53 protein-coding genes, 2 tRNA genes and 1 pseudogene (1 of these 56 running past the window's edge) are annotated in these 55,967 nt (G+C 70.0%); 26 read left to right on the plus strand and 30 right to left on the minus strand.

The annotated features are described in order from the left end of the window. The 9 genes and pseudogenes from DFR50_RS17475 to DFR50_RS17515 form a co-directional block, all read right to left on the minus strand. A pseudogene (locus tag DFR50_RS17475) lies at positions 1–199 on the minus strand (hypothetical protein); the annotation flags it as partial. Next, the gene (locus DFR50_RS17480; RefSeq protein WP_245427896.1) at positions 196–1,185 is read right to left on the minus strand and encodes a sugar-binding transcriptional regulator; all 990 of its coding nucleotides are present in this window, start codon (positions 1,183–1,185) and stop codon (positions 196–198) included. The pseudogene DFR50_RS17475 and the gene DFR50_RS17480, both read right to left, overlap by 4 nt. Further along, positions 1,175–2,701, minus strand: a complete 1,527-nt coding sequence (locus tag DFR50_RS17485; RefSeq protein WP_113890560.1) for an FGGY-family carbohydrate kinase — start codon at positions 2,699–2,701, stop codon at positions 1,175–1,177. The genes DFR50_RS17480 and DFR50_RS17485 overlap by 11 nt, the downstream gene beginning before the upstream one ends. 22 nt (positions 2,702–2,723) lie before the next feature. Next, on the minus strand, positions 2,724–3,740 hold the full coding sequence (locus DFR50_RS17490) for a galactitol-1-phosphate 5-dehydrogenase (RefSeq protein ID WP_113890561.1): 1,017 nt from the start codon (positions 3,738–3,740) through the stop codon (positions 2,724–2,726). Between the two features lie 51 nt (positions 3,741–3,791). Continuing rightward, positions 3,792–4,550, minus strand: coding sequence for an SDR family NAD(P)-dependent oxidoreductase (locus DFR50_RS17495; RefSeq protein WP_113890562.1), 759 nt, complete (start codon positions 4,548–4,550; stop codon positions 3,792–3,794). A gap of 3 nt (positions 4,551–4,553) precedes the next feature. Continuing rightward, a complete protein-coding gene (locus tag DFR50_RS17500) occupies positions 4,554–6,086 on the minus strand; it encodes a xylulokinase (protein WP_113890563.1) in 1,533 nt (510 codons plus the stop codon). Between the two features lie 21 nt (positions 6,087–6,107). After that, the gene (locus DFR50_RS17505; RefSeq protein ID WP_113890564.1) at positions 6,108–7,097 is read right to left on the minus strand and encodes an ABC transporter permease; all 990 of its coding nucleotides are present in this window, start codon (positions 7,095–7,097) and stop codon (positions 6,108–6,110) included. Positions 7,098–7,101: 4 nt separating this feature from the next. Then, on the minus strand, positions 7,102–8,604 hold the full coding sequence (locus tag DFR50_RS17510; RefSeq protein ID WP_113890565.1) for a sugar ABC transporter ATP-binding protein: 1,503 nt from the start codon (positions 8,602–8,604) through the stop codon (positions 7,102–7,104). Between the two features lie 77 nt (positions 8,605–8,681). Further along, positions 8,682–9,650 (minus strand): substrate-binding domain-containing protein, encoded by a 969-nt coding sequence (locus DFR50_RS17515; RefSeq protein WP_113890566.1) that lies wholly within the window; start codon positions 9,648–9,650, stop codon positions 8,682–8,684. 259 nt (positions 9,651–9,909) lie between these two features. Between DFR50_RS17515 and DFR50_RS17520 the strand changes: the two genes are divergently transcribed. The 8 genes from DFR50_RS17520 (at position 9,910) to DFR50_RS17555 (ending at position 16,440) form a co-directional block, all read left to right on the plus strand. Continuing rightward, positions 9,910–10,560, plus strand: a complete 651-nt coding sequence (locus DFR50_RS17520; protein WP_113890567.1) for a glucose-6-phosphate isomerase — start codon at positions 9,910–9,912, stop codon at positions 10,558–10,560. Further along, positions 10,557–11,210, plus strand: a complete 654-nt coding sequence (eda, locus tag DFR50_RS17525; protein WP_113890568.1) for a bifunctional 4-hydroxy-2-oxoglutarate aldolase/2-dehydro-3-deoxy-phosphogluconate aldolase — start codon at positions 10,557–10,559, stop codon at positions 11,208–11,210. The genes DFR50_RS17520 and eda overlap by 4 nt, the downstream gene beginning before the upstream one ends. After that, positions 11,207–12,160 carry a shikimate dehydrogenase family protein gene (locus DFR50_RS17530; protein ID WP_113890569.1) on the plus strand — a complete coding sequence of 318 codons (954 nt, stop codon included), beginning with the start codon at positions 11,207–11,209 and terminating at the stop codon, positions 12,158–12,160. The genes eda and DFR50_RS17530 overlap by 4 nt, the downstream gene beginning before the upstream one ends. A 4-nt stretch (positions 12,161–12,164) precedes the next feature. Continuing rightward, positions 12,165–13,097, plus strand: a complete 933-nt coding sequence (locus DFR50_RS17535) for a phosphoglycerate dehydrogenase (RefSeq protein WP_113890570.1) — start codon at positions 12,165–12,167, stop codon at positions 13,095–13,097. After that, on the plus strand, positions 13,094–13,963 hold the full coding sequence (locus DFR50_RS17540; RefSeq protein ID WP_245427898.1) for an MBL fold metallo-hydrolase: 870 nt from the start codon (positions 13,094–13,096) through the stop codon (positions 13,961–13,963). Before DFR50_RS17535 ends, DFR50_RS17540 begins: the two co-directional genes overlap by 4 nt. Positions 13,964–13,982: 19 nt before the next feature. Further along, positions 13,983–14,867, plus strand: coding sequence for an SIS domain-containing protein (locus DFR50_RS17545; RefSeq protein ID WP_113890571.1), 885 nt, complete (start codon positions 13,983–13,985; stop codon positions 14,865–14,867). A gap of 24 nt (positions 14,868–14,891) precedes the next feature. Continuing rightward, a complete protein-coding gene (locus DFR50_RS17550; RefSeq protein WP_113890572.1) occupies positions 14,892–15,554 on the plus strand; it encodes an HAD family hydrolase in 663 nt (220 codons plus the stop codon). Positions 15,555–15,699: 145 nt separating this feature from the next. After that, positions 15,700–16,440 carry an SDR family oxidoreductase gene (locus tag DFR50_RS17555; protein WP_113890573.1) on the plus strand — a complete coding sequence of 247 codons (741 nt, stop codon included), beginning with the start codon at positions 15,700–15,702 and terminating at the stop codon, positions 16,438–16,440. A gap of 314 nt (positions 16,441–16,754) precedes the next feature. Here DFR50_RS17555 and DFR50_RS17560 read toward each other — a convergent pair. After that, a tRNA-Gly gene (locus DFR50_RS17560) sits at positions 16,755–16,828 on the minus strand. Positions 16,829–16,846: 18 nt separating this feature from the next. After that, positions 16,847–16,922, minus strand: a tRNA-Trp gene (locus DFR50_RS17565). A 502-nt stretch (positions 16,923–17,424) separates the two neighbouring features. Here DFR50_RS17565 and DFR50_RS17570 point away from each other — a divergent pair. From DFR50_RS17570 to DFR50_RS17580, 3 genes are all read left to right on the plus strand, one after another. Next, complete coding sequence (locus tag DFR50_RS17570) at positions 17,425–18,378, plus strand: acetyl-CoA carboxylase carboxyltransferase subunit alpha (RefSeq protein ID WP_113890574.1); 954 nt, start codon at positions 17,425–17,427, stop codon at positions 18,376–18,378. 35 nt (positions 18,379–18,413) lie between these two features. Next, entirely contained in the window at positions 18,414–19,640 is a 1,227-nt protein-coding gene (gene uxuA, locus DFR50_RS17575) for a mannonate dehydratase (protein WP_113890575.1), read from the plus strand. Between the two features lie 214 nt (positions 19,641–19,854). Continuing rightward, positions 19,855–20,898, plus strand: coding sequence for a cytochrome-c peroxidase (locus DFR50_RS17580; RefSeq protein ID WP_113890576.1), 1,044 nt, complete (start codon positions 19,855–19,857; stop codon positions 20,896–20,898). A gap of 75 nt (positions 20,899–20,973) precedes the next feature. Here the strand turns inward: DFR50_RS17580 and DFR50_RS17585 are convergent, their stop codons facing one another. The 6 genes from DFR50_RS17585 to DFR50_RS17610 all read right to left on the minus strand — a co-directional run bounded on the left by DFR50_RS17585 (position 20,974) and on the right by DFR50_RS17610 (position 26,734). Continuing rightward, complete coding sequence (locus DFR50_RS17585) at positions 20,974–21,750, minus strand: pyrimidine 5'-nucleotidase (RefSeq protein WP_245427900.1); 777 nt, start codon at positions 21,748–21,750, stop codon at positions 20,974–20,976. A gap of 180 nt (positions 21,751–21,930) precedes the next feature. After that, positions 21,931–23,184 (minus strand): alpha/beta hydrolase, encoded by a 1,254-nt coding sequence (locus DFR50_RS17590; RefSeq protein ID WP_170153260.1) that lies wholly within the window; start codon positions 23,182–23,184, stop codon positions 21,931–21,933. Positions 23,185–23,225: 41 nt separating this feature from the next. Then, the gene (locus tag DFR50_RS17595) at positions 23,226–24,098 is read right to left on the minus strand and encodes a DUF937 domain-containing protein (RefSeq protein WP_113890578.1); all 873 of its coding nucleotides are present in this window, start codon (positions 24,096–24,098) and stop codon (positions 23,226–23,228) included. 140 nt (positions 24,099–24,238) lie between these two features. Beyond that, complete coding sequence (gene ychF / locus DFR50_RS17600) at positions 24,239–25,336, minus strand: redox-regulated ATPase YchF (RefSeq protein WP_113890579.1); 1,098 nt, start codon at positions 25,334–25,336, stop codon at positions 24,239–24,241. Positions 25,337–25,506: 170 nt separating this feature from the next. Further along, a complete protein-coding gene (locus DFR50_RS17605) occupies positions 25,507–26,151 on the minus strand; it encodes a ChrR family anti-sigma-E factor (protein WP_113890580.1) in 645 nt (214 codons plus the stop codon). Further along, complete coding sequence (locus tag DFR50_RS17610) at positions 26,141–26,734, minus strand: sigma-70 family RNA polymerase sigma factor (protein WP_245427901.1); 594 nt, start codon at positions 26,732–26,734, stop codon at positions 26,141–26,143. The genes DFR50_RS17605 and DFR50_RS17610 overlap by 11 nt, the downstream gene beginning before the upstream one ends. A gap of 191 nt (positions 26,735–26,925) precedes the next feature. Here DFR50_RS17610 and DFR50_RS17615 point away from each other — a divergent pair, with 191 nt between their 5' ends. Both DFR50_RS17615 and DFR50_RS17620 read left to right on the plus strand, forming a co-directional pair. Then, positions 26,926–28,269 carry an NAD(P)/FAD-dependent oxidoreductase gene (locus DFR50_RS17615; protein WP_113890582.1) on the plus strand — a complete coding sequence of 448 codons (1,344 nt, stop codon included), beginning with the start codon at positions 26,926–26,928 and terminating at the stop codon, positions 28,267–28,269. Further along, positions 28,266–29,030 (plus strand): DUF1365 domain-containing protein, encoded by a 765-nt coding sequence (locus tag DFR50_RS17620; protein WP_113890583.1) that lies wholly within the window; start codon positions 28,266–28,268, stop codon positions 29,028–29,030. The genes DFR50_RS17615 and DFR50_RS17620 overlap by 4 nt, the downstream gene beginning before the upstream one ends. Here DFR50_RS17620 and DFR50_RS17625 read toward each other — a convergent pair. The 4 genes from DFR50_RS17625 to DFR50_RS17640 form a co-directional block, all read right to left on the minus strand. Beyond that, positions 29,025–29,747, minus strand: coding sequence for a cytochrome c biogenesis protein CcdA (locus tag DFR50_RS17625; protein ID WP_245427903.1), 723 nt, complete (start codon positions 29,745–29,747; stop codon positions 29,025–29,027). The genes DFR50_RS17620 and DFR50_RS17625 overlap by 6 nt on opposite strands. Next, positions 29,744–30,133 (minus strand): thioredoxin family protein, encoded by a 390-nt coding sequence (locus tag DFR50_RS17630; protein ID WP_113890584.1) that lies wholly within the window; start codon positions 30,131–30,133, stop codon positions 29,744–29,746. Before DFR50_RS17630 ends, DFR50_RS17625 begins: the two co-directional genes overlap by 4 nt. A gap of 37 nt (positions 30,134–30,170) precedes the next feature. Continuing rightward, a complete protein-coding gene (locus tag DFR50_RS17635; protein WP_113890585.1) occupies positions 30,171–31,385 on the minus strand; it encodes an SAM-dependent methyltransferase in 1,215 nt (404 codons plus the stop codon). A gap of 119 nt (positions 31,386–31,504) precedes the next feature. Then, a complete protein-coding gene (locus tag DFR50_RS17640; RefSeq protein WP_170153261.1) occupies positions 31,505–32,053 on the minus strand; it encodes a DUF2478 domain-containing protein in 549 nt (182 codons plus the stop codon). A gap of 265 nt (positions 32,054–32,318) precedes the next feature. Here DFR50_RS17640 and DFR50_RS17645 point away from each other — a divergent pair, with 265 nt between their 5' ends. After that, complete coding sequence (locus DFR50_RS17645) at positions 32,319–32,528, plus strand: TOBE domain-containing protein (RefSeq protein WP_113890587.1); 210 nt, start codon at positions 32,319–32,321, stop codon at positions 32,526–32,528. Positions 32,529–32,569: 41 nt separating this feature from the next. On the opposite strand, the gene DFR50_RS17650 is transcribed toward DFR50_RS17645, so the two are convergent. Both DFR50_RS17650 and DFR50_RS17655 read right to left on the minus strand, forming a co-directional pair. Beyond that, positions 32,570–33,559, minus strand: coding sequence for an aldo/keto reductase (locus tag DFR50_RS17650; protein WP_113890588.1), 990 nt, complete (start codon positions 33,557–33,559; stop codon positions 32,570–32,572). 78 nt (positions 33,560–33,637) lie between these two features. Beyond that, positions 33,638–34,495 carry a 4-(cytidine 5'-diphospho)-2-C-methyl-D-erythritol kinase gene (locus tag DFR50_RS17655; RefSeq protein ID WP_113890665.1) on the minus strand — a complete coding sequence of 286 codons (858 nt, stop codon included), beginning with the start codon at positions 34,493–34,495 and terminating at the stop codon, positions 33,638–33,640. A 738-nt stretch (positions 34,496–35,233) separates the two neighbouring features. On the opposite strand from DFR50_RS17655, the gene DFR50_RS17660 reads away from it, so the two are divergent. Together DFR50_RS17660 and DFR50_RS17665 are read left to right on the plus strand one after the other, a co-directional pair. Further along, a complete protein-coding gene (locus DFR50_RS17660; RefSeq protein WP_113890589.1) occupies positions 35,234–35,452 on the plus strand; it encodes a hypothetical protein in 219 nt (72 codons plus the stop codon). Positions 35,453–35,523: 71 nt separating this feature from the next. Then, on the plus strand, positions 35,524–37,059 hold the full coding sequence (locus DFR50_RS17665; RefSeq protein ID WP_113890590.1) for an FMN-binding glutamate synthase family protein: 1,536 nt from the start codon (positions 35,524–35,526) through the stop codon (positions 37,057–37,059). 154 nt (positions 37,060–37,213) lie between these two features. Here DFR50_RS17665 and DFR50_RS17670 read toward each other — a convergent pair whose 3' ends face one another. The 4 genes from DFR50_RS17670 to DFR50_RS17685 all read right to left on the minus strand — a co-directional run bounded on the left by DFR50_RS17670 (position 37,214) and on the right by DFR50_RS17685 (position 41,514). Continuing rightward, entirely contained in the window at positions 37,214–38,968 is a 1,755-nt protein-coding gene (locus tag DFR50_RS17670) for a tetratricopeptide repeat protein (RefSeq protein WP_245427905.1), read from the minus strand. Between the two features lie 155 nt (positions 38,969–39,123). Beyond that, the gene (locus DFR50_RS17675; protein WP_113890592.1) at positions 39,124–40,107 is read right to left on the minus strand and encodes an acetyltransferase domain-containing protein; all 984 of its coding nucleotides are present in this window, start codon (positions 40,105–40,107) and stop codon (positions 39,124–39,126) included. Continuing rightward, a complete protein-coding gene (gene dapF, locus DFR50_RS17680) occupies positions 40,104–40,979 on the minus strand; it encodes a diaminopimelate epimerase (protein ID WP_245427907.1) in 876 nt (291 codons plus the stop codon). Before dapF ends, DFR50_RS17675 begins: the two co-directional genes overlap by 4 nt. Before the next feature lie 4 nt (positions 40,980–40,983). Next, positions 40,984–41,514 carry a DUF721 domain-containing protein gene (locus tag DFR50_RS17685; protein WP_113890594.1) on the minus strand — a complete coding sequence of 177 codons (531 nt, stop codon included), beginning with the start codon at positions 41,512–41,514 and terminating at the stop codon, positions 40,984–40,986. 26 nt (positions 41,515–41,540) lie between these two features. Here DFR50_RS17685 and DFR50_RS17690 point away from each other — a divergent pair, with 26 nt between their 5' ends. Both DFR50_RS17690 and DFR50_RS17695 read left to right on the plus strand, forming a co-directional pair. Next, on the plus strand, positions 41,541–42,683 hold the full coding sequence (locus DFR50_RS17690) for an A/G-specific adenine glycosylase (protein WP_113890595.1): 1,143 nt from the start codon (positions 41,541–41,543) through the stop codon (positions 42,681–42,683). 199 nt (positions 42,684–42,882) lie between these two features. Beyond that, the gene (locus DFR50_RS17695) at positions 42,883–43,746 is read left to right on the plus strand and encodes a class I SAM-dependent methyltransferase (RefSeq protein WP_113890596.1); all 864 of its coding nucleotides are present in this window, start codon (positions 42,883–42,885) and stop codon (positions 43,744–43,746) included. A gap of 48 nt (positions 43,747–43,794) precedes the next feature. Here DFR50_RS17695 and DFR50_RS17700 read toward each other — a convergent pair whose 3' ends face one another. Further along, a complete protein-coding gene (locus DFR50_RS17700; protein WP_113890597.1) occupies positions 43,795–46,005 on the minus strand; it encodes a family 2A encapsulin nanocompartment cargo protein cysteine desulfurase in 2,211 nt (736 codons plus the stop codon). Continuing rightward, positions 45,992–46,945, minus strand: a complete 954-nt coding sequence (locus DFR50_RS17705; RefSeq protein WP_113890598.1) for a family 2A encapsulin nanocompartment shell protein — start codon at positions 46,943–46,945, stop codon at positions 45,992–45,994. Before DFR50_RS17705 ends, DFR50_RS17700 begins: the two co-directional genes overlap by 14 nt. Positions 46,946–47,240: 295 nt before the next feature. Between DFR50_RS17705 and DFR50_RS17710 the strand changes: the two genes are divergently transcribed. The 5 genes from DFR50_RS17710 to DFR50_RS17730 all read left to right on the plus strand — a co-directional run bounded on the left by DFR50_RS17710 (position 47,241) and on the right by DFR50_RS17730 (position 52,030). Beyond that, complete coding sequence (locus DFR50_RS17710) at positions 47,241–48,188, plus strand: aliphatic sulfonate ABC transporter substrate-binding protein (RefSeq protein WP_113890599.1); 948 nt, start codon at positions 47,241–47,243, stop codon at positions 48,186–48,188. Positions 48,189–48,211: 23 nt separating this feature from the next. Next, positions 48,212–49,366, plus strand: a complete 1,155-nt coding sequence (gene ssuD, locus DFR50_RS17715; protein ID WP_113890600.1) for an FMNH2-dependent alkanesulfonate monooxygenase — start codon at positions 48,212–48,214, stop codon at positions 49,364–49,366. A gap of 83 nt (positions 49,367–49,449) precedes the next feature. Next, complete coding sequence (locus DFR50_RS17720; protein WP_113890601.1) at positions 49,450–50,280, plus strand: ABC transporter permease subunit; 831 nt, start codon at positions 49,450–49,452, stop codon at positions 50,278–50,280. A 7-nt stretch (positions 50,281–50,287) separates the two neighbouring features. Beyond that, positions 50,288–51,082 carry an ATP-binding cassette domain-containing protein gene (locus DFR50_RS17725; RefSeq protein WP_113890602.1) on the plus strand — a complete coding sequence of 265 codons (795 nt, stop codon included), beginning with the start codon at positions 50,288–50,290 and terminating at the stop codon, positions 51,080–51,082. A 30-nt stretch (positions 51,083–51,112) separates the two neighbouring features. Beyond that, complete coding sequence (locus tag DFR50_RS17730) at positions 51,113–52,030, plus strand: TauD/TfdA dioxygenase family protein (protein WP_113890603.1); 918 nt, start codon at positions 51,113–51,115, stop codon at positions 52,028–52,030. Between the two features lie 16 nt (positions 52,031–52,046). Here the strand turns inward: DFR50_RS17730 and DFR50_RS17735 are convergent, their stop codons facing one another. Then, the gene (locus DFR50_RS17735) at positions 52,047–53,399 is read right to left on the minus strand and encodes an FAD/NAD(P)-binding protein (protein WP_170153262.1); all 1,353 of its coding nucleotides are present in this window, start codon (positions 53,397–53,399) and stop codon (positions 52,047–52,049) included. Between the two features lie 167 nt (positions 53,400–53,566). Between DFR50_RS17735 and tauA the strand changes: the two genes are divergently transcribed. The 3 genes from tauA to DFR50_RS17750 form a co-directional block, all read left to right on the plus strand. Then, positions 53,567–54,583: a taurine ABC transporter substrate-binding protein gene (tauA, locus tag DFR50_RS17740; protein WP_113890666.1), complete on the plus strand. Its 1,017-nt coding sequence runs from the start codon at positions 53,567–53,569 to the stop codon at positions 54,581–54,583. 79 nt (positions 54,584–54,662) lie between these two features. Next, the gene (locus DFR50_RS17745) at positions 54,663–55,454 is read left to right on the plus strand and encodes a taurine ABC transporter ATP-binding protein (protein ID WP_113890605.1); all 792 of its coding nucleotides are present in this window, start codon (positions 54,663–54,665) and stop codon (positions 55,452–55,454) included. Then, a protein-coding gene (locus DFR50_RS17750; RefSeq protein WP_113890606.1) for an ABC transporter permease subunit crosses the window boundary here: on the plus strand, positions 55,451–55,967 show its 5' portion. Its footprint extends 332 nt past the window's final position; 517 of the gene's 849 nt are visible here — the first part of the coding sequence; its start codon is at positions 55,451–55,453; its stop codon lies beyond the right edge, outside the window. Before DFR50_RS17745 ends, DFR50_RS17750 begins: the two co-directional genes overlap by 4 nt.

Consider the following 55,967-nt stretch of genomic DNA (forward strand, 5'->3'; position numbering starts at 1 on the left):
GCCGCGTCGTCAGCGTCGCAGCGCGCCGCTCGACCGCGCTCGTATTCACCCCAACGCTCTCGAACCACGACGGATCGAGCCGAACGCCGGGATTGACCGGAGAGTTGTGGCGTTTCGCCAATACGGGATCGGTCAGGGTGTTCACGTTGGCCTCACGCTCCTGAAGAAACGGATGTTGATGGACGAAATCCCGGATCATGACGCGGCCTCGAGAAGCGCCAGCGCGGTTCGTTCGTCGATGACCAGAACATTCACGCAACCCGTGCGAAGCGCGGCGCGCACGATGGCGAGCTTCTCCTGTCCGGCGGCCACGCCGATCGAAATATCCCGTCCCGCGCAGTCGCGCAGCTCGATGCCGATGGTGCGGGAGTCGAGTTCGCGATCGACGATCTCGCCCTTCTCGTTCAGGAAACGACTGAAAATGTCGCCGACGGCGCCCCTGGCCTTGAGCGCCGTCTGCTCGTCCGGCGTGATGAAGCCGGACTGGACCAGAACGGAGTCGGGCGCCATGGCCCCCATCCCGAAACAGATCACCGGCGCGCGGCGCCCCAGCGCGAGCACGCTGGCGATGGTCGGATCCCGCTCGAGCGCGAGGCGGGTCTCGGCCTGCCCGAGGATGGCCGGCACCGGAAGCAGCGTCGCGGCGCCGTTCGCCGATCGCGCGAAAAGCTCCGCCGTGTTGTCGGAGCTCGTGGACCGAGACCGGATGTTCATCGCCCCGTTGAGCAGGACGATTTCCGCGCCCTCGCTCCAGAATGGAGGCAGCCGCCGCGCGACAGCGTTCATCGTCCGACCCCAGGAGATGCCGATCAGCGGCGTCGGACCGAGCGCCGCGATGAACTGCGCCGCGGCCTGGGCGACGCCTGCGAGCGCGACCGCCGGATCGTCATAGGGAGGACGCGCGACGACAGCCTCCTTGAGGCCGAAACGCCTCTGCAAGCGGCTTTCGACCTCGGGGCTGCGCGCCGCCCGGGGCAGGATCTCGATGCGGACGATCCCGGCCTCGCGCGCGTCGTTGAGCAGGCGCCGCGCCTGCCAACGGGTCAGCCCCATGTCTTTCGCCAGGTCGCCGATCGTCATGTCCAGGTCGTAGTAGCGCTTGGCCGCCTGAATCATCAGCGACTCGCGTTGGTCGGACGACAGGTCGCGGAAGCGGACGTCGCGCTCGAGGTCTTCAGTCGGCACGCGCGCGTCCCCTCATCTGCCGGTCGGCCAGGCGGTGAAGGATCGGCGTGAGAAGCGCCGTCGCCTCCAGGTAGTCGGCCAGCAACTCGCGATAGCGTTCATGCGCTTCCCGATCCGGCTCGACGACGATCATCGGCTGCGACACGGCTTTCGCCGCGTCGTAGAGGGTCCTCGTCAGGCCCGCGCCGTTGGCGGCGCAGGCGACCGCTCCGAGAATCGTCAGGTTGGCGTCCGGCAGCAGGTGCACCGGCACGCCCATCGCATCGACCGTCGCCTTCAGCCAGACCGGATTCCGGGCGTAGCCGCCCGAGGAGACCACGCGCCGGCAGACCACGCCGAGTTCGCCCATGCGGCGCAGCACATTCGCGGACCCGAGGGCGACGCCCTCGACGGCGGCGCGATAGACCGCGGCGCGATCGTGCCCGAGCGAAAGACCGAGGAACGCGCCGCGCAGCCGCGCGTCGCGATAGGGCGTACGATTGCCCATGAAATAGTCGAGCGACAGCAACCCGGCTCCGCCGACCGGCGCCGCTTCGGCCTTTCGCCACAGCGCTTCCAGCGCCGCTTCATCGAGCCCGAACATGTCGCTCGACACCCACGAGAGCACCGATCCCGCCGACACCTGGCCCGCCTCGACGAGCCAGCGGTCGTCGACCAGCGCGTGCGGATAGGGTCCCCAGAATCCGTCGACCGGCGTCTCTTGCGCGAGCTGGAAAAGCTGCACCGACGACGTTCCGCCGATCAGCAGGAGTTCGCCCGGCTCGATCGTATCGGCGCCCACCATGCCGATATGAGCGTCGATGCCGCCCTGGGCGAGCATCGGCCGATTGGGAAGACCGAGATGCTCGGCGGCCTGCCGCGACAGGCGCTCGATCGCTGCGCCGACCGGGTAAATCGCCCCCGGGAGTTTTGCCGCGAGGTCCGGCACGCCGAACTCGGCATAGAGCTCGTCCACGAACCGCTTGGCCGTCGAATCGTAATTCCACTTGCAGGTCGCGTTCATCCTGGAGCCGACCCATCGCCCCGTCAGCCGGAAATTCACGTAGTCGAGGCATTCGCAGACGACGTCGGCCTCGGCGTAGGTCTCGGGCTCGGCGCCGGCGACCCACATCGCCTTGGGGACCAGCCATTCGGCCGCGTCTCCGCCTCCCGAACAGGACATGACCGGATGGCGGGACGCGGCCGTCCGCTCCGCTTCTGCGGCCGCGCGGCAGTCCATCCAGAGAAGCGCCGGCCGCAACGGAGTCCCGTCGCGCTTGCACACGACGACGGTCGACGCCGTCGTCGCGGCGCACACCCCCGCAACCTCTGGCGACCCGAGGTCGCGCATCAGCGCGCGCGCCGCCTTGCCGAGCGCCTCCCACCAGTCGGGCGGCCACTGTTCCGCCCAGCCGGGCCGGGGATAGCGGGTGCCGTAACGGGCTTCGCGCTCGCCGAGCATGACGCGGCGATCGAGATCGAACGCACCGACCCGGACGCCTCCGGTGCCGAAGTCGAGGCCAAGCAACAGCGCCATCACACCCACCCGCCCGCGGCCGTCAAGGCCGGAACATCACCTTGGAAAAGACCTCGTTTCGCCCCTTGATCGTCTCGAACATCCGCGGCAGTTCGTCGAGCGGCAATTCGTGCGAGATCATGAATTCCCACTTCAACGCGCCGTCGCAGAGCGCGGCCAGGGACACGGTCCACTCCTTGCCCGGGAACGGCGCGCTGAAGGAGTTCCAGGCCCCGTGCAGGGACACCTCCTGACGCAAGAGATGCTGGAAGGTCTTGTTGTCGAGCGGAATGTCGCCGACCGGAATCCCGATGAACACCACATGCCCGCCCGGCCCGGCGAGGCGAACCGCGAGATTGACGGAGGACGGGACGCCCGCCGCCTCGATGACGAGATCGCAGGGCAGATCCGCGGCCGGTTCAGCCCCGGACAGGATCGTATGGGTGGCGCCGGCCTCGCGCGCCTGTGCGAGCTTCTCCTCGGCGACGTCGACCGCGACGACCTCCGTGCAGCCCATCAGCTTCATCCATTGGATCGCGAACAGTCCAATCGGCCCGCAACCGACGACCCCGCCGCGCTGGCCCATGGTCGGCGGCGCCTTCCAGACGGCGTGCAGCGCGATCGAGGCCGGGTCGGTCATGGCGACCGCGCGCGGATCGGCGCCGGCGGGAGTCTTCAGCAGGTTTCCCACCGGAACGGCCACGAACTCGGCGTAAGCGCCGTCGCGGCGGCTGCCGAAATAGTCATAGTCGCGGCAGCGCGAGAAGTTTCCGGTGACGCATTGGTCGCAGACGCCGCACGGGATCAGCGGGGCGACGCCCACGAGATCGCCGACGTCGTAGCCTTCGACGGCGTCGCCGAGGCTGACGATGTGGCCGGAGAACTCGTGGCCGCAGACGAGCGGCATGCGGTGCGCGCCTTTGGTCAGGAGGCGCGGGATGTCGGATCCGCAGACGCCGACCGCCGCGACTTTCACCAGCGCCTCGCCGCGCTTGGGCGCGGGCCTTGCGACGTCCTCCATTCGGATGTCGCCCGGCTTGTGCATCACGGCTGCGCGCATATCGGAAACCTCTTCTTCTTGCGAGACACGAAAGAAAGGCGCTGCGCGCCGTCAAAAGCCGCTGACGACATAGCCGCCGTCGACCGGCAGCGTCGTCGCGGTGATGAACGCGGCCGCCGGCGAGCACAGGAACACCGTCGCGCCGACGAGGTCTTCGACCGTTCCCCAGCGCTTGAACGCCGACTTGGCGGCGATCTTGGCCGCCGGAACGGGGTCGTCCCACAACGCTTTCGTCATGTCGGTTTTGTGATAGCCGGGCGCGATCGCGTTCACCCGCACGCCCTCCGGGCCGAACCGGTGGGCGAGCGCCCTGGTCAGGCCGACGACCCCGGTTTTGCTCGCGCAATAGGCGGGAACGCCGTCATCGGCGAGAAAGCTCAGCATGGAGGCGAAATTGACGATCGCGCCGCGCGAGCGCGCCAGCAACGGCCGCGCCGCCATCGACAGGCGCATCACGCTGTTGAGATTCACGTCCATCACGTCGAGAAAGCCGTCCTCGTCGTACTCCTTTTCCGGCCTGGCGACACCGGCGCAGTTGATGAGGACGTCGAGCCGGTCGAGACCGCCGACGGTCGCGTCGACCGCCTTGCGGTCGCGCACGTCGAGCCGCTCGAAGCGCACCGACCTCGCGTCCGCGTCGGCCCGCGCCGCCTCGAGACGATCGCCCGAGGCGCCGGTGGCGATCACCTCCGCTCCCAGTCGGGCGAAGGCTCGCGCGAGACAGAGGCCGATGCCGCTGGTGCCGCCGGAGACCAGGGCGCGTTTGCCGGCGAACAGCGCCGGCCGGAACGTTGCGAGGATCTCGTCCATCCGTCATCCTTCCTTTCCGTGGCCAGGCCTCGTCGCGCCGGAGAGCGCGTCGAGGTCGTCGTAAAGCGCCTGCGCATGCGCATAGAGCTTGTCGAACACCGGCTGCATGCGGGCGTAGACCTCGACCCATTCGGGATCGGGCCGCACTTCGTTGACGTGGCGCACGTAAGCGCCGGCCGCGTCTTCGAGCCGCGAAAATCGGCCGATCGCCGTCGCCGCAATCGCCGCGCAGCCGATGACGCCGCATTCGGGCTCCTCGGGGACGACGATCGGGACCCCGTAGACGCTCGCCTTGATCTTCAGCCACAGTTCGCTTCTCGCCCCGCCTCCGGAGGCGATGACCCTCTCGAGCTTTCGCTCCGCGGCATGCTCCATGATCCGCAGGTGGCGCGCCGCGGCGAAGGCGACGCCTTCCAGGACGGCGCGGTGCAGGTGGGAGAGGCCGTGAGCGGCGCCGAGGCCGAAGAACTGCGCCCGCGCGTTGCGGTGCGCGCCGAGCCGTTCGCCCGTCAGATAGGGCAGGAAGAACAGGGCGTCCGATCCCGCCGGCGCGGACGCTGCGCGCTTCGTCATTTCGTCGTAGCCGAGCGCCTTGTCGTGAAACGCGCGGCGCGCCCATCGCATCGCGTCGCCGCCCGTCTCGAGCAGCACGAACGGGCCCCAGTGGCCTTCGATCGTGGCGACGTTGCAGATCTCGGGGTCGAACAGCGGCGCGTCGGCGATCAGGGTCAGAATGCAGGACGTGCCCGTCACGTCGGAGGCGAGCCCGGGGCGGCAGACGCCCGATCCCAGAAGCGCCACCGGATAGTCGGCCCCGCCGACGAGCACCGGCGTGCCTTCCTGCAGCCCCGTCTCCGCGGCCGCGGCCCTGGTGATCGAACCGAGAATGTCGATCGGCTCGCGGATCGGCGGCAGCTTGGCGCGATCGACGCCCAGAAGGTCGATCATCGTCTCGGACCAGCGGCGGGTGCGCGGATTCATCAGGAAGCTGCACGAGGCGTCGCCGGTATCCATGGCGATCGCGCCGGTCAGGCGAAGATTGATGAAGTCCTTCGGCATGAGCACGGTTCGCGCGGCCGCGTAGGCGGCAGGGTCGTTGTCGCGCAGCCACATCAACTTGAAGCCGGGCCAGGCGGGAGTCGGCGGATTGCCGCATTCGGCGAGCCAGGCGGACGCCCCGTGCGTCCGTTCGAAATCGGCGACCACGGCCGCCGTCCGCTTGTCGTTCCAGAGCGGGGCCGATTCGCGGGTCGGGCGTCCCGCCTCGTCGACGAGCACGGTCGCGTGCATCTGTCCGCAGGCGCAGACCGCCGCGATCCGGGCGCGTGCGTCGGGAACCGCCGCGAGCGTTTCGCGGATGGCGGCGGCGACGCCGGCCCACCAGTCGAGCGGGCGCTGCTCGGCCCAACCGAAGTGCGGCACCGTCTGATCGTGCTCGCGGGCCGCGATATGCAGGATCACGCCGACGCGGTCGACCAGGGCGGCCCGGACGCTGCCCGTGCCGACGTCGATGGAGAGGGTGAGGTCGCGGGTCACGGCGTCGTCTCCCGGGGCCGATCAGCGCTTCAACGATCCGGCGCTGTATTGAATCAGCATGGCGATGACGATGATGAGACCCATGTAGACCTGCTGATGGTATCCCGGCACGCCGGCCAGATTCATGATGTTGGCGATCATGCCCATGACGAGGGCGCCGAGCAGCGTGTTGATGACCCCGCCGCGGCCGCCCATCAGGCTCGCCCCGCCGATCACCACCGCCGCGATGACGTTGAGCTCCGCGCCGACGCCGACCTGCGCGGAGCCGACGCCCGTGCGGCTCGTCGAAATGATTCCGGCGACCGCGGCGAGCGCGCCCGAAATGACGTAGACGGCGAGGACATAGCGCGGCACCGCGATCCCGGAGAGGCGCACCGCTTCCTCGTTCGATCCGATCGCCTTGATGATCCGCCCGAACCGGGTGAAATTGAGCACGACGCCGCCGGCGAGAAACACGGCGAACATCAGAATCACCGGCTCCGGCAAGCCGAGGAAGAACCCGGATCCGAAATCGGCGAGCGCGTCGCCGCCGTCTCCGATCGGAATCGGCCGGCCGGCCGAAATGATCAGCGAGAGCCCGCGCGCAATCGCCATCATCGCGAGCGACATCACGAAGGACGGCAGGCGCAGATAGGCGACGAACGCCCCCGTCACGAGCCCGCAAACCGCGCCGCTGACGATCACGAGAGCGACGCTGGTCGCCACGCCGTAGCCGGAAAAGGCGATGAAGTAAGCGCTCAGCACGCACCCGAGCGAGGCGACCGATCCGACGGACAGGTCGATGCCTCTCGTCAAGATGACGTACAGCATCCCGACGGCCATAATGCCGGCGCCCGACGCGACCTGACGCAAGACGTTGAGGATGTTGGGCTTGGTCAGGAAGCTCGGCGACCAGATCGACGCGGCGACCACGAGCGCGAGGAAGATCCCCAGGGTCCCGAATCTCTGGATGAAGCCGGCAAAGTCGAACCTGCGCTTTTCCTGCGCCACCGCCTCGGTCACCGCAGTCATGGTTTCACGCGCCTTCCGTTTGCTGCGTCCGCCGCGCGAACGCCAGGGAGAGGAGGTTCTCCTCACTATAGTCCGGCGGCGCCAGTTCGCCGCGCAACTCGCCCTCGCCCATCACCAGCACGCGATCGCAAAGGCCGAACAACTCCTGGTGCTCGGAAGAGATGATGAGCACGGCCTTGCCCTGTTCGGCGAGCTTGAGGACGATGCCGTAGATTTCGCTCTTCGCCCCGACGTCGACGCCGCGCGTGGGCTCGTCGAGGATGATCACGTCTCCGCCGGCGTGAAACCACTTGGCCAGCACGACCTTTTGCTGGTTGCCGCCGGACAGGCTCGACACCGGCGCGTCGATATGCGCGGCCTTCAGCTTGAGGCTCGCGCCCAGCTCCGTGACCATCTGTCGTTCGAGCCCGAATTTCAGGAACCCGAGCCCGTTCACGACGGCGGACAGGCGCGCCATCGTCGCGTTGACGCGGATCGGCGCGTCGATGACCACGCCGTGCAGCTTGCGATCCTCGGGCACGAGGCAAACGCCGGCCTCGACGGCCTCCTTCGGCGTTCGCACCCGAGCCTCCTCGCCGTTGACGACGATCGTGCCGCTTTCCCTCGCGTCCGCTCCGAAAATCACCCGGGCGACTTCGGTTCGACCGGAGCCGACGAGACCGCCGAGGCCGACGATCTCGCCCGCGCGGACCGAAAAGCTGACGTCGCGCACGAGCCGCCCCGAGCGCAAATGACGCGCCTCGAGCCGCGCCGCGCCGATCTTGCGCGGCCTCTTCTCCGGGAACAGCGCCGCAATCGGCCGTCCGACCATCATGCGAATGGCCTCGTCGATCGTCAGGTCGCTTGCCGCTTTCGTTCCGACGACCTGGCCGTCCTTCATCACCGTCACCCGATCGGCGATGCTCAGAACTTCCTCGAGCCGATGAGAGATGTAGATGACGCCGACGCCGTCGGCGCGCAGCTTGGCGATGATCGCATGCAGCCGCTCGGCGTCCTGCGTCGAAAGCACCGCGGTCGGCTCGTCGAACACGATGATCTTGAGCTTGCGCGACAGCGCCTTCGCGATCTCGACGACCTGCTGATGCGCCACCGCGAGGCTGCTGACGCGCCGCGCCGGATCGATGTCGAAACCCAGCGCGTCGATCAACTCCTTCGCCCGCCTGCGCAGCGCGCCCCAGGAGATGACTCGCGACAGGTCGCCGAGGAAGATGTTCTCGGCGACCGAAAGGTCCGGGGCGAGCGCGAGTTCCTGGTGGATGATCGCGATGCCGTGCGCTCGCGCCGCGCGCGGGTTGCGGAAGTCGACCCGCTCGCCGTCGAGACGGATTTCGCCCGAACTCGGCGCCATCTCTCCGCCGAGCACGCGCATGAGCGTGGACTTGCCGGCTCCATTCTCGCCGATCAGGGCGTGCGTCTCGCCTGAGCGCAGGTCGAAGTCGACCCCGCGCAGGGCGCGCACGCCGCCGAAGGACTTGGTGATTGCCGTGAGCCGGGCGAGTTCGGCCATGACGCTCTCGCAAGAAGACTGCCGCGGCGGGCGTCAACCCGCCGCCGGACATAGGGCGTGCGCTCAGTCGGACGTGCTCAGAACACGGCGTCCTTGCGATAGTACTTGTCGACGTTGTCCTTGGTGATGACGTCGGGCTTCGTCAGGACGAGCTTGGGATAATCGGCGGGCAGTTCGCCCTTGAGCGCCTTGAGGCCGATGTCCACCGCGGTGCGCGCGACGAGGTCCGGATCGTTGAGGCCGGTCGCGCCGTACTTGCCTTCCTTGATGAGGGCGAGCGCCTCCTTCTGGCCGTCGGCGGCTGCGAGCACCAGCACGTCGGACTTGCCCGACGCCTGGAGCGCCTTCAGCGCGCCGAGAACCATCGAGTCGTTTTCGCCGAGAATGACATTGGCGTCGCCGTGCGCCTGCAGGAGGTCTTCGGCCGCCTTCAGGCCCTCCTCCTGGGCCCAGCCGCCCCAGCCCTGGCCGACGACGACAAAACCGGCCTTGCCGTCGTTGACGAGCTGCCCCTCGAGCAGGCCCTTGAAGACGCCGAGCCGGCGGTCGCGCCCGACCTCGTTGCCCTGGGATCCGGAGAGCAGAATCATCTTGATCGGCGTGCCCTGCATGCGCTTGGCGAGCCACTGCCCGACGAGATAGCCGTTCTGGTCGTTCGACGAGCGCACCTGCGTGATGACGTGCGCCTTGGTGTTGATGCTCGAGTCCATCACCACGACCTTGACGCCCGCCTTGGTGGCGGCGTCGGCGGCGGCGACGAGGCCTTCCGGATCACGCGGATTGAGGATCAGCAGGTTGACGCCCTTGGCGACCATGTCCTCGACATCGGCGATCTGCTTGTTCATGTCGTTCTGGCCGTCGGATTGCGAGACTTCGCACCCGGCCTTCTTCGCCTGATCCACGGCGGCGGCGACCTGCGCGGCGAAGTAGGGCGCGCTGAGCGTGTACATGGCGACGCCGACCTTGCAATCGGCGGCCTCGGCGGCGCTGAGCGAGCCGGTCGCGAGCGCGACGGTCAGCGCGAGAGCCGAAATGGCTTTCTTCATCGATATTTCCTCCACGAGCCTTCATCGCTGGGGTCGATCTTGCCCCAGATTTGTAGCATACTTACAGGGACGAGAGCCTGTCAAGCGCAGGAATAGCAAATATTTGAACTCAAATCCCGATTGTTAGCTCTGAGCGAGCGTTCTGCGCTGCAATAAACACATAACAAAAATGATGTCTGTAGGGGTCCTTGACAAACATGTAGCAAAAATACACGCTCCAGGCCGCGTCCGCTGCTCGGACGGCTCGAAGGGGAGAGGGATGAAGCTGCGGGAGCCTGCGGTCTTTCAGGTCGACGTCGCCAAGGGCGAACTCGCCGGCGCCGTCAACCGCTACGTCAAGACGCTCGCCGATCTCGAGGGTCTTTACGAGGACGAAAGCGCGTTCTTGACCCTCAAGGGCCAGCTCGGAGCGGCCGTCGTCTACGAGGTGACCGACTTCAAGCCGTCGACCGACCCCGGAGACATGATCGTCGGCGTCACCCGGATGAGACCGGGCAAGGTCGGCCGCGAATTCTTCCTCACGCGCGGCCACATCCACGCCAACGCCAACCGTCCCGAAATCTACTACGGGGAGAAGGGCCGGGGCGTGATGCTGCTCGAATCGCCGAAGGGCGAGATCCGCACGGTCGACATCGGCGCGCGCACGCTCTGCTACGTCCCTCCGTTCTGGATCCACCGCTCGGTCAACGTCGGCGCCGACGATCTCGTGATGACGTTCGCCTATCCGGCGGACTCCGGCCAGGACTATGCGATCATCGAGGAGGCCGGCGGAATGCGCAGCCGCGTCGTCGACGACGGGGCGGGCGGCTGGAGGCTGGCCGACAACGCGCGCTACCGCGGCCGCCCGGCCGCCCGCGTCGAACGCCTGTCTGCGGACGCAATATCGCCAAATCAGGGAGACCCGCGATGACCGACCCGTTTTCCGCAGTCGCCGCCCTCGGCGTCGTCCCCGTGATCGCCATCGACGACGCGCGCGACGCGATCGCCCTGGCGGACGCTCTGCTCGAGGGCGGCCTCGCCGTCGCGGAGATCACGTTCCGGACGGCGGCCGCGGCGGAGACGCTCGCGATCCTCAGGGACGCGCGTCCCGAACTGCTGATCGGGGCCGGAACCGTGCTCGACCTCGGCTCGCTCGAGGCGGCGATCGCCGCCGGCGCCCGTTTCGGCCTCGCGCCCGGTTTCGACCCCGAGATCGTCGAGACCGCCGCCATGCGCGGTCTGCCGTTCGCGCCCGGCGTCATGACCCCGAGCGAACTCGGCGCCGCCGTGCGGCGCGGCGTCCGGCTGGCCAAATATTTCCCGGCGGGCGCCGCGGGCGGCCCGAAGGCCCTCGAGGCGATCGCCGCGCCGTTCGCCCACCTCGGCGTCAGGTTCGTGCCGACCGGAGGCGTCAGCATGGACACGATGGCGGACTGGCTGAAGATGAAGTCCGTCGCCGCCGTCGGCGGCACCTGGATCGCCCGGTCGGAGGATATCCGCGAGCGACGCTTCGCCGACATCGCCAGGAAGGCCCGCGCGGCGGTCGATCGCGCCGCCGAGATCCGTGGCGCGGCGCAATGAGCCCGCTCGAGCCCGCGACGGCGCCGACTCTCTACTTCTTCGGCGTCACGACGGGAAAAAGCTCGATCATGAAGGTGTTTCCGGCTTGGGCGAAACGCCTCGGGCTCGGAGACGCCGTCATCAAGGGCGTCGATTTTCCCCTGCATGCCGCGGCCGACGCCTATCGGTCGGCCGTCGCCTTCCTCAAGACCGACCCGCTGTCGCTCGGCGCGCTGGTGACGACGCACAAGATCGACCTCTACCAGGCCTGCCGCGACCAGTTCGACGAGATTGATCGGCATGCGCTGTTCATGGGCGAAACGAGTTGCCTGTCGAAGCGCGACGGCCGCCTCGTCTGCCACGCCAAGGATCCGATTTCCTCCGGCCTCGCGCTCGACGGCTTTCTGCCCGAACGCCATTTCGAGCGGACGGGCGCCGAGGTCTTTTCCATGGGCGCCGGCGGCTCGACGATCGCGCTGACCTGGCGCCTGATGCAGAGGAGCCGCGGCGCCGACCGGCCTGCGCGGATTGTCGTCTCGAACCGCAGCCCGGCGCGGCTCGAGGAGATCCGCCGCATCCACGCCGACCTGGGCTCGGGCGTGCCGACCGAATACGTGCTCGCGCCGCAGCCGTCCGACAACGACGCCGTGCTCGCCGGCCTCAAACCCGGATCGCTGGTGATCAATGCGACCGGGCTCGGCAAGGACGCGCCGGGCTCGCCGCTCACCGATGCGGCGACGTTTCCCGAGCGGGCCATCGTCTGGGACCTCAACTATCGCGGCGACCTCGTCTTCCTCGACCAGGCGAGGGCGCAGCGCGAGACGCGCGATCTGCGGATCGAGGACGGCTGGACCTACTTCCTGCACGGCTGGACGCAGGTCATCGCCGAAGTGTTCCACATCGAGATCCCCGCCAGCGGTCCGGATTTCCAGGCGCTCTCCGAGATCGCGATCCGCGCAGCAAGGGAGTGAGCCTGTGGATTGCATTCTCGTGACGCCCCGGTCGCTGACGGCGAGGCCTCACCGCGCCATCGAGCGCTTGCGCGAATTCGGGTACGACATCGTCTATTGCACGCCGGGCCAATCGCCCGACGAGGCGGAGCTGTTGCGCCTCGTCCCCGGCGTCGTCGGCTGGCTCGCGGGCGTCGAGCCCGTGTCGGAACGGGTGATCGCGGCCGCGCCCGACCTGCGCGCTGTCAGCCGCAACGGAACCGGCGTCGACAATCTGCCCCTGCAGACGCTCGCCAGGCGCGGCGTCGCGGTCAGGACGGCCGGCGGCGCGAACGCGCTCGGCGTCGCCGAACTGGCGATCGGCCTGATGTTCGCCGCGCTCCGGCACATTCCGTTCACCGACGCGGGCGTGAAAGCCGGACAGTGGCCGCGGCGGCTCGGCCGGGAGATTCGCGGGCGGACGGTCGGGGTCGTGGGGATGGGCGCCGTCGGGCGCGAGACGGCGCGGCTCGCGGCCCTGCTCGGCGCCGAGGTTCTCGCCTGCGATCCGGCGAGGCCCGTCGAAGAGGCCGCGAGCGTCGAGGTCGACTGGGTCGACCTCGCGACGGTTTTCTCGCAGGCCGAGATCGTGACCCTGCATTGCCCGGCGCTGCCGAACGGGCGTCCGATGATCGACGCGGACGCGTTCGAGACGTTCAGGCGCGGCGCCGTCCTCATCAACACCGCCCGCGCCGCGCTCGTCGACGAGGCGGCGCTTCTCGAGGCGCTCCAGTCGGGGCGTCTCGACGCCTACGCGACCGACGTCTTCGCGCGGGAGCCGCCGCAAGACCTCACGCTCGCGGGGCACGATCGCGTCATCGCCGTGAGCCACATCGGCGGGTTCACTCAGGAGAGCGTGGAGCGGGCCACGAGCGCAGCCGTCGCCAACCTTCTCGATGCGCTGGGGCGGACGCCGTGACTCCGCGCCTCATCGAGGAATCGTTCGAAGGCCGTCTCGCAGACCGTCTCGCACGGCCGCCCGCGGCCGGAGTCCGGCTCTACTGGCTGGGTCAGGCGGGATTTGTCGTCGAGGCGGGGGGCCTCCGGATGGCGATCGATCCCTATCTCTCGGATACGCTCGCGGCGAAATATGCGAGCTCCGCCTATTCCCATGAGCGGCTGTCGCCGCCTCCCGCGACCCCCGACGAACTCGGCGCGCTCGACCTCGTCCTGTGCACCCATCATCACACCGACCACATGGACCCCGGAACGCTCGCGCCGCTGGCGCGACGCCTGCCCCGGCTCCGCTTCGTCGTTCCGGCGGCGTCGGCGGCGCTCGCGGCCGAACGGGCGCAGGTCGAGGCCGGCCGACTGGTTCCGCTCGACGCCGGACAGACCGCGGAGCCGCTTCCAGGCCTTCGGGTCGCCGCGCTGCCGGCCGCCCACGAGACCGTCGAGCGCGACGAACTGGGGCGCTGCCGGTTTCTCGGCTACGCGATCGCCTGCGACGGCGCGACGATCTTCCATTCCGGCGACTGCGCGCCCTATCCAGGCCAGGCCGGAGACGTCGCGCGGGTGGCGCCCGCGCTCGCCCTTCTGCCGGTGAACGGACGCAGCGAGACGCTGCGCCGGGCGGGTTTCGCCGGCAACTTCCACCTCGAGGAGGCGATCGCGCTCTGTATCGAGGCCCGCGTTCCCGCCATGATCGCCCATCACTACGGCATGTTCGCCTTCAACACCGCCGACCCCGCTGCCATCGACACGGCCTTGGCGGCCGCTCCGGTCGCGGCGCGTCGCGGGAAAGCGAATGTGGTCTGGACTTTGCTTCTGGATCAGGCTGAGTAGCGGTTTCAGGGGCTTTGCCATGGCGACCGATCAGAACCCGCCGAGACCTGCGCCGGTGAACGTGATCGAGGCGACGCGCGCGGCCTACCAGGATCTGCGCAAGTCGGAGCGCAAGGTCGCCGACATCCTGCTCAGCGATCCCAGGCAGTTGCTGCCGGCGACGCTCGCCCAGACGGCCGAGTTCGCAGGCGTCAGCCAGCCGACGGTGATCCGTTTCTGCGACGCCATCGGCTGCTCCGGCTTCCAGGAATTCAAGCTCCGTCTCGCCCACAGTCTCGCGCTCGGGACGCCGGCGACGCATTCGGTGCTGTCCGGCGCGGACGACCTCGGCGCGGTCGTCCAGAAAGTGTTCGACTACACCATCACGAGCCTCGACTGGGCGCGCAACCACCTCGACCTGACCGCGCTCGAGGAAGCCGTCGCGCTTCTCGGCCGCGCGGGCGCGATCGAGTTTTTCGGCTTCGGCGCGTCGGGAATCGTCGCCCGGGACGCGCAGCAGAAGTTCCCCCTGTTCGGGGCGCCGTGCGGCGCTCAACTGGACTCGCACCAGCAGATCATGTCGGCCTCGATGATGCGCCCGGGCGACGTCGCGGTCGTGATCTCCAACACGGGCCGGACGCGCTCGATCGTCGAGATCGCGAGAACGGCGCGCGCCAGCGGGGCCAAGGTGATCGGTCTCACAGGCTCGGATTCCCCGCTGGCGGCCGAATGCGACGTCAAGCTCGTCGTGGAAACGCTCGACAACACGAACATCTACACCCCGACGATCTCGCGGATCGCGGCCCTCGTCGTCATCGACATCCTCTCCACGGCGGTCGCGCTCAGGCGCGGACCGGAGCATCAGGAGCGGTTTCGTCAGATGAAGCGGCGTCTCAACGACCTGCGGTTCGGCAGCGAGCCGTAGGGACAACGCGAACCGGACCGATCGATGCCTGTCAAAGCCGTATTGTGGGACCTCGACGGAACGTTCGTCGACAGCGAGCCGACGCACAACCGCGCGCTTCTGGATGCGCTGGCCGCCTGGAGCATCCGCCCATCCGAAGCGTTGCAGCGAAAAGTCGTCGGGACGTCCATGGAAGCCACGCACGCCGTCCTGGCCGAGGCGTACGCCGGATTTCCCGACCTCGGACGTTTCGTCGACGCCAAGCTGAAAGCCTATGTCGCTCGCGTCGGCGAACTGCGCCTGCGCCGCGGCGTGGCGGACGCGGAGGGTCTTCTGGAGGCGCGCGGTGTCAGTCGCGCGATCGTCTCCAACTCGGATCGAATCATCGTCGACGCCAATCTGGCTGCGGTCGGCAAGTCAATCCCGGGCTTGATCACGATCTCTCGCAACGACGTGCGCAAAGGAAAGCCCGACCCCGGACCGTATCTGCGCGCGGCCTATCTTCTGCATCTTTCGCCGCCCGATTGCGTCGTCGTCGAAGACAGTCCCGTCGGCGCCGCCGCCGGCGTTGCGGCGGGGATGAAGGTTGTCGCATGGCCCGAGCACGGCTCCGACCCCCTGGCGTTTCCGCCCGAGGCGCAGATCGCCGACCCGGTCGACCTGCGGGCGACGCTGGCGGCGCTGATCGATGCGACCGGCGCTGTTTGAGGCGGAGACCCTGTGTCGACGCCATCCGGGTCCGCGCGCGGGCGCTCGATCCGATCGACGGCGCGAGCGGGAAGGGGTCGGCGCACAGCGGTCGAATCTGATAGGAAGCCCAGCAAACGAGGGTAGCGAAAAGGGAGGCGTCGCCATGAGCGTCGAAACGCAGGACTTCTCGGGCCGGACCGTTCTCGTCACCGGGGCGACGAAGGGGATCGGTCGCGCCGCCGCGGAACTGCTCGCGAGCCGCGGCGCTTCCGTTCTGGCGCTCGGCCGCGATCCCGGCGACCTCGCCTCGCTGAAGGCGAAAACCGGATGCCGCACGATTGCCGTCGATCTCGCTGATCTGGAGGCGACCCGCGCGGCGGTGCGGAACAATGGGCCGTTCGACCTCCTGGTCAATTGCGCGGGGACGACGTCGTTGCAGCCCTTCCTCGATCTCGATCTCGACACCTTCGACAGCATCATGACCGTCAACGTGAAGGCGGCGATCGTCGCCGCGCAGGAATATGCGCGCGAGCGCATCGCGGCGAATAAGCCCGGGTCGATCGTCAACGTGTCGAGCGACGCCTCGTTTCTGGGCGTGATCGACCACTCCGCCTATTGCGCGTCGAAGGCCGCGCTCGACGCGGTGACGCGGGTCATGGCCAACGAGCTCGGCCCGCACGGCATCCGGGTCAATTGCGTCAATCCCACCGTCACGCTGACCGACATGGGCCGGCTCGCCTGGTCCGATCCGGCGCGCTCGGAGCCGCGCCTCAGGCGCATGCCGATCCGGCGCTTCCTCGAGCCGTCGGAGGTCGCGGAGGCGATCGCCTTTCTGTTGTCCGATCGCGCCTCGGCGATGACCGGCGCGGCGTACCGCGTCGACGGCGGCTTCGGGATCGCCTGAGCGAAAGCGCCCGCGCCGGAAACCGAGGCGGCGCCCCGCCTCGTCAGCCCGACGGCGCCGCCTCGAGCCCCGTGGCGAGGGGCGAAGGCATGTGCGCCGGATCGATAAACGTCTCGTCGTGCTGCTGGGGTGGCGGGCCTGTCCGGCGAGCGTCGCGGCGTCGGCGGGCGCGAGGGCCGAGCGCCGCTCGAGCCGGGAATCGGGCTTTTGGTTTTCAGACCCAGTGGTGCGCCGACTCGAATCGAAGCTTGCCGCGCCGCGCGAACGCGTCGATGCAGAGACTTCATGATTTTCGAAAATCAGGTGATAAGCATTGGAGCGGGCGAAGGGAATCGAACCCTCGTATGAAGCTTGGGAAGCTTCCGTTCTACCATTGAACTACGCCCGCTCGGGCGCTCTTACGCGATGGCAGGAGAGGAGGGACTCGAACCCCCAACCCCCGGTTTTGGAGACCGGTGCTCTACCAATTGAGCTACACTCCTACGTGCCGTCCTTCTGCCGCATCGCGCGCGCAGATGCAAGTCCGTCGCGCGCCGCGCGCCGCCGCCGCGGCGTCCCAGGGCGATGGCGCGAACGTCGGCGACGCGCCTCCTCCCCCTTCTGGGGGAGGATTGAGGAGGGGGGGGTCACGCGGAACTCGACGGTTGGCGTCCTTCCAACCGCAAAACGGATAGGTCCGTGCGACCCCCCTCCCTGTCCCTCCCCCACAAGAGCCTGCGCCCGGGCGCGCGCAAGCGCGGCCCGGGTGGGGGAGGGGACGCGCCCGATCGCCAAGGCGCTTCAAGCGATTGCCCTGCGCGCCGCGCGCCGCCGCCGCGGCCCATGGCGATCGCGCGAACGTCCGCGACGCGCAGACGCGCCCGATCGCCAGAGCGGGCGCTTCGCGCGATGCCCCGCCGCGACGTCCGGCGTCCTTGACTTCCCGGGCGGTCGCGGCCAGTTTCCCGCGCCGCTCGCGCCCGGGCGGCGGCGGTATGGGCCCCGATGCGCACCTATCTCAGTTTTGAACAACCGGTCGCCGATATCGACGCCCGCATCGACGAGTTGCGGATGGTCGCCGAAAAGGCCGAATCGCCGGCGCTGGCGGAGGAGATCGCCAAGCTCGAGACGAAATCGGAAAAGGCGCTCGCCGACCTCTACGCCGCGCTCACCCCCTGGCAGAAGACCCACGTCGCCCGGGTGCAGGGCCGGCCGCGCTGTTCCGATTACCTCGAGGGGCTGATCGCCGACTTCACGCCGCTCGCCGGCGACCGCTATTTCGGCGAGGACGAGGCGATCGTCGGCGGCCTCGGCCGGTTCGAGGGCGCCTCCGTCGTCGTCATCGGCCAGGAGAAGGGCCACGACACCGACAGCCGCCTCAGGCACAATTTCGGCATGGCGCGCCCGGAAGGCTATCGCAAGGCGGTGCGGCTGATGGAGCTCGCCGACCGCTTCGGCCTGCCGGTGATCGCGCTCGTCGACAGCGCCGGCGCCTTTCCCGGCGTCGACGCCGAGGAGCGCGGCCAGGCCGAGGCGATCGCCCGCTCGACCGAGGCCTGCCTCGCGCTCGGCGTCCCCAATGTCGCGGTGGTGATCGGCGAGGGCGGCTCGGGCGGGGCGATCGCCATCGCCACCGCCAACAAGGTGTTGATGCTCGAGCACGCGATCTACACCGTCGCTTCGCCCGAAGCCGCGGCCTCGATTCTATGGCGCGATTCCTCGCGGGCGCAGGACGCCGCCACCGGCATGAAGATCACCGCCCAGGACCTTCTCAAGTTCGGCATCGTCGACGTGATCGTGTCCGAGCCGCTCGGCGGCGCCCACCGCGACCCGCAGGCGGCCGTCTCCGCGACCGGCCGCGCGATCGGCGAGGCGCTGAAGGCGATGGCCAACATGAGCGCCGACGAGATCCGCGACGCGCGCGCGGAAAAGTTTCTGGCGATCGGGCGGAAGGTGTAGCCTCGCAAGGGGGGACGTCGCGAGGGAGGCTTTCCATGCTCGAGACCTGGCGCTGGTTCGGGCCGGACGATCCGGTCAGCCTGGACAAGGTCGCGCAGGCCGGCGCCGCCGGCGTCGTCACCGCCCTCCATCACCGCAACCGCGGCGAAGTCTGGCCGGTCGACGACATCCTCGCCCGCCGCGCCGAGATCGAGCGCGCCGGGCTCGCCTGGACGGTGGTCGAGAGCATCGGCGTCGGCGAGGCGATCAAGACCCGGACCGGCGATTTCCGCGAAAAGATCGATAATTACCAGCAGTCGATCCGCAACGCCGCGCGCGCCGGGGTCAAGGTGTTCTGCTACAATTTCATGGCCATCACCGACTGGACGCGCACCAGCCTCGACTGGCGGCTCGCCAACGGCGGCACGGCGCTGCGCTTCGACGCGGTCGACTTCGCCGCCTACGACCTGTTCATCCTCGAGCGCGAGGGCGCGGACGCCGACTATCGCGCCGACAGAATCGAAGCCGCCAAGGCGCGCTTCGAGGCGATGACGCCCGAGGCGAGGCAAGCGCTCGAGCGGACGCTGATCGACTGGCTGCCGGCGCGCGACTTCACCTACGACCGCGCCCGCTTCCGCGAGGCGCTGGCGCGCTACCGCGCCGTCGGCGTGGAGGAGATGCGCGCCAACCTGATCGCCTTCGTGCGCGAGATCGCCGCGACGGCGGAAGAGGAGGGCGCGCGGCTCGCGATCCATCCCGACGATCCGGCGTTTCCGATCTTCGGCCTGCCGCGCGTGCTCTCGACCGCCGAGGACGTACGAAAACTGTTCGCCGCCGTTCCGTCCGAAGCCTGCGGACTGACGCTCTGCGCCGGCTCGTTCGGCTCGAACCCGGTGAACGACCTCCTCGCCATGGCGCGCGAGTTCGGCCCGCGCATCCACTTCGTGCACCTGCGCAACGTGCGGCGCGAGCCGGACGGCTCGTTCCACGAGGCCGATCACCTCGGCGGCGACACCGACATGGTGGCGCTGGTGGCGGAACTGATGGCCGAGGAGGCGCGCCGCCGCGGCGAAGGCCGCGCCGACGCCGAGATCCCGATGCGGCCCGACCACGGCCACTGCCTCGGCGACGACCGGCTCGGGCGCTCCAATCCCGGCTATTCCTACATCGGCCGGCTGAAGGGGCTCGCCGAGTTGCGCGGCGTGATGCGGACGGTCGAAGCGTTCCGGGGCGGGCTCGGCTCGCGCCCCGCGGCCGGGTCGCCAAGCCAGGCGCCCGTCTAGGATCCGTGGCCGCCGAAAGACGGCGTCCGTCCGGATTCCGCTCCTCCCCCCGCTCGCCGGTCCGGACGGCCGCCAGAAACGTGAACGCGGCATAACGCCACGGGGCGCGACAATCGAACGCGACCTAAAATTGCGCCGGTCGCCCAGGCCGCGGCGCCCGTGGCGACAAGGGCGCGCCGACGACCTCGGGAGGACCAGGTCAATGGAGGGATGAATGCGCTATTGTCTCGCCGGGGTTCTCGCGGCCGCGCTCGCCGCGGCGGTTTCGCCGGCTTCGGCTGACGACCTGATGAAGGCGGCGAAGGAGATATTCCAGCCGATTCCTTCCCTGGTCCCGGCGGTCAAGGACAACGCCGTGACCCATGAGAAGGTGGAGCTCGGCAAGCTCCTGTTCTTCGATCCCCGGATGTCGGCGAGCGAGATCATCAGCTGCAACACCTGCCACAACCTCGGCACCGGCGGCGTCGACGCCGGCCCGACCTCGGTCGGCCACGGCTGGCAGAAGGGTCCGCGGCGCGCGCCGACCGTCTACAACGCCGTCTTCAACGTCGCCCAGTTCTGGGACGGCCGGGCGGCGGACCTCAAGGCCCAGGCCAAGGGCCCGGTCCAGGCGACGGTCGAGATGAACGCGACGCCCGAACACGTGGTCAAGACCCTCACGTCGATGCCCGACTACGTCGCCTTGTTCCGCAAAGCGTTCCCGGGCGAGAACGAGCCGGTCAGCTTCGACAATTTCGCCAAGGCGGTCGAGGCGTTCGAGGCGACGCTGATCACGCCGGCCTCGCCCTTCGACCAATACCTCGAAGGCGACGCCAACGCGCTCAGCGCCGAGCAGAAGGACGGCCTGAAGCTGTTTATCGACAAGGGCTGCTCGAACTGCCACAGCGGCGTCAACGTCGGCGGCGGCGGCTATTTCCCGTTCGGCGTCGTCGAGAAGCCCGGCGCGGACATCCTTCCGGCCGGCGACAAGGGGCGGTTCAACGTCAGCAAGACGGCGAGCGACGAATACGTATTCCGCGCCGCGCCGCTGCGCAACGTCGCGCTGCGCGCGCCCTACTTCCACTCCGGCCAGGTCTGGAGCCTCAAGCAGGCGGTCGGCGTGATGGGCGAGGCCCAGCTCGGCGCGCGGCTCACCGACAAGGAGGAGGACGCCATCGTCGCCTTCCTCGGCTCGCTGACCGGTCAGCTGCCGCAGATCGACTATCCGATTCTGCCGGTCCGCACCGACGCGACGCCCCTGCCCACGCTGGCGAAATGACCCGACAGGACGCGAGGCGCGTTTGCGAGCCTCGCGTCCCCACCCATCGTCGTCATCGGCCGGCGGCGCGCCGGCTCACGCCAGCGCGTCGTTGAGGCGGCCGAGAAACAGGCCCAGATCGTCGGTCACGACATCGGCGAGATGGGCGGCGGCCGCCACGGCGGCGCTGACGCGGTCGTGCGGCTGGCGATGGTCGTCCTGTCCGGGCTTCGGCGTCACGAGAACCGTTGTCATGCCGAGCGCTTTCGGCACCACGAGATTCTTGGCGACGTCCTCGAACATCGCGGCGGAGGCGGGGTCGACGCCGTAGCGTTCGAAGAACGCGTCGTAGGCGGCGCGGCCCGGCTTGGGCGTCAGACCCGCCGCCACGATGTCGAAGGCGTCCTCGAACAGGCCGTCGAGCCCGATCTGTCGCGCAGTCAGAATGGCGTGGTTGCGGGAGCCGTTGGTGAAGATCAGCTTCCGCCCCGCGAGGCGCGCGACCTCGCGCACGAGCGTCGGGTTCGGCTTCAGAATGGAGCGGTCGATGTCGTGAACGAACTCGAGAAACCGCTCCGCCTCGTCGATGTCCTCCTCGACGAGCCCGCGCAGCGTCGTGCCGTGGCGCAGATAATAATGCTGATGCAGCGCTCGCGCCGACTGGCCGTCGAGGCCGAAGAGGTCGATCAGGAACAGCGTGATCCGTTCGTCGATCAGCGGCCAGATGCCGCTGTCGGCCGGATAGAGCGTGTTGTCGAGATCGAACACCCAGGTCGTGACGTGGCCGAAGCGCGCCCGCAGTTCCTCTTCCGCCGCCGGGGCCTGCGGCGGAGCGGCGATGCGCGCGGCGGAAATGGCGCCGAGTTTGCCCAAGTGGTCTCCATGCAATCCGGGAGGGTCAGGCTATCGGCGTTCGCCTCGCTTCTTCAAGCGAAATCGACCGACTGACGCCAGAGGAAGCGGGCAGGAGATCACAGGCGCCCTACGGTTTTGTGACGGCCGCGTGGGAACCCTTCGTCCGGCGCGACGCGGGCGCCGCGCCGACGACCGGCGTCACTGATCGAGCTTGACGGCCTGCGAGGCGGTGTCGACCGACCGCTCGTTCCGGGTCGGATCGGTGAGCCTGACCGGAGCGGTCACCGTGCCGACCGCGACGTCGGTCACCGTGCCGACCGCGCCCTTGGTGATGGCGCCGAACGTCTCCACCAGGCCGGGCTTGGCGTCGGTCAGCGCCTGCCCCTGCGCCAGCCGGGCGCCGATCGCCGTGACCACCTCGCCGGAGGCGAACTTGCTGTGGTTGGTGATGTCGTCAGAATGCACGTAGGTCAGGTCGACCACCCGGACGCGCGCCTCCGCCAGCATCGTCGAATAAGGCTGCTGGGTCGGGTCGAGCGCGCCGAGCCGCGTCGTGTCGCGGGCGAGGAAGCTCGAAATGCCGAGCGCCTTGTCGTCGCGCGACACGAACAGGGTGAAGGCGGCGGTCCGTGTGCTCTTTCCGGCGTCGATCTCGGCGATCTGGCGGCGAAACACGTCGACGTCGATGTCGGGCGAGGCCAGCATGACCTCCTGGATCTTTTTCGGCAGGCCGCGGTCGCGAATCGCCATCTGGCGCAGGGTCTCGACCGTCAGGTAGTTGCCCATCGAATGCGCCAGGATCGAAACCGAGCCGACGTTCGGATTGTCGGTGACGGCCTGGAGCAACGTCTCGAACGCGTCACGCGAAAACATGGCGCTGTCGCGGTCGTAGACGTAGTCGAACACGCTGCCGCCCGACGGCCAGGTGAACAGGATCGGGGTCACGTCCACGCCGGCGTCGTGCACGATCTGGGCGAACCGGTAGACCGCCTCCTCGAACCGGGTGTTGTAGCCGTGGACGAAGATCAGCACCCGGTGTCCCGGGGTGCGCTTGACCATGGCGTTGAAGGTGGTCTTGGCCCGGGCGAGGTCCATCAGGTCGATGTTGGTGGCGACGAAGTCGCGCTCCGGGTCGCCCGGAGCGCGGCTCGGCCACTGGACGTCGCCGACGCGCCGCATCGGCGGGATCGAGACGCCGATCTGGGCGAATTCCAGGCCCTTGCCGCGGGCGCCGCCGAAGATGACGCCGGGCGGCTCGACCACCGGCGCGCGCGTGGTCGCGACGAGAATGTCGACCGTGCTCGCGGCGGGGGCCGAAGCGCCGACGACGAGGTCGCCGTACGGCCGGCTGGAGCAGCCGGCGACGATGGTCGCCAGCGCGAGGGCGAAGGCGACGAGGAGGCGAGTCCGCCGCGCCGCGGTCGGCCCGCTGTTCGCGCCCGTGCGGGCCATACCGGAAACGCTCGCGCTCGGACGCATGGTCGACTGCCGCCTCAGACGTGTTGGCCAGGCGAGGCCTGGAGGACGAGTTGGATCGGCGCGGCGAGCGCGCCGGTTTTCGCAGGCGCCGGCGCGGTCCGGGTCTGCATCCAGACCCAACCGGCGGCGCCGAGAACGATGACGACGACGATCACGGTCAGGAGGACGACCGCCCAGACCGGGAAGCCGCGCGACCGCGCCGCCGCCCGTTGAGCCGCCTCGGCCGCCTGCTGCGCCGCCGCGGCGGCGCGGGTCGCCGCGGCTGCGGCCGACCGTGCGGCGTCGGCGGCGCCCGAGGCCGAAGCGCCGGCGGTTCGAACCGCCCCCGAGCCGATCGCGCCGAGGCCGGCGAGCAGCCCGGTCGGCGCCAGCGCCTTCGCGATCTCGCCCGGCAGAGCCGCGGCGATCGCGTCCTTCTGGCTCGCAAACAGCGCGGCGATCGCCGCCGGATCGGACCAGTTGGAGGGGTCCTGCTGGCCCAGCGTCCCGATCGCCGCCTGCACCGCCGCGCCGATCGCCGTCTGCGCGGCGGGTTGCGGGACGCCGGAATAGTGCCCGAGCGCGCCGACGAGACTGGAGAGGCCGGAACCGCCGAGCATCCCCCCGAGCAGGGTCGCGCCGGCGCCGACGGCGCGGGCGTCGCCGCCCGCGAGCGCGCCAGACAGCCCGGTCAGGAGATCGGGGTCGGAGTTCGAGACCGCATCGACCATCTTCTGCGCTCCGCCCGGGGCGGCGACGGTCGTGCCGATGGCGCCGAGCACGAGCGGGACCGCGGCCGCGACCAGCTTCTGCGCCGCCGCTTCGCTGATCCCGGTCGCCCGCGCCAGCCCGCCCACGAGCTGGGGGGCGAGGACCTGGTTGATCAGACCGACGAGGTCGGGCGCCATTGGACTTTTCCCCTCGAATTCTCGCGCCGCACAGGTCCCGGCCCGCCGGGCTGGATCAAGGATGGACGAATCAGCGTAGCGGTTCCCCGGGCGGATGCCTAGCCGGCGCCGCCCGGGGCCTTACAAGGCCGATGTGACGCTCAGTTTGCAAAGCGGAAATGCAGGACGTCGCCGTCGGCGACGACGTACTCCTTGCCCTCGAGCCGGAACTTGCCGGCCTCGCGCGCGCCCGCCTCGCCACGGGCTGCGACGTAGTCGTCATAGGCGATCGTCTCGGCGCGGATGAAGCCCTTCTCGAAATCGGTGTGGATGACGCCGGCCGCCTGCGGCGCCTTCGTGCCCTTTTCGATCGTCCAGGCGCGCGCCTCCTTCGGCCCGACGGTGAAGAAGGTGACGAGGTGCAGGAGGGCGTAGCCGGCGCGGATGACCCGGTTCAGCCCCGGTTCGCTCAGGCCCACCGCCTCGAGGTAGTCCGTCTGCTCGGCTGCGGGCAAGACCGCGATCTCGCTCTCGATCTTGGCGGACACCACGACCGAAACCGCGCCCTCCTTCTCGGCCTGGGCCTTGACCAGAGCCGAAAAGGCGTTGCCGGCGTCGGCCGAGGCCTCCTCGACGTTGCAGACGTAGAGCACCGGCTTCGACGACAGGAGCCCGAGCGACTGGAACAGGTCGTGCTCCTCGCGACTGACGCCGGCGGCGCGCGCCGGCCGTCCCTCGCGCAATTCCGCGAGGCTGCGCTGGGCGAGCGCGAGAATGTCCTTGGCTTCCTTGTCGCCGCCCTTGGCCTTCTTCTCCATGGCGACGATGCGCCGCTCGAGGCTGTCGAGATCGGCGAGCATCAATTCGGTCTCGATCGTGGCGATGTCCGACAGCGGGTCGATGCGGCCCTCGACATGGGTGACGTCGCCGTCTTCGAAGCAGCGCACGACATGGGCGACCGCGTCGCACTCGCGGATGTTGGCGAGGAACTGGTTGCCGAGCCCCTCGCCCTTCGAGGCGCCGCGAACGAGCCCGGCGATGTCGACGAAGGTCAACCGGGTCGGAATGATCTCCTTCGAGCCGGCGATCTGCGACAGCACGTCGAGACGCGGGTCGGGCACCGCGACGTCGCCGACGTTGGGCTCGATGGTGCAGAACGGATAATTGGCCGCCTGCGCCGCCGCCGTTTGCGTCAGCGCATTGAAGAGCGTCGACTTGCCGACATTGGGCAGGCCGACGATGCCGCATTTGAAACCCATAATGGAAAGGACCGCTGCCCGGGGAGAAGGATTGGCCGCCCTCATGCGCGGGCGAGGCGAAAAAGGCAAGGGCGCGGCGATCGTCGGGAGGGGCGGCGTCCCGTCGCCCGCGGACGGGCGCCCGGGAGGATCGCCCGTCCTTCGAGCGCGAGCCGCGCTCCCTGTCGTCTTCAGAGCCGGATGAAGGGTTGCGCGAGCCGGCCCCAGACCCCCTTCCAGCGCAGGTCTCCCTGCATGGCGACGAGCGATACGCAATCCTCGCCGTCCTCGACGGTGGGCCGGTGACGCACGGTGTCGTCGCCGAGGTCGAAATCGCCCGGCCCGTAGCGGCCGCCGTCGTGGCGGAACGCCCCGCTGAGCACGCAGGTCATCTCGAGCGCCGTGTGCGCGTGTTCGAGCAGCGCCGTGTTCGGCGCCGACTTCAGCAGGAAGACCCGCGTCGGCCCCGGCTCGGGCAGGCGGATCGGACGCATCCGCACCCGCGGCGCGACGAACCGCCACGGCCCGAACGCGTAGCGCCTGACGAAAGCCGGCAGTTCGATCGGCGCGTCCGGGGCTTCCGCCGCCGCAGGGGAGGGGGGAGGGGGCGGCTCGTCGAGGCGCGCGAGCGTTCGCCCGAGCGCGTCCGCGGACATCGGTCGGGGCTCGGCGTCCTCGAGGAAGACGCCGCCGGCGCGCTCCATGGCGCGGACAAAATCCCGGCACCGCGCGCAGACGTGCAGATGCGTCGCCAGCGCGATCCGCTGGCCGAGGTCGATCACGCCCGCCGCATAGGCGGCCAGCATCGATTCGTCGGGGTGGTGCTCAATCGTCATCGTGTTCCGATTCCAAAATGGCGCGCAGGCGCTTCATCGCCAGGCGCACGCGCGATTTGACGGTGCCGAGCGGAATCCGCAGGGTCTCGGCGATCTCGCTGTGCGCCTTCTCCTGGAAGAACGACATTTCGATCACCTTCAGTTGCTCGCCCGGCAGGACCGTCAGCGCTTCGCGCAACCGCGCCTCCGACTGCGCGGTCGCCATCCGCAGGTCCGCCAGAGGAGCGTCGTCGACCTCGTACTCGGCCTCGACGTCGTCCACCCGGACCGCGCCGCCGCCCCTCTGCTCGCGCCGGATCGCGTCGATGCGCTGATTGCGGGCGATGGTGAAGATCCAGGTCGCGGCGCCCGAGGCCGACGGATTGTACAGCGACGCCTTGCGCCACACCGCCAGCATCGCCTCCTGCGCGATGTCCTCGGCCTGGCTCTCGCTCGCCCCGTTCCTGCGCATGAACGCCTTCACCCGGGGGGCGAAATGGTTGAAGATCTCGGCGAACGCGGTCCGGTCCTGGTCGCGCGCGATCCGCTCGATCCGCTGGCTCCAGACATCCCGGCTCGCGCCGCCCGCCTTGTCAAACGACACAGCTTCTCCTCCTCGGCGCCAGGGCGCCGTATCGACGGGACGATAGCAGGGGGCGAGGAGTGCGGTCATCGCCGATGAAACGAATCAAAGCGGGGATTGGATCAACGCCGTATGATCCGCCGCGCGCTTTTTGTCGTTTCCCCGCCATGGCCTCCGCCGTCGCGGAGACGCCGACTGGAAGGGCCCGCGTCATGCCGTCATCCGAGCGCCTGAGGATCGCCGTCGTCGGGACGGGCGTCTCCGGCCTGTCCGCGGCCTGGCTGCTCAATCCGCGGCACGACGTGACGGTCTACGAGAAAGCCGGTCGGGTCGGTGGGCATTCGAACACCGTCTCCGTTCGCCTCGACGGCGTCGACCTCGACGTCGACACCGGGTTCATCGTCTACAACGCCCCTACCTATCCCAATTTCGTGGAATTGTTGCGAGTCCTCGGCGTCGAATCCTGCGAGACCGACATGTCGTTCGCGGCCTCGCTCGACGGCGGCCGGATCGAATATTCCGGCGCCGGCCTCGCCGGGCTGTTCGGCCAGCGTTCCAACCTGATCCGCCCGCGGTTCTGGGCCATGCTCGCCGACCTCGTGCGCTTCTATCGCCGCGCCACGCGCGACGCCCGCCTGCCGATGGCCGAGGACACGACGCTCGGCGACTATCTCGCCGCCGGCCGCTACGGCGCGGCCTTTCGCGACCATCACATCGTGCCGATGGCGAGCGCGATCTGGTCGGCCGCGCCGGACGAAATTCTCGGCTATCCCGCCGCCGCCTTCCTGCGCTTTCACGACAATCACGGGCTCCTGCGCCTGACCAACCGGCCGATCTGGCGCACGGTGGTCGGCGGCAGCCGCGCCTATGTCACGCGCCTCGCGCAGCCGCTGGTCGGGCGCCTCAGGGTCGGCGCGGGGGCTGAGCGGATCGAGCGGGTCGGCGGACGCGTCGCGGTCGTCGACGCCAATGGCGACCGGGACGTGTTCGACCGCGTGGTGCTGGCGACCCACGCCGACGAAGCGCTCGCCCTGCTCGCCGAGCCGACGCCGCGCGAACGGGCGCTGCTCGGCGCCTTTCGCTACAGCCGCAACGAGGCCCATCTGCATCTCGACGAGACCTTCATGCCGCAGCGGCGCGCGACGTGGGCGAGCTGGAATTTCGTCTCCGAGGCGCGCTCGTCGGACCGGGCGAGCGTGACCTACTGGATGAACGCCCTGCAGCGGTTGCCGACGCGCAGAAACGTGTTCGTCACCCTCAATCCGCAGCGGCCTCCGCACGGACCGTTGCGGATCGAATCCTACGACCACCCGATTTTCGACGCCGCCGCGATCCGGGCGCAGAAGCGCCTGTGGAGCCTTCAGGGTTTCGGCGGGGTCTGGTTCTGCGGCGCGCATTTCGGCGCCGGCTTCCACGAGGACGGCCTTCAGTCGGGCCTCGCCGTCGCCGAGCAACTCGGCGGGGTGCGACGGCCGTGGCGGGTCGAGGGCGAGTCCTCGCGCATCGTCGTCGGTCCCGCGCCGGCGGTCTCCGACGCTCGGGAGAACGCGGCGTGACCGACGCCTCCGCGCTCTATGTCGGTTCGGTCTTCCACCGCCGTCTCGGCGCGACGCCGCACCGCTTCCGCTACCGCGTGTTCTGGCTTCTGGTCGATCTCGACGAGCTCGCCGGGCTCGGGCGGCGGCTCAGACTGTTCTCGCACAACGCCTTCAACCTGTTCAGCCTCGACGACCGCGACCATGGCGACGGAAGCGCCCGCAGCTTGCGCGAGCAGGCCGTGGCGCTCCTCGCCGCGCACGGCTTCACGTCCCCGCCCGGCGCGATCCGGCTCCTGTGCATGCCGCGCACGCTCGGCTACGACTTCAATCCGCTGAGCGTCTATTTCTGTTACGACCGCGACGGCGCGCTGATCGCGCTGATCCACGAGGTGCACAACACCTTCGGCGGCCGGCACAGCTATGTGTTGCCGGCGGACCCGGCCCAGGGCGAGGTGCGGCAGGCGTGCGACAAGGCTTTCTTCGTGTCGCCGTTCCTGCCGATGGGCCTGCGCTACGAGTTCCGGGTCGCCCCGCCGGGCGAGTCGGTGGCTGTCGCGATCCGGGTGGCGGGGCCCGACGGGCCGATTCTGCGCGCGGCGCTGACCGCGAAACGCCGGCCGTTCACGGACGCCATGCTGGCGCGGGCGGCGCTGGCGGTGCCGTTCGTCGCGATCAAGACCGTCGCCGCGATCCACTGGCAGGCGGTCCGCCTGTTCGCCAAGGGGGCGCGCTGGCGCGGGCCGGGGAAGCCGGCCGAGCCCGCCGCCGGCGCGCTATAGCGCGGCTGCGGCGTTGGCGAGCCAGTCCGGCATCGCCTCGACCATCGCCGCCTCGATCCGATGGTCGAGACCGGTGACAATCAGCCCGCCGAACACCACCAGCGACAGCCCGAGCGCCACTCTCCCGTACTGTCCGGCGAGGAGCGCGTCGGCCTTCGCCGCCCGGGTGACGCGGCCGAGGCCGAAGCCGACGGCGAGCAGCGCGCCGGCCGCGCCGAGCGCGTAGACGAACATGGTGAGCGTCGCCGCTGCGAGGCTCCTTCCGTCGGTCGCGAGCGCGAAGGCCGCGCCGAGCGTCGGACCGGCGCAGGGCGCCCAGGCGAGCGCCAGCACCGCGCCCGCCGCCGCCTGGCCGATCAGGCCCTTGCCCGGCAGGAAGCCGCCGATCCGCCCCGATGCGCCGCTCAGTCCCGCGAGCGCGATCTCCAGCCGGTCGGCGGCCCCGGGAAGCAGCAGCGCCAGACCCACCGCGATCATGATCGCCGCCGCCGCCAGCCGCACCCCGACGAGGCTGCCGACCTCGACGCCGAAGGCCGCGAGCGCCGCCCCGACGAGGGCGAAGGTCAGCGCGAGGCCGGCCGCGAGCGCGAGCGGGCCTCTCGGATCCTCCGCACGGGCGGAGGCCACGACGATCGGCGCGAGCGGCAGGATGCAGGGGCTCAGAATCGTCAACAGCCCCGCGGCGAAGGCGAGCGGCAGGGCGAGAAACAGGCTCACATCGCCGCCTTCAGGACGCCGACCACCGAGGCCTCCGACAGGCCCCAGGACATGCGCGAGACTTCCTTGCCGCCCTTGTAGGCGATCAGGGTCGAGCGCGGGCAGCCGAGCTTCTCGACCACGTCCTTCTGGTTGTCGTAGTCGACCCGGAAGAAAGAAATCCCGCTATAGGCTGGATCGTTCTTGAGGCCGTCGAGCCGCATCGACTGGATGTGGCACTGAAGGCACCACGGCGCATAGACATGCACGACGACGGGCTTGCCCGATGCGATCGCCTTCTCGACCTGGGCGGGGTCGTAGGGCTGGAACTCGGCGCCCCACGCGGGCGCCGCCGCCGCGGCGGCCATCGCCGCCAGCCCCGCCGCCATCTGTCTGCGCGTGATCATGGACGTCTCCCTCGGTGTGCGGCGCGAGGCCCGCGGATCATGCCGGCTCCAGCGCGAACAGGCCGACGTCGATCGTCGCCTCCGCGAAACCGGCCTCGCAATAGGCGAGATAATAGTCCCAAAGCCGGCGAAATCGGGTGTCGAAGCCCAGTGTCTCGACGTCCGGCCAGCGCGCATGGAAGCGCCGCCGCCACTCGGCGAGCGTGCGCGCGTAAGAGGGGCCGAAGAACTCCCGGTGAACGATCCTCAGCCCGGCGCGCCGCGCCTCGGCCTCGATCGCCGATTTGGTCGGCAGCCGTCCGCCGGGAAAGATGTGCTTCTGAATGAAGTCGGGGTTGCGCCGGTAGTCGTCCTCGAGGCGCTCGTCGATGGTGATCGCCTGGAGGACGGCGCGCCCGGACGGCGCGAGCGCGTCGGCCAGGGTGCGGAAATACAGCGGCCAGCGCGCTTCGCCGACCGCTTCGATCATCTCGATCGAGACGATGCGATCGTAGCGGCCGGTGACGTCGCGGTAGTCCTGGAGCCGGAAATCGACGTCGCGGCCGCTCGCCTGGGCGCAGGCGCGGGCGTGCGCCAGCTGCGCCGGCGACAGCGTCAGCGCGGTGACGCGGGCGCCCGCGCCGGCGGCGAGACGCAGGGCGAGGCCGCCCCAGCCGCAGCCGATCTCGAGCACGCGCTCGCCGCCCTTCAGCGCCAGCAGGTCCTCGATGCGCGCGAGCTTGGCGGCCTGCGCTGACTCGAGGTCGTCGCCGTCGCGCCAGACGCCGGAGGAATATTGCATCTCGCGGTCGAGCCAGAGCGCATAGAAGTCGTTGCCGAGATCGTAATGGGCCATGATGTTGCGGCGACTGCCGCGACGGGTGTTGCCGCGCACGCGGTGGCGGAGGCGGTTCGCGAGCCGCACGATCGAGGACCCCGGCAGCACGTCGCGAAGCGTGTCCGCGTTTTGGACGAGCAGGCGCAGCAGCGCCACGGGATCGGGGCTCGACCAGTCGCCGTCGATGTAGGATTCGGCAAATCCCACGTCGCCGCCGAACGCCAGCCTGCGAAACGCCCGCCATCGGTCGATCGTGATCGTCGCATCGACGCCGGACTCGTCGCCGGACGAGGCGAGGGCGGCGCCGTTCGGCAGGCGCAGGCGCAGCCGCCCGTGACGCAAGGCGGCGAGCAGCGGCTCGAGCAGCCTGAAGCGGCCTGCGGCGCGCTCCGCTCCCGCCGCCGTCCATGCGGAGGCGTCCCCGATCCGATCCATGAACCACCTCTCCGCTGCCGGGCCGACGAGAACGCGTCGGCGCCGTGGTCATTTACGACCGGGGGAGAGGAACAGTTCACGTGTCGGCGGAGAAAAATTCCGGTGACGGGGCGGCCCCTTCAGGCCGCCTTCGCGCGCACGTGCGCCAGATCGGCCCACCAGTCGCGCACCACCCACAGGCGGGGTGCGAGCAGCGTGCCGTGGCCGCCGGTGAAACTGCGCCACGCCGGCAGGAGGGAGCGCTTGACCGCGGTCAGCGCCGTGCGGCCCTCGCTGATGGCGAAGGCGAGCTCGGCCCGCATGCCGGCGCCGGCCGCCTCCTGCTTGCCGAACTTGGAAAAGAACAGGATGTCGGACGGTTCGCTCGCCGCCGCGCGCAGGCGATGGGCCGCGCCCGCGAGCGCGGCGGAGTCGAGGTGGCAGGCGGCGGCGCCGGGGCCGAGGTTCTGGCACAGCGGGATGACCTCGCCCGAGGCGACGTCGCGCAGTTTCATCAGCGCGCCGGGGCCGCAGCCTTCCGCGTACGGGGGCAACTGGACGATGCCGCGCGCGTTCACGCCCGCCGCCACCAGTTCGGCGGCGAAGGCGGTCATCAGCCCGTCCACCCTGGCGCCGTCCTCGTAGACGATCGCGGCGAAGCGTCTCGGATCGAGGGTATGGTCGTTCATGGCGGCTCCTCTGTCGGAAACCAGACAGTCTGTCGCGTCGGATCGGCGACGCTTTGCTGCGTCGCAAAATGGGCGCCAACGCCGAGGGGCGGACGGTTCGCTGGCGACATCGCCCGCGATGATGCGAGACGGCGGCGGGTCCGCCGAACGGGCGGCGCAGGCCGTCGCATCGCCGGGCGCGACACAAGTCATGGACGGCTACGCCCCGCCTCGACTAAGGAAGGAGCGGACGTCGCGTCCGGCGTCGAAATCCCGGGAAAAGCCCATGAAGCTCTCCGCGCGCAACGTTCTGACCGGCACGGTGGTGGCGATCACCAAAGGCGCGACCACGGCGCAGGTGAAGATCGAGGTCGGCGTCGAGACGGTGGTGACGGCGTCGATCACCAACGAAGCGGTCGAAGCGCTCGGACTCGAGGTCGGCAAAGAGGCCGCCGCGGTGATCAAGGCCTCCGACGTGATGGTCGGGGTCGACTGACGCCCCGCCCTCCCATCGACGAGGGCTTCGGGCAAGCCCGCTTAGTATTTCTCGATGCCGGCCCAATGCGCGTCCGGATAGCGCTCGCCGGCCGCGTAGCCGACCGGGAGAACGCGCTCGATCTCGGCCAGGCGCGCAGCGTCCAGGGCGAAATCGGCGGCGGCCGCGCAGTCCTCGAGGTGCCCGGCCGTGCGGGTGCCGGGAATGGCGACGAGGCCCGGGTGCTTCGCGAGCGTCCAGGCGACGGCGAGCGTCGCCGGCGTCACGGCCCAGGCCTTCGCCAGCGCCAGCCAGGGCTCGAGGCGGTCGCGATTGCGCCGCCAGTTCAGCCCCTGAAAGCGCGGATTGTCGTGGCGGAAGAAGTCCTCGAAGCCTTCGACGTCCTGCAGCAGGCCGCTGAAGTAGCCGCGCCCCAGCGGCGAGAACGCCACGAACAGCGCGCCGGTCTCGGCGCAGGCCTGGAGGAGCCCGAGTTCGGGGTTGCGCGTCCAGAGCGAATATTCCGATTGCACCGCGGCGATCGGGTGGACGGCGTGGGCGCGCCGCAAAGTGTCGGGCGCGACCTCGGATAGGCCGATCGCGCCGATTTTGCCCGCTTCCACCAGCCGGGCGAGTTCGCCGACCGTGTCCTCGATCGGAATCCGCCGGTCCACGCGATGCACGTAATAGAGGTCGACCCGGTCGACCCCGAGCCGCTTCAGCGAGGCGTCGAGGGACTCGCGCATGTGCGCGGCGCTGTTGTCGAACCCGCGCTTGCCGTCTGGCGTGCGGCGGATGGCGAATTTGGTCGCGAGCGTCACCCTGGCGCGACGGCCGCGGTCCTCGGCCAGGAACTTGCCGATCACGGTTTCGCTGACGCCGTCGCCGTAGACGTTGGCGGTGTCCCAGAAGTCGACCCCGAGCTCGAGCGCCCGCGCCAGCGTCCGCAAGGACTCGTCCTCGCTGGCGGCCCCGTAGAAGCCGCCGAAACTCATGCAGCCGAGACCGACCGCCGACACGCTTCCGTCGGCCCCGAAACGCCGCTGCTGCATCGATTCCCCCAAACCCTCGCGAATGCCTGCGAGCTTTGACGGCGCCCGGACGCCGGGGTCAAGCTCGCAAGCGCCGTTTCACCCGAGCGCGCTCGCCGCGATCCACCATCCGGGCTCCTCGGCGGCCAGGCGGCCGCGCGCCGTCGCCGCCGCGCCCGGGTCGTCGAACAGCGCGAAGCAGGTCGCGCCGGAACCCGACATCCGGGCGAGCCGCGCGCCCTCGAGGCGTCTCAGCCTGTCGAGGATGTCCGCGATGGCCGGAAGGACCGTCCGCGCCGGGGCCTCGAGATCGTTGCCGGCGGCGGCGAGCGCGTCGAGCGTCGTCGGCGCCGCGACGGCCTGGTCCGGGGTCCGGCGGTCGCGATAAATCCCCTTCTCCATGCCGAGCGCCCGAAAGACGTCGCGCGTGGCGACCGCCTTGCGCGGATTGACGAGCACGGCGAACAGGGCCGGCAGCCGAACCGGGGGCCCGAGGCGATCGCCGACGCCGGCCATCATGCGCGCGCAGGCGGACATGCAGACCGGCACGTCCGAGCCCGTGTCCGAAGCCGCCGCGATCACGCGGGCGTCGTCGAACCCGAGGCCGTTGGCTTCGGCGAGCGCGCGCAGGCAGGCGGCGGCGTCGGACGACCCGCCGCCGAGCCCCGCCGCGGCCGGCAGGCGCTTGACGAGTCGAAACGCTCCCGACCTGAGGCCGGGCGCGCGGGCGGCGAGCGACCGGACCGCGCGGGCGACGAGGTTGTCGCCGATCGGCCCGGTCTCGCTCGCGCCCGGTCCCTCGACGAGCAGTTCGAACGACGGGCCGGGCGCAAAGCCCAGCCAGTCGGCGACGTCGGCGAAGGCGACGAGGCTCTCGAGGTCGTGGAACCCGTCCTCCCGCCTGCCGACGACCCGCAGGGACAAATTCAGCTTCGCCGGCGCGCGATACCACCTCATGACGACGGGACCCTGGAACACGAAAGACAGCCTGAACCGCGGTCGTCATCGCGAGGCGCGGCCCCGGGGTCAAGCCCGGCGACGCCGGCCTCCGGCGAAAGCGCGACGCTCATCTTGCCCGCGCCTGGGCCGGGCGCGGCGCCGGCTCGCGGGTTCCGGCGCCGGGACAGGCCCGGAAGATCGGGGCTCGGGCCGGCGTTGCGCCGCTTTCGGTTCCGTAGCGTCCCTTCCGCCACGAACACAGGGCCCGGGCGCGCCTGCAACACGACGACACCCGACATGGTCGTACGCGAAAACGGGCCGTCGCTCAGCGAGGCAGGCCGCGCAAACGGCCGTTGAACCATGCCGCCGGCAGGCCTCCGCCGTCGCGCTCGCCGCCTCCCGCTCGCGCAAGACCCCGATGATCCGCGCGTCGCTGAACCTGCTCGTCCTCATCTCCGTCTCCTGACTCGACGGACTCTCAATCCAATCGAGGCATCAGGAAGGGGGCAGGTCAGCAGGCTTGCGGGACGCCGTGCCGGCGAGCGGCAGGCGGGGTCGCGCGCGACGATCCCGCCCCCGGTTGGAGAGCCGGCGATAGCGCCCAGGCATCGAATCGAGAGAGCAAAGACATTTCCAAAGGCCGCGCGGGCTCGCCATTTCCGCTTCGCAAGCTGCGACCCGGCGTAACGCCGCGCCGCGCTGCCGCGAACGAGACAGCGCGCAGACTCCTGACTCCTTCGGATCGGAAACCTTGGAATGGCGTCCTCAGACCTCTCCTCGCACGCGGCGGCTGGCGGCCGCCCCGACCAGACCCTGAAGTCTTCCCTGGGCCAGGTCGTTCTGGCGCCGCAAGGGGGCGGCGCGCTCGGCGCCTACCAGATCGGCGTCTACGAGGCGCCGCGCGACGCAGGAAAGAGGGGTTGGGCGTCTGCGTCGCGGGTGTCGTCGCCGCGCTCGTCATCGCCGCCGGGCTGACGAGGCGCTTCGTGGTTCCGGCGTAGCGCGCCTTCCCGGCGCCGTGGATTTTGCTCTGAGGGACGTTCGCGATGATGATTCTGGCTTCGACGCTGTTCAGGGTCCTGGAGTTTCTCTCCGTCTTTTTCATCTTCGCGGTGGGCTCCGCGCTGGCTTTTCTGGCGGCGGTGTACGTGCTGGATCGCCGACAGAACCGCGACGCCATATTGCGGAATTACCCGGTGATCGGGCACATGCGGCATATCCTGTCGAAGCTCGGGGAGTTCCTCAGGCAATATTTCTTCGCGATGGATCGCGACGAGCTTCCATTCAACCGCGCGGAACGCAACTGGGTTGAGAATTCATCGAAGAACGCCGATCCGACCGTCGCTTTCGGCTCGACCAAATATATTCGAGAAGTCGGGACGCCGATTTTTGTGAACTGTCCCTTTCCGACCCTCGAAGGCGACATCGAGCCCACCCCGGACGTCATCATCGGCCCGGATTGCCCGAACCCCTACCGCGCGCGCTCCTTCTTCAACATTTCGGGGATGAGCTTCGGGGCGTTGTCCGCCCCGGCGGCGCTCGCGCTGTCGAAAGGCGCGAAGGCCGCGGGTTGCTGGATGAACACGGGAGAGGGCGGCCTGTCGCCCCATCATCTGGAGGGCGGCGCCGACATCGTGTTTCAGATCGGCACCGCCAAATACGGCGTCCGCAACGAGGACGGGACGCTGAACGAAGACAAGCTCGAGGCGATTGCGGCCCTCCCCGAGGTCAAGATGTTCGAGGTCAAACTCTCGCAAGGCGCCAAGCCGGGCAAAGGGGGGATTCTTCCCGGCGTCAAGGTCACGCCGGAGATCGCCGCGATCCGTGGAATTCCCGCAGGCCGAGACTCCAACAGCCCGAACCGCCATCCGGAAATCAACAGCAACGCGGATCTCATCGACTTCATCGTCCGCGTCAAGTCGCTGACGGGAAAACCCGTCGGCGTGAAGGCGGTGCTCGGCGCCTATGGCTGGCTCGACGATCTGATGGATCTCGTCGTCGAGCGCGGCGTCGGTCCGGACTTCTTCGCCCTCGACTCCGGCGACGGCGGCACGGGCGCGGCGCCGATGGCGCTGATGGACAATGTCGGACTGCCGATCCGGGAATCGCTGCCGATCCTGCGCGACATCCTGTTGCGACATCGCCTCGACGCCAAAATCCCGATCGTGGCCTCCGGCAAGCTCGTGACGCCGGCGGACGTCGCCTGGGCCTTGTGCGCGGGCGCGACGTTCGTGAGCTCGGCGCGCGGATTCATGTTCGCACTCGGCTGCATCCAGTCGCTCAAATGCAACAAGAACACCTGTCCGACGGGCATTACCACCCACGACCGGCGCCTGCAAATGGGCCTCGATCCGACGGAAAAGGCGGTGCGCGTCGCCAATTACTGCCGCAACCTGCGCCACGACGTCGAGATGATCGCGCACAGTTGCGGCGTGCCCCATCCGAGGCGGCTCAAACGCTTTCACGTGCGCATGGTCGGGCCAGACGGCGTCTCGCGGGCGCTGGACCAGCTCTATCCCTCGATCGACCCTGCCGATTCCAGCCCCTCCTCCGCCTTGTTGAAGGTCGGCACGCCGGATTGACGTTCGATCGTTCTGGGGCGACCCGAAAGCGCGACACCGCGCACAATCGAGCCTTCACCGATGTTGAAAGCCTCGACAGCGCAAACCACCACGCCGTCGGCGACTTGAATTCGGCCCGAAACGCGATCCGTTGGGGGGGGCAGCGAATCTCTGCTCAGCCGCCGCCCGCCTTGGCCGGGGCGTCGTCCGGCTGAGGGCGATCTGGAGCGCCGTCGGGAAGGCCGACCTCGATCTTCTTGAGAATCGCCGGCAGGTCTTCCGGCTCCGGCTTCATGTCGCGCGCATGGTTCCACTGGAACCGCGCCTCCACCTTGCGATCGACATGCCAGTACGCGTCGCCGAGATGGTCGTTGAGAACCGGGTCGGCGGGCTTCAGGTCGACCGCCTTCTCCAGCGTCTCGGCCGCCTCGGAATACTGCCCGAGCTTGTAGTGGGCCCAGCCCAGGCTGTCGACGATGTAGCCGTCGTTGGGCCGGAGCTCGACCGCGCGGCGCAGCATCCGGAACGCCTCGTCGAGCTTCACGCCCTGGTCGACCCACGAATAGCCGAGATAGTTCAGGACCATCGGCTGATCCGGATAGAGTTCCAGCGCCTTCTTGAAGTCGTCTTCGGCTTTCGGCCAATCCTTGGCCCGCTCGTAGCAGATTCCCCGGAAATAGAACAACGTCCAGTTGTCCCGCGTCGGGATCCCGACGGCCGCGATGGCCTTGTCGTAGGTCGCGGCGGCCTCCTCGTAGCGCTTGGCCGACCGCTGGGCGCCGGCGAGCGCGGCGAGCGCGTCGGGATCGTACGGTCTGGCCGCGACGATGGCCGTCAGGCGCTTGATCGCCTCGTCGGACTTCCCGTCGCTGTCGAGCACGAGGGCGGCCTGGATCTCCGAATCGCGGCGGAGGGGCGACGTCGCCGGCACCGCTTCGTAAGCCGCGATCGCGAGGTCGTCCTTCTTCATCTCCTCGAACAGATTCGCCAGGGTGACCGCGGTCAGGTCGTCGCCCGGGCGCAGGAACAGGGAAAGGCGCAGATAGACCAGGGCCGGAAGCTCGTCGCCCTGTCGGATGCCGGCGGCGCCGAGACCGTAGAGCACTTCGGCGGCGCCGTCGCCGGCGCTCGCGACCAGCGGCTTGGGAGACTGCTCGGCGGCGATGTCGGCGAGCCCGCGCTCGACGATCGGATTGTGCGGCGCGGCCGCCGCGAAGGCGGCGTAGATCCTGCCGGCGCCGTCCTTGTCGCCGTGCGCGGCGAGAAACCGCGCATAGGCGTCGGCGAAGCGGAGCGCGTTCCGGTCGGTTTCGTAAGCCGCCTTCAGGCGGCGTTGCGCTTCCGCGGCGGCGCCGAGCTGGTCGGCGATCAGTCCGGCGTGGAAATCCCGGAAGGCCGCGACGCCGGGATCGCGAATGCGATCGAGGGTGTCGAGGGCGCGGCGCAGGTCTTTCTGACCGGCGTAGGTCCATGCGATCAGCAGCGACGTCGTGACGTCCCGCGGCCCGGCGTCGTGAGACTGCAGCTGCCATCGCGCCGTCGGGTAATCGCCCCGTTGCATCGCGTTGACGGCGAGCGCCAGGCGCGCGAGGCGGTTGGTCGGATCGTGGCTGAGCAGGCGGTCGGCGAGCGCGCTCGCCTGGCTCACGTCGCCGTTCGACAGGGCCGCGGAAAAGGCCCGCTCGATCAGATCCGGATTGTGCGGATCGAGCCGCAGCGCCTCCATGTAATAGGCCTCGGCGGCGGAAGAATCGCGGTTGGCGCTGGCGATCAGCGCGGCGAGGTAGTTTCCCGGCTGGCTCTCGGCGAAATCGGGCTCTTCCTGCGGATTTCCCGGGACGGGCGCGGCGGCCGCAAACGGAACGCCTGCGAAGGCGATCGCAGCCAGGGCGCCGGCTGCAAGCGTTCGACGCCAGATATGTCCGATCACTGTGATTGCTTCTCCCGTGCGCATCCGGCTCGTCGGCCGCCGATGATGCCATGCAAGGCGCGCTTTACTCAATCCTCGATCGGGAGCGTGTGGCGGGGAAAAGAGGCGAATCTTGGTCGCGGGGGAGGGGGCTTCGAGGCGGCGGCAGGCCGCCGTCAGCGTCCCATGCACGCGTCCGCCATCCGCCTGAGCTCCGCCGCCCGCTCACCCTCCGGCGGACCCGACCCCAGCCGGTCCGCCGCCCCGGACTCCTCGATCGCGTCGGCGACGCAGCGGCAGGAGGTCGCGCAATCCGGGCTCGGCCGGCCCGCGGCGACGCAGGTCTTCTCGCAGGCGGCGAGGAAGGCGGAAAAGTCCGGTTTCGGCGCTGCGGCCGGCGCGACCACCCCGGACGCCGCGACCGACCAGACGAGCCCGATCAGGATCGGCTGGTGGACGAGATAGACGGCGAGGCTGTGGCGGCCCGCGAAGGCGATCGCCCGCGCCGGCGCGGATCGCGCCCGAAAGCGTCGGGGCCTCGTCGCCCAGGCGAGAGCCCCCGGCAGCCGGGCGGCGCCGAGACCGATCAGCGCGACCCCGGCCCACGGCAGCAGCGGACGCCAGTCGAGCGTGTTCGGCAGCGCCTCGCCGAGGCCGATCCACAGCAGCGCAGGCGAATCGAACGCCGACGAATGAAAGAATGACGGCAGGCAAACCGCCGCCGCGCCGGCGACGAGGCTCGCCCAGGCTGGCGCTTCGATCAGCGGCAGGGCGAGGAGGGTCGCCGCCGCGATGCAGTGGAGGATGCCGAACCAGATCGTCAGCCCCGGCGCGAAGGCCGCGCTGCCTGCGGTGACGAGCGCGGCGGCGCCCGCGACGATCGCGAGGCGCTTGGCGAAGGCGCGCAGGTTCAGGCCCTTGCGGTGGGCGAGCGCCAGCGACACGCCGACCAGCGCGAGGAACCCGCACGCCACCCCGTGGGACAGGAGCCGCATCGGCGGGGTGAACGGAAGGATCGGCGACACGAAGCCGAAGTCGGCCAGGTCCCAGCTCAGATGGTAGCAGGCCATGCCGACGAGCGCGACGCCGCGCGCGACGTCGACCGAATCGACCCGCCCTCCGGCTTCGGGCGCGCCGTCTCCGCCGGAGGCGACGGTCACGCCGCCGCTTCGAACAGAGCCGCGTCGAGGACGAACTCGGCCTCGAATTCGACCGGGCCAGTCATCAGCACGCGGTCGGTTTCCCGCCACTCGATCACGAGTTCGCCGCCGGGAAGACGGACGGCGGCGCGGCGCGCGAGGCGCCCGAGGCGGACGCCCGAGACGACGGCGGCGCAAGCGGCCGAGCCGCAGGCGAGGGTGAGGCCGACGCCGCGCTCCCATACCACCGCCGACAAAGCGTCGGGCGCGTCGATCCGGGCGAAGGTCACGTTGACCTTCTCGGGAAACATCGGATGGACCTCGATCCGGGCGCCCGAACCGGCGGCGTCGACGCGTTCGAGATCGGATAGGAAGAACGCCGCGTGGGGATTGCCCATGCTGGCGGTCGCCGCTGGCCCGAGCGCGGCCAGCGGATCGCCCTCCGCCCACGCGAGGCTGACGCGCGCGGTGTCCTCGACGGCGTGGGCGAGCGGGATGTCGCGCCAGCCGAGCCGCGGCGGCCCCATGTCGATGCGGTACGACCAGGGGCCGAGGCGCTCGCAGCCGATCACGCCCGCCTGGGTTTCGACCGCCAGCGAGGCGACTCCGAGTTCGCGGGCGAGCCGGTCGGCGACGCAGCGCGTGCCGTTGCCGCAGGCGCCGGCGAGGCTGCCGTCGTTGTTGTAGATCAGGACGAAGGCCGCCGTTCCCGCAGCGCGCGGGCTCATGAGCGCCATCATCTGGTCGTAGGCGAGGCCGGGCGCGCGATGGATGGCGCGCGCCTCCGCCGGACTCGGCGCGGCGGAGGCGCCGCGCAGGTCGAGCACCAGGATCCGGTTGCCGGCCCCGTTCATGCGCTGGATTCTGCGTCCTGCGAGGGTGGTCGCGCTCAAGCCGTCATGCTCCCGGATCCGTCGCCGCGGCGATCCGCTGCGCCGACCGGTCGATGGCGCGCGCGCCGAAGCGCGTCAAGGCCTCGCGCAGGCCGTCGTCGACGATCGCCGCAGCCGCACGCTGCGCTTCCGCCTCGGCCGCCTCGCTCGGCGCGGGCGCGGGCCCCCGCTTCGCCTTCAGCGGCGGCAGCGGACCCTGGCGGAACGCGACCTTCTCGATGCAGCGCCAGCCGAGATGCGCGTTGACGCGGCTCACGATCAGCGCCGAATTGTGCTGCGCCTCGAGCGCGAAGGCGCCGTCGACCCTCAAGACCAGCGTCGCCGGCGCGACCGGCGCTTCGGGATCGCGCTTCTCCGGGCGCGGCGGCCAGGAGACCTGCAACGGCCGGGCGTAGGCGGCGATCGTCTCGCCGACGATCGCCGGCCAATGGGCGATCAGGCTCGCTTCGCCCAGGCCCCGCGCGGCGAGCGCCGGGCCGATCACGCCGCGCATCAGCTGGTCGAGCGGCTTGGCGCCGCGGGGTCTAGCCGTCATGGTCGGGCGAAGCAGCAGGATGTCCCATGGCCGACAGTCTAGAGCGGGATGCGAGAAAGTGGATAAAGGTTTTTCGCGAGGAATCCGGCGACGGGACGTCCGGAGCGCCAGCGCTCGCGGAGAGGCGCGACGCGATCGTCCGGCGGACGCTGACCTGGTGGGACCGCGCGCGGCGCGCGCTCGCCTGGCGGGCGGCGCCCGGCGAGACGCCCGACCCGTACCGGGTCTGGCTGTCGGAAGTGCTGCTGCAGCAGACGACGGCGTCAGCCGCGACCCCCTATTACCGGACGTTCGTCGAGCGATGGCCGACCGTCGAGCGGCTCGCCGCCGCGCCGATGGAAGAGGTGATCAGCGCTTTCGCCGGCCTCGGCTATTATTCGCGCGCCCGCAACCTACACGCCTGCGCCAAAGCGGTCGCGGCGCGCGGCGGCCGGTTCCCGTCCGAGGAGGCGGAGCTGCGCGCCCTGCCGGGCGTCGGCGCCTACACGGCGGCGGCCATCGCCGCCATCGCCTTCGACCGGCGGGCGGCGCCGGTCGACGGCAACATCGCCCGCATCGTCGCCCGCCTGACCGCGCTCGAGACGCCGATCGCCAGTTCGCGCAAGGCGATCGCGGCCGCGGCGCGGGCGCTCGCGCCAGACCGGCGCGCCGGCGACTTCGCCCAGGCGCTGATGGACATCGGCGCGACCCTCTGCCGGCCGCTCACGCCCGACTGCCCGGCCTGCCCCTTGAGCCGGGACTGCCTCGCCTTCCGCTCCGGCGCGCCCGAGACCTTTCCGCGCAAGGCGGCGGCGAAGCCGAAGCCGAAGCGCATCGGGGCGGTGTTCTTCGCCCACCGCGCCGACGGCGCCTTTCTCGCGCGCCGGCGGCCGCCGAAAGGCCTGCTCGCCTCGACCGTCGAACTGCCCGGCACCGTCTGGACCGGCGAGGGCCCGGGAACGGCCTGGGCGGAGGATGCGCCGATCCCGGCGCGCTGGCGCCGGCTCCCCGGGGCGGTCGATCAGGTCTTCACCCATTTCGCCCTGAGCCTCGCCGTTTACGCCGCCCCTTACGCGGGCGGGGCGCCCGACAGCCATTTCTGGGTGAGTCGGGACGCGGTGGCGGAGGCCGGGTTCTCCAACGTCATGCGCAAGGCGGTGGCGCATGCCATCGCCGCCCGGCCTGAATGAGAACGCGGGTGCGATCCGGCCGGCGCCGACGCGCTGGCTCATCCGCTCGCCCGGCGCCGGCTTTCGATCGCCCTCGAGGAGTCCGACGCGGTCATCGCCGACATCGCCCGGGCGCTCGAAGGCGTGTAGGATCGGGCGGGCCGAGCCACGCTCTGCACACGGGAATACGGACGCGCTTTCGGCGCGGCTTGGAGGATAGATGCCGGACAGGCCGGAAAAATCCGTGGGGTCGGGCGCGTGCGCCCCGATCGCCGTCGTCCTCCCGCTCCTGGCCGGCCTCCTTTGCGGGCTCGGCGCGCCAGCGCGCGCGGCCGACCCGGCGCTCGAGGCCGCCGTCCACAATCCCGGGCGCAGCGCCAAATTCGTCGCGCGCGACGGCGCCCGCCATCCGTTCGAGGAACTCGCCTTCTTCGGCGTGACGCCGAGCGCGACGGTCGTCGAGATCTGGCCCGGGGGCGGGTACTGGACGGAGATTCTCGCGCCGCTCCTGCATGACCACGGGACGTACTATGTCGCGCTCGAAGGCAATCGCGCGAGCGAGACGGCGAACGCCGAGTCGGAAAAGCTCAACGCCGCATTCCGCCGGAAAATCGAGGGCGATCCGGCGACCTACAGTCGGATCCTGCCGACCGTGCTCGGCGTCGGCGAGACCGACGTCGCCCCGGCCGGGTCGGCGGACGTCGTCCTGACCTTTCGCAACCTGCACAACTGGCTCGCCGACGGCGCTGCGTCGGAAGCGCTGGCCGGGATCTATCGGGCGCTCAAACCGGGCGGCGTGCTCGGGATCGAGGAACATCGCGGCCAGCGCGACACGCCGCAGGACCCCAGGGCCGCCGACGGCTACGTCCGGCAGGACTACGCGATCGCGCTCGCCCAGAAGGCCGGCTTCGCGTTTGTCGCTGCATCGGAGATCGGCGCCAACCCGAAAGACACGGCCAACTGGCCGAAGGGCGTGTGGACCCTGCCGCCGACCTTCGCGCTCGGCGACCAGGACAAGGCGACCTACGCGGCGATCGGCGAGGCCGACAATTTCGTGCTGAAGTTCCGCAAGCCGGGTCCTTGACCGTGCGAGCGACGCGTTTGCGGACGTGCGGCCGGGACGGCCCGCGCTTCAGCGCGAGCCGCCCTGGGCCCGGAGGGCGATGCGCCGCACGGCGGCGAGCAGGGCCTCGACGTCCTCGGCGGTGTTGTAGAGCGCGAACGACGGCCTGACCGTGCTTTCGAGGCCGAACCGGCGCAGGATCGGCTGGGCGCAATGATGGCCGGCGCGCACGGCAATGCCTTCGCGGTCGAGCGCCTTGCCGACGTCCTCCGTCCGGCAGCCATCGACCACGAACGACACCACGCCCGCCCGCTCGCGCGGGCTTCCGACCAGACGAACTCCGGGAATCGCCGGCAGGCCCGCGACCGTCCGCTCGATCAGCGCGTGCTCGTGCGCCCCAATCGATTCCATCCCGATTCCGTCGAGATAGTCGATCGCCGCGCCCAGGCCGACCGCGTCGGCGATGTTGCCGGTGCCGGCCTCGAACCGCTCGGGCGAGCCCTGATAGACGGTGCGCTCGAAGGTCACGTCGGCGATCATGTTGCCGCCGCCCTGCCACGGCGGCATGGTCTCGAGGATCGCCTGCTTGCCGTAAAGAGCCCCGACGCCGGTCGGGGCGAACATCTTGTGGCCCGAGAGCACGAAGAAGTCGGCGTCGAGCGCCTGCACATCGGTGCGCCGATGCGCAACCGACTGCGCGCCGTCGACGACGACGACCGCGCCGTGGCGATGCGCCGCGGCGATCATCTCGCGCGCCGGCGTCACCGTGCCGAGCGCGTTCGACACCATCGTCAGCCCGACGATGCGCGTCTTCGGCCCGAGCAGCTTCTCGTATTCGTCGAGCAGGATGTCGCCATTGTCGTCGACCGGGGCGACGCGCAGCCGCGCCCCGGTCTCGAGGCAGAGCTGCTGCCACGGCACGATGTTGGCGTGGTGCTCGAGCCACGTGACGACGATCTCGTCGCCCGCTTTCACGTTGCGCCGGCCGTAAGACTGCGCGACGAGGTTGATCCCCTCGGTCGTCCCGCGGACGAACACGATCTCCTTCGTCGACGAAGCGTTGACGAACCTGCGCAGCTTGTCGCGCGCCGCCTCGTAGGCGTCGGTGGCGCGCGCCGCCAGCGTATGCGCGCCGCGATGCACGTTCGAGTTCTCGTGGGCGTAGAAGGCGGCGAGCCGGTCGATGACCGCTTGCGGCTTCTGCGTGGTGGCGCCGTTGTCGAGCCAGATCAGGCGTTTCCCATGCACCTTCTCCTGCAGGATCGGAAAATCGTTGCGGATCGTGGCGGCGTCGTAGGTCCTGACCCCGGAACTCGCCCCGGTGAAGACCGGCGCGATGGCGGGTGACGGGGCGGCTGCGGAAGCCGCCGTCGGCGGTGCGGTTGCAGCGTCGGCGTGGCGCAGGAGGCCGGCGTCAGCCGGCGCCGAAGTCTGTGGCGGCCCGCTCAGACTGCGCGGGACCGCGTCGAGATTCGTCGGCGTCGCGAAGGGCGAGGCGTCCGCAGGCGGAGCGGCGTAGCCGGTCGGGTCGTGGCCCTCTCCGAGGCGCAGGCCATTGGCGGTCGCGGCCGGGGCAGGGGAGCCTTCCGGGCCGAACGACGGCGCCGGCCGACCCGAAGCGGCGAGGGTCGAAGGCGGCGGCGCGACCGAGGACACCCGCGACACGTCGGCGGGACCCGGCGCAGGCGCGCCCGAGGCGCCGAATCCCGGCGCCGCGAAGCCGACCGCCGGGACGGGGGCGAGCCCGGTCGCCGCGGCGAGGGCGGCGAGCGCCGCACTGAGATCGAGCGGCGCGGAGAACGGCGACACCGCGCCGGGCGTCGGGAAGCTTTCCGGGCTCGTCTCGACGGGCGTCGGCGACCGCTCGGCCGACTGGATCGGGTTAACGCGCGGGGCGGCGACGGCGGTCTGGGAGGCGGCAGGCGCCACCGCGCGCGACTGGGGCAAGGCGAAGGGCGAGGCCGAGCCCGCCGACGCGCCGCCGAACGAACGGGCGGGGACCGACGAGGGAACGTTCGCGGCCGGTTCGACCGCGCCCATCGGCGGCTGGATCGGCGCCGCCGCCGCCACCGCGGTCGAGGTCGGCGCGGGGGCCGACCACGGCGCAGGCGGCGAGGCCGGGATCGCCGGCGGCGCCGCGGGGGCGCCGCCGCTCAGATCCTGAAAGAACGCGTTGGCGAGGCGTTCGATCGTGGCGACGTCGGGCAGAAACGCCCCCGCCGCCGCGGGTCCTGTCTCCGTAGCGGAGACCGGCGAACCCGTCAGATCAGGCGTAGTCATGGGCGTATTCGGGATAGCGGCCGATCTCGACGCCCTCGAGCACCGCGAGCGCGTCGTCGGTCAACACCGCCAGCGAGCAGTAGAGCGAGATGAGGTAAGAGGCGATCGCCTTGCGGTTGATCCCCATGAACCGCACCGAAAGGCTCGGCGCCACTTCGCCGGGCACGCCCGGTTGGAACAGGCCGACCACCCCCTGCTTCTTCTCGCCGGTGCGGATCAACAGGATCGAGGTCGTCTCCGAGCCGTTCGACCCGTCGATCTTCACCTTGTCCGACGGTACGAGCGGAACGCCGCGCCAGGTGAGAAACGGCGCGCCGAACAGAGTGACGGTCGGCGGCGGGACGCCGCGGCGGGTGCATTCGCGGCCGAAGGCTGCAATGGCGCGCGGATGGGCGAGGAAGAACCCCGGCTCCTTCCACACCTTGGTGAGCAGTTCGTCGAGGTCGTCCGGCGTCGGCGGTCCCTTCCGGGTGCGGATCCGCTGCGACGGCGCGGCGCTCGCGAGAAGGCCGTATTCGGCGTTGTTGATCAGCTCGCTCTCCTGACGCTCCTTCACCTTCTCGATCAGCAGCCGCAGTTGCTCCTGCACCTGGTCGAACGGCTGGCTGTAGAGGTCGGAGACGCGGGTCTGCACGTCGAGAACGGTGGTCACCGCCTTGAGGAAGTACTCGCGCGGCGTGTCGACGTAGTCGACATAGGTCTCCGGCAGGTCAGGGTTGGCGTCGCGCGGCGGGCTGCACTCGACGTCGGCAGGCCTTCCCTCGCCAGCCTCCCGGACTTCGTTGCGGCGAAAGATGCCGGCCTCGACCGGCGTCCAGGTCAGGAAATTGACCAGCCACCGCGGCGTGATGCCGCCCCACTGCGCCCGCGTCTTCGTCGCGTTGGCAAGCTGCCGCGCGGCGCTTTCGCTCAGCGTCCGTCGTTCCACCTCGTCCACCATGTCCCAGCCTCGTTCGTGCTTGTTTCGATCGCTCGTCGTCGCGCCGGAGTCGTCCTCCGATCATTATAGACTATTACGATAGACGTTATTCCGATCGGACTGTCAATCCGCCGTGTGGGCCTGCGGCTCGGCTGTCGCGGACCTCGAGCCTGCATTCGCAGCCGCGGATACCGTTCTTGCGAACCGATGGGTCCGGCGGTCGCTGGTCGTCCCGGCGGCGTCGGCGTGTTCGGCAGAACTAGTTGACAAAGTTAGTAGACTTAGTATTTTGCTGCGCTCGAGATTGGGGAATCCGATGAACCGCAGAGCTTTTCTGTCATTCTCCGCCGCGCTCGCCGCCTTCGGCCCGCGCCTGGCGTCCGCCGAGCCCATCAAGGAGCTGCGCATCGGCTACCAGAAGACTGGCCAATTGCTCGTGGTGAAGGCGCGCAAGCTGGTCGAGCAGCGCTTCGAGCCCGAGGGCGTTTCGGTGCGCTGGATCGAGTTTCCTTCCGGCCCGCCGCTGCTCGAGGCGCTGAACGCAGGCTCGATCGACTACGGCTACACCGGCGACGCGCCGCCGATCTTCGCACAAGCCGCGCACGCGGCGATCCGCTACGTCGGCGCGATCCCGGCGCGCGGCTACGGGCAGGCAATCCTCGTGCAGAAGGACTCCCCGCTCCATTCGCTCGCTGACCTGAAAGGCAAGAAGGTCGCGGTCGCAAAGGGGTCGAGCGCCCACAATCTGCTGGTCACGGCGCTGGAGAGCGCCAAAATCCCCTGGAGCGACATCACGCCGGTCTACCTCGCGCCCGCCGACGCGGCCAGCGCCTTCGCCCGCGGCTCGGTCGACGCCTGGTCGATCTGGGATCCGTTCTTCGCCATCGCGGAATTGAAGCAGAACGCGCGGCCCCTGCCGATCGACCCGGCGGCGACCCTGCAAAACAGCTTCTTCCTCGCCAATCGCGCCGTCCTCGCCGCCCATCCCGACGTCATCGCGGGCGTCAACGCCGATGTCGCCGCGGCGACCGCATGGGCTGCGGCCCACCGCGACGACGTCGCCGAATTGTTCGCGGAGGCGAGCGGCGTCGATCTCGCCGCGCAGCAAAGGGCTGTCGCGCGCGCCGAGTTCACCTTCAGCGGCGTGACCGACAGGGTCGTTGCGGAACAACAGGCGGTCGCCGACCGGTTCCAGCGCCTCGGCCTGATCCCCGCGCCGATCGTCGTGCGCGACATCGTCTGGGACGGCAAGTCCAGCTCCTGATCCTCGTCCGAAGGAACGCCCGCATGCCTAACTCCGAAAAGCCGCTCGACCTGTTCTGGTTCATCCCGGTCACAGGCGACGGCTCTTACCTCGGCACCGACGTCGGCAATCGCGCGGCCGATTTCTCCTATCTCAAGCAGATCGCGGAGGCTGCGGACCGCCTCGGCTTCGGCGGCGCGCTGATCCCGGTCGGGTCGCATTGCGAGGATCCCTGGATTGTCGCTGCGGCGCTCGCCACGCACACCGAGCGGTTGCGCCTGCTCGCGGCGTTGCGGCCGGGACTCGCCACGCCGACCCATTGGGCGCGGCAGGCGGCGGCGCTCGACCGCATCAGCAACGGCCGCTTTCTCGTCAATCTGGTGGCCGGGGGCGAAGCGAAAGAGCTCGCCGGCGACGGCATTTTCCTGTCGCACGACGAGCGCTACGCCCACGCCGCCGAGTTCCTGACCATCTTCCGCCGGCTGCTCGCCGGCGAGACCGTCGATTTCGAGGGCCGCCACCAGAAGGTCAACGGCGCGCGCCTGCTGTTCCCGCCAGTGCAGAAGCCGCTGCCGATCTGGTTCGGCGGTTCCTCCGAGGCCGCGCACCACCTCGCGGCGACGCAGACCGACGTCTACCTGACCTGGGGGGAGCCGGTGGAGGCGGTGCGGGAGAAGATCGACGACGTGCGCGCCCGCGCCGCCGCCAGGGGACGCGCGGTGAAATTCGGCCTGCGCATCCACATCATCGTGCGCGAGACCGAGGACGAGGCGTGGCGCGTCGCCAACCGGCTGATCGCGCATCTCAGCGACGAAGCGATCGCGGCGGCCCAGCGCAAGCTCGGCGAGGAATCCGATTCGGTCGGCCAGAAGCGCATGGTGGCGCTGCACGGCGGCGGCAAGCGCGACAGGCTGGAGATCGCGCCGAACCTCTGGGCGGGCATCGGACTGGTGCGCCGCGGGGCCGGCACGGCGCTGGTCGGCGATCCCAAGACGGTCGCGGCGCGCCTGCGCGAATACCAGGCGCTCGGGATCGATACCGTCATCGCCTCCGGCTATCCGCATCTCGAGGAGGCCTACAAGGTCGCCGAGCTGCTGTTTCCCGAACTCGGCATTTCGGCGCCGGGCCGTCTCTCTCACGGAACCGCGCCGGGCGAGTTCGGCGTCGGCGCCTTCAGGCCCGCCGCCGCCGCCGAGTGACGGGAGCGCATGGGCCGCCGCCGACTCCTCCGGGGCGGCGGCCCATGCGAACCGTCTCCGATCCGACTTGGTGAGGAAAGTCCATGACCGACGCAACCGCCGCTCCGCTCGAACGCCTTCGCGCCCGCCCCTCGCCGGGGCGGCCGTTCGGCTGGCGACTCTCCGGCGCCTATGGATGGATCGCGCCGGCGCTGCTCGTCGCGCTCTGGCAGGCGGGCTCGAGCCTCGGGTTCATCGCCGACACGGTGCTGCCGTCGCCCGCGTCCGTCGTCGCCGCCGCCTGGCGCCTCACCCGCTCGGGCGAACTGGCTTCGAACATCGGCGTCAGCTTCCTCCGGGCGATGGCGGGTCTCGCTGTCGGCGGCGCGATCGGCCTCGTCTTCGGCTTCGCCAACGGGTTGTCGAAAGTCTCGGAGGGCTTGTCGGATTCGACGCTGCAGATGGTGCGCAACATCCCGCACCTCGCGCTGATCCCGCTGGTCATCGTCTGGTTCGGCATCGACGAGGGCGCAAAGCTGTTCCTGGTCTCGCTCGGCGTGTTCTTCCCGGTCTACGTCAACACCCTGCACGGGGTGCGGTCGGTCGATCCCCAGCTGATCGAGATGGCGAAAAGCTACGGCATGCCGCGCGCCGCGCTCTTTCGTCGCGTGATCCTGCCGGGCGCGCTGCCGTCGATCTTCGTCGGCCTGCGCTATGCGCTGGGCGTCATGTGGCTGACCCTGATCGTCGCCGAGACGATCGCGGCGCAGTCGGGGGTCGGCTACATGGCCATGCAGGCGCGCGAGTTCATGATGACCGACGTCGTCGTGCTGTCGATCCTGATCTACGCCCTGCTCGGCAAGCTGGCCGACGTCGCCACCCGGCTCCTCGAAGGCTTCTGCCTGCCGTGGCATCCGGCCTATCGCAGGGCGTGAGGCGCCCATGAACGCGACCGCGCTCGCGGCCTCTCGATCCGGCGGGTCGCCCTCTGCGGCGGGCGCGGAGGTCGAGGCGCGCGCAATCCGAAGAACCTTCGGCGACACGACGGTGCTGCGCGGCCTCGATTTCCGCGCGCCCGCGGGCGCGTTCGTCGCGGTCGTCGGACGCAGCGGCTGCGGCAAGAGCACGCTCCTGCGGCTCATCGCCGGACTCGACGCGCCCGACGGCGGCTCGGTCACGATCGCCGGCCGGCCGCTGGCGGATGCGAGCGACCAGGCCCGCGTGATGTTCCAGGAGCCGCGGCTCTTGCCGTGGGCGAGCGTGCTCGCCAACGTCGAGGTCGGGCTCGGCGCCGAACGCGACGCGCCCGGGCGGCGCGAGCGCGCGCTCGCCGCGCTGGCGTCGGTCGGGCTCGCCGATCGGGCGGCGGACTGGCCGGCGACGCTGTCGGGCGGGCAGCGCCAGCGCGTCGCGCTCGCCCGCGCCCTCGTCAGCCGGCCGCGGGTGCTCGCGCTCGACGAGCCGCTGGGCGCGCTCGACGCGCTGACCCGGATCGAGATGCAGCGCCTGCTCGAAAGCGCGTGGCTGCGCGACGGCTTCACTGCGGTTCTGGTGACCCACGACGTCGCCGAGGCGGTCGCGCTCGCCGATCGCATCGTGCTGATCGAGCGCGGCGCGATCGCGCTCGACGTCGGCGTGCCGCTCGCCCGGCCGCGCCATCGCGGCGCGGCGGAGTTCGGCCGCCTCGAAGAAGCGATCCTCGCGCGTCTCCTCGGCGACCCGGCGCCCGAGCCCTGACGACCTTTTGGCAAACTGGAAACAATCCGAATGTCCTTCTACCGCGATCACAAAGACAAGACCGCGCTCGAGCTGTGGAACGAGCGCGCGCTCGCCCCTTACCGGACGATCCGCGTGACGCCGATCGCGCCGGCGCTCGGCGCAGAGATCGACGGCGTCGACCTGACGCAGGCGATCCCGCCGGAGCAACTCGCCGAGATCCGGCGCGCGAGCGCAGAGCGGCTCGTCCTGGTGTTCCGAAACCAGCGCCTCTGCGTGGACGACCAGAAGCGGTTCGCCGGCCATTTCGGCCGCCTGCACCAGCATGTGCTGGCGTCCTCGTCGCTGATCGCCGGCGCAAGTCGGGACCCCGAGGTGCTCGCCTGGAGGACCGGTCGGGAGTCCCGCTACACCGCCGGCGACGCCTGGCATCACGACGTCAGCTGCGACCAGGAGCCGATCCGCGCCTCCTTTCTCTACGTCGAGAAAACGCCGGAGATCGGCGGCGGCGACACGCTGTTCGTCAACAACTACCTCGCCTATGAATCGCTCTCGGGCCCGCTGCGCACGTTCATCGACGGACTGACCGCGGTGCACGACGGCGCCAACGCCTGGACCGCGGGCTATGGCGCCAAACCCCAGCCCGGGCGCAATTTTCCGACCGCCGAGCATCCGGTCGCGCCCATCCATCCCGCGACCGGGCGCCGCTTCCTGTTCGTCAATTCGACCTTCACCACCCATATCCCGCAGCTCACGCGCTGGGAGAGCGACGCGCTGCTCGAGCTGCTCGTCCGCCACGTCGAACGCCATGTCGCCTTCCAGGCGCGCGTCGCCTGGACGCCGAACACGCTGACCTTCTGGGACAACTGGGCGGTCCAGCATCACGCGGTGTGGGACTACTATCCGTTCGAGCGCTGGGGGGCGCGCGTCTCGGCCTACGACGGCGCGCCGCGCGCTTCGCTGCAATAGGAACGCGGCGGTCGGGTCAGGCCGCCGGCGCCTCCGCCTTCCGCCCGAGGGCGTCGGCGATCGCCTCGGCGACGTCGCGGCACTGAAGGCGGATGTCGGGAATGGCGATGCATTCCCAGAACGCCGCCCGCGCGAGCGGCCCGATCGCCCGGATGCGCTGCGACGGCGCGCCGCCGGCGCCGACAATTCGATATGTCTCCGCCACGTCGAGCCCGATGCCGAGCGCGTCGGGCCGAAGGGCGCCGCGGGCGAACAGGGCCTGCAACAGCGGGTTGGACGACTTCAGCGGGTCTTCGGCGAGACCGGCGCAGTCGATGACGCGGGCGAACGCCGCCGTCTCCGGCGCTCGCGCGCCGCGGCGCAGGATCCGGACCTCGAGACCGGCGTCGCCCTGGGCGACGCTCGCGACCCGGCCGGCGATCAGCCGGACGCGGCCGGCGCGGATCAGCCTGCCGATCGCGCCCTCGATCTCCGGGGCCATGCGGTGGCGGTGGACGTCCCACCAGACCCGCCCGTGACGCAGGAAGCGGCGTTTCTGGTCGGGCGTCATCGCCCGCCACAGTCTTTGGGTGTGCGGCCGGAGCGCGTCGACCGCCGAGCGCCAGTCGGCGCCCTCGGCGACGACTCTCGCCGCCAGCCGGCGAAGCCACGCCACGAGTTGCGACAGCTCGGCGCCGAACGGGATCTCGTCGGCCGCGAGGGCGCGGGCCGGGCTCAGGCGATGCGCGGTCGGCAGGAGCCCGCGTCGCGACACGACCACGATCGGCCCGCGATGGCCGCGCCGGTCGAGCGACAGGACCATGTCGGCCATCGTCAGCCCGGAACCGATGATCAGGATCGGCGCCTCCCGCTCGATCCCGTCCAGCGAGCCGGGCGCCCACGGCTGCTCGGCCGGAAACCCGCCGACTGCGGGCCTGGCGTCGTTCCCCATCGCCAGAATCACATGATCGGCCGCGATCCCGCCGCCGGCCGCGAGTCGCAGCGCGACCGTGTCCGGCGCCTCGACGACGTCGACGCAGACGTCGCGCCGATGATGGACGGCGCCCGACGCCAGCGCCTCCCGCGCAAGGGCGCTCACGTAGTCGCCGTAGCGTCCCCGCGAGATGAAGCAGAACGGAGTCGGGCAGGGCGCGCCGCCATGTTCGGCGAGCCAGTCGTGAAGGTGCTGCGGCTGGTCCGGGAAGGCGCTCATGTTCGAGACCCTCACGTTGAGCAGATGCCGGGGATCGTCCGTCGAATAGGCGAGCCCGCGCCCGATCGTTTCGCGGGGCTCGACGACGACGACCTCCGCCCGCCCAGCCAGCCGGCGCGAGAGATGGATTGCGGCGAGCGCGCCGGTCGCGCCCCCTCCGATGATGGCGATCCGCATGCCTGTCCGTCCCCGTCCGCCTCGTCCGGGCGGTCGCCATTCTATCATTAGTATATAAAATTTATCAACTAACTTGACTCATCAGGCCAGGCATGGTCGATTTGGCCCCGGCCGCGCGCTCGATCGGAGCGGGTTTCGGCGCCGAACCTGGGATGACGCAAGTGAAGATGATCAGGTCCATTCTCTCCGCCGCCCTCGGCGCCCTGGCGTTGCTCGGCGCCGGCGCCGCCGACGCCGCCGACAAGGTCGTCGTCGGCTACCAGACCGACGCGCTTCCCTCGTCGGTCGCGATCGCCAACGGCGCGTTCGACAAGGCGACCGGGGTCGAGATCGATTTCCGCCGCTTCAATTCCGGCGCCGAGATTTTCGCCGCCATCGCCTCGGGCGACGTCCAGGTCGGCTATGTCGGGTCGAGTCCGTTCGCGGCCGCGACCTCGCGCGGCCTCGACGTCGAGGCGTTCTACCTCGCCTCGATCTCCGGCGTGGACGAAGCGCTGGTCGTGCGCAACGGCTCGGGCGTCAACGCGCTCGCCGACCTCAAGGGCAAGAAGCTCGCCGCCGCTCCGGTCTCGACCGACCATTACCAACTGCTCGCCCTCATCAAGAGCCTCGGCCTCAGCGAGAAGGACGTGCAGGTGTTCGCCATCCCGCAGCCCGACATCGTCGCCGGCTACAACCGTGGCGACCTCGACGGCGGCTTCGTCTGGGACCCGGCCCTGACCGAGCTGAAGAAGACCGGCAAGGTGCTCGTGACGTCGAAGGACGTCGCCGAAAAGGGCGCGCCGACCTTCTCCGCCTGGGTCGCGGCCGGCGGCTTCGCCAAGGCCCATCCCGATTTCCTCAAGGCTTTCGCCGCGGTGATCGCCCGCTATCAGGCCTCTTTCGTCTCCGATCCGGCCAAGTGGGGTCCCGACAGCGACAACGCCAGGACGCTGGCAAAGCTCCTCGGCGGGACGCCGGCCGACCAGGCGAGCGCGCTGAAGAACCTCAACCTGCTGCCGCTCCCGGTTCAGGCCTCCGACGCCTGGCTCGGCGGCGGCGAGAAGTCCGGCATCGCGAAGATCCTCAAGGAGACCGCCGTATTCCTGAAGGAGCAGAAGAAGATCACCGACGTGCTGCCGTCCTACGCCGCTTTCGTCACGCCCGACGCTGTCGTCGCGGCCGAAAAGGGTTCCGGGTCCTGAGGCTTGCCTGACGGCCGGGGGGAAGAGTCGCCGGCAGGGGGTTGTCGGCGACGCTTCTTTTCTCGTGGAAGGGTTCACGATGCTGCGGGTGGACAAGGCGTCGGTGTGGTTCGCGGCGCGCGACGGCAAGCCGGTCCATGCGCTCGACCGGGTGTCGCTCGACATTGCCGACGGCGCTTTCGTGGTCGCGCTCGGGACCTCGGGCTGCGGCAAGTCCACGCTGCTGAACGCGATGGCGGGTTTCCTGCCGCTGTCCTCGGGCGCAATCACCCTGAACGGCCGCGCCGTCGCGGGGCCGGGGGCCGAGCGCGGCGTGGTGTTCCAGAAGGACGCGCTGCTGCCCTGGAAGACGGTGGCCGAGAACGTTGCGCTCGGCCTCAAGTTCGCGGGGGTCGGCCGCAAGGAGCGGCGCGAGCGGGCGCTCGAGCTCCTGCGCCTCGTCGGCTTGCAGGAATTCGCCAATGCCGCGCCCTACGAACTGTCCGGCGGCATGCGCCAGCGCGTCGGCATCGCCCGCGCGCTCGCCCCCGACCCGGCGATCCTGCTGATGGACGAGCCGTTCGGCGCGCTCGACAGCATGACCCGCGAGGCGATGCAGGAGCTGCTGGTCGACGTCTGGGCGCGCACCGGCAAGCAGATCTTCTTCATCACCCATTCGATCGAGGAGGCGCTGTTCCTCGGCACGGGCCTGATCGTCATGTCGCCGCGCCCCGGGCGCATCGTGGCGCGGTTCGACCTCGATTTCGTGCGGCGTTTCGCGCGCGACCGCGACGCGCGCGCGGTCAAGACCGCGCCGGAATTCACGGATCTGCGCGAGCGGGTCCGCGCCATCGTTCATCAGGACGAAGTCTATGGAAGGGCCGCGGAATGACCGACCTCGCCTCCAAAGCCGCGCTCGACGTCCCTGCGCCCGACATCCGCGTCGTCAAAATGCGCGGCTTCGGCGTCGGCGAGCGGTCGACCGTACCGATCAGCCTCGCCGCCGCCGCCATCATCCTGCTCGCCTGGTGGGCGGCCTCGGAGGCGCGGATCGTGCCGCATCTCTTCCTGCCGACTCCGAAAGAGGTCTTCAACGCCGCGATATCGTTCTATCAGGACGGCTACGCCAACGCCACGATGTGGGAGCACGTCAGCGCGAGTCTCTTCCGGATTCTGACCGCCGCGGCGATCGCGATCGCGCTCGGCGTGCCGGTCGGCCTGGCGATGGGGCTCAGCCGCTGGGCCAAGGGCGTGTTCGACACGCCGATCGAGTTCTACTGGCCGCTGCCGCCGCTCGCCTACCTGCCGCTGATGATCATCTGGCTCGGCATCGGCGAGGCCTCCAAGATCACGCTGCTGACGATGGCGATGTTCGCTCCGATCGCGATCGCGGCCCAGGCGGGCG

Source organism: Roseiarcus fermentans, from assembly GCF_003315135.1.
Classification (GTDB): domain Bacteria; phylum Pseudomonadota; class Alphaproteobacteria; order Rhizobiales; family Beijerinckiaceae; genus Roseiarcus; species Roseiarcus fermentans.

Bases quoted from the DNA above. Each gene is read 5' to 3' on its own strand.
- DFR50_RS17555 (WP_113890573.1), top strand. From the start codon at position 15,700: ATGAGCGTCGAAACGCAGGACTTCTCGGGCCGGACCGTTCTCGTCACC.
- DFR50_RS17630 (WP_113890584.1), bottom strand. From the start codon at position 30,133: ATGATCACGCGCAGACAGATGGCGGCGGGGCTGGCGGCGATGGCCGCC.
- DFR50_RS17745 (WP_113890605.1), top strand. From the start codon at position 54,663: ATGCTGCGGGTGGACAAGGCGTCGGTGTGGTTCGCGGCGCGCGACGGC.
- DFR50_RS17665 (WP_113890590.1), top strand. From the start codon at position 35,524: ATGATGATTCTGGCTTCGACGCTGTTCAGGGTCCTGGAGTTTCTCTCC.
- DFR50_RS17590 (WP_170153260.1), bottom strand. From the start codon at position 23,184: ATGGCCCGCACGGGCGCGAACAGCGGGCCGACCGCGGCGCGGCGGACT.
- DFR50_RS17635 (WP_113890585.1), bottom strand. From the start codon at position 31,385: ATGGATCGGATCGGGGACGCCTCCGCATGGACGGCGGCGGGAGCGGAG.
- DFR50_RS17490 (WP_113890561.1), bottom strand. From the start codon at position 3,740: ATGCGCGCAGCCGTGATGCACAAGCCGGGCGACATCCGAATGGAGGAC.
- DFR50_RS17605 (WP_113890580.1), bottom strand. From the start codon at position 26,151: ATGACGATTGAGCACCACCCCGACGAATCGATGCTGGCCGCCTATGCG.
- DFR50_RS17505 (WP_113890564.1), bottom strand. From the start codon at position 7,097: ATGACTGCGGTGACCGAGGCGGTGGCGCAGGAAAAGCGCAGGTTCGAC.
- DFR50_RS17485 (WP_113890560.1), bottom strand. From the start codon at position 2,701: ATGGCGCTGTTGCTTGGCCTCGACTTCGGCACCGGAGGCGTCCGGGTC.
- DFR50_RS17510 (WP_113890565.1), bottom strand. From the start codon at position 8,604: ATGGCCGAACTCGCCCGGCTCACGGCAATCACCAAGTCCTTCGGCGGC.
- DFR50_RS17735 (WP_170153262.1), bottom strand. From the start codon at position 53,399: ATGCGGATCGCCATCATCGGAGGGGGCGCGACCGGCGCGCTCGCCGCA.
- ychF (WP_113890579.1), bottom strand. From the start codon at position 25,336: ATGGGTTTCAAATGCGGCATCGTCGGCCTGCCCAATGTCGGCAAGTCG.
- DFR50_RS17650 (WP_113890588.1), bottom strand. From the start codon at position 33,559: ATGCAGCAGCGGCGTTTCGGGGCCGACGGAAGCGTGTCGGCGGTCGGT.
- DFR50_RS17645 (WP_113890587.1), top strand. From the start codon at position 32,319: ATGAAGCTCTCCGCGCGCAACGTTCTGACCGGCACGGTGGTGGCGATC.
- DFR50_RS17530 (WP_113890569.1), top strand. From the start codon at position 11,207: ATGAGCCCGCTCGAGCCCGCGACGGCGCCGACTCTCTACTTCTTCGGC.
- DFR50_RS17515 (WP_113890566.1), bottom strand. From the start codon at position 9,650: ATGAAGAAAGCCATTTCGGCTCTCGCGCTGACCGTCGCGCTCGCGACC.
- ssuD (WP_113890600.1), top strand. From the start codon at position 48,212: ATGCCTAACTCCGAAAAGCCGCTCGACCTGTTCTGGTTCATCCCGGTC.
- DFR50_RS17550 (WP_113890572.1), top strand. From the start codon at position 14,892: ATGCCTGTCAAAGCCGTATTGTGGGACCTCGACGGAACGTTCGTCGAC.
- DFR50_RS17615 (WP_113890582.1), top strand. From the start codon at position 26,926: ATGCCGTCATCCGAGCGCCTGAGGATCGCCGTCGTCGGGACGGGCGTC.
- DFR50_RS17710 (WP_113890599.1), top strand. From the start codon at position 47,241: ATGAACCGCAGAGCTTTTCTGTCATTCTCCGCCGCGCTCGCCGCCTTC.
- DFR50_RS17495 (WP_113890562.1), bottom strand. From the start codon at position 4,550: ATGGACGAGATCCTCGCAACGTTCCGGCCGGCGCTGTTCGCCGGCAAA.
- DFR50_RS17660 (WP_113890589.1), top strand. From the start codon at position 35,234: ATGGCGTCCTCAGACCTCTCCTCGCACGCGGCGGCTGGCGGCCGCCCC.
- uxuA (WP_113890575.1), top strand. From the start codon at position 18,414: ATGCTCGAGACCTGGCGCTGGTTCGGGCCGGACGATCCGGTCAGCCTG.
- DFR50_RS17545 (WP_113890571.1), top strand. From the start codon at position 13,983: ATGGCGACCGATCAGAACCCGCCGAGACCTGCGCCGGTGAACGTGATC.
- DFR50_RS17730 (WP_113890603.1), top strand. From the start codon at position 51,113: ATGTCCTTCTACCGCGATCACAAAGACAAGACCGCGCTCGAGCTGTGG.
- DFR50_RS17685 (WP_113890594.1), bottom strand. From the start codon at position 41,514: ATGACGGCTAGACCCCGCGGCGCCAAGCCGCTCGACCAGCTGATGCGC.
- DFR50_RS17595 (WP_113890578.1), bottom strand. From the start codon at position 24,098: ATGGCGCCCGACCTCGTCGGTCTGATCAACCAGGTCCTCGCCCCCCAG.
- DFR50_RS17725 (WP_113890602.1), top strand. From the start codon at position 50,288: ATGAACGCGACCGCGCTCGCGGCCTCTCGATCCGGCGGGTCGCCCTCT.
- DFR50_RS17570 (WP_113890574.1), top strand. From the start codon at position 17,425: ATGCGCACCTATCTCAGTTTTGAACAACCGGTCGCCGATATCGACGCC.
- DFR50_RS17520 (WP_113890567.1), top strand. From the start codon at position 9,910: ATGAAGCTGCGGGAGCCTGCGGTCTTTCAGGTCGACGTCGCCAAGGGC.
- DFR50_RS17705 (WP_113890598.1), bottom strand. From the start codon at position 46,945: ATGGTGGACGAGGTGGAACGACGGACGCTGAGCGAAAGCGCCGCGCGG.
- DFR50_RS17640 (WP_170153261.1), bottom strand. From the start codon at position 32,053: ATGAACGACCATACCCTCGATCCGAGACGCTTCGCCGCGATCGTCTAC.
- DFR50_RS17695 (WP_113890596.1), top strand. From the start codon at position 42,883: ATGCCGGACAGGCCGGAAAAATCCGTGGGGTCGGGCGCGTGCGCCCCG.
- DFR50_RS17700 (WP_113890597.1), bottom strand. From the start codon at position 46,005: ATGACTACGCCTGATCTGACGGGTTCGCCGGTCTCCGCTACGGAGACA.
- tauA (WP_113890666.1), top strand. From the start codon at position 53,567: ATGATCAGGTCCATTCTCTCCGCCGCCCTCGGCGCCCTGGCGTTGCTC.
- eda (WP_113890568.1), top strand. From the start codon at position 10,557: ATGACCGACCCGTTTTCCGCAGTCGCCGCCCTCGGCGTCGTCCCCGTG.
- DFR50_RS17690 (WP_113890595.1), top strand. From the start codon at position 41,541: ATGGCCGACAGTCTAGAGCGGGATGCGAGAAAGTGGATAAAGGTTTTT.
- DFR50_RS17655 (WP_113890665.1), bottom strand. From the start codon at position 34,495: ATGAGGTGGTATCGCGCGCCGGCGAAGCTGAATTTGTCCCTGCGGGTC.
- DFR50_RS17580 (WP_113890576.1), top strand. From the start codon at position 19,855: ATGCGCTATTGTCTCGCCGGGGTTCTCGCGGCCGCGCTCGCCGCGGCG.
- DFR50_RS17720 (WP_113890601.1), top strand. From the start codon at position 49,450: ATGACCGACGCAACCGCCGCTCCGCTCGAACGCCTTCGCGCCCGCCCC.